At 46.0% G+C, this 57671-nt stretch carries 53 protein-coding genes and 3 pseudogenes; 50 read left to right on the forward strand and 6 right to left on the reverse strand.

Features of this window, described 5'->3' with window-relative positions; all coding sequences use genetic code 11:
* The 19 genes and pseudogenes from JCM14374_RS03840 to galE form a co-directional block, all read left to right on the forward strand.
* A partial coding sequence (locus JCM14374_RS03840; protein ID WP_242848812.1) for an SAF domain-containing protein occupies window positions 1-237 on the forward strand: 237 nt, incomplete at its 5' end.
* 19 nt (window positions 238-256) lie between these two features.
* Window positions 257-493 (forward strand): hypothetical protein, encoded by a 237-nt coding sequence (locus JCM14374_RS03845; RefSeq protein ID WP_054693709.1) that lies wholly within the window; start codon window positions 257-259, stop codon window positions 491-493.
* 24 nt (window positions 494-517) lie between these two features.
* Window positions 518-1933 (forward strand): AMP-binding protein, encoded by a 1416-nt coding sequence (locus JCM14374_RS03850; protein ID WP_054693712.1) that lies wholly within the window; start codon window positions 518-520, stop codon window positions 1931-1933.
* On the forward strand, window positions 1926-2972 hold the full coding sequence (locus tag JCM14374_RS03855) for a LuxE/PaaK family acyltransferase (RefSeq protein WP_369397289.1): 1047 nt from the start codon (window positions 1926-1928) through the stop codon (window positions 2970-2972). Before JCM14374_RS03850 ends, JCM14374_RS03855 begins: the two co-directional genes overlap by 8 nt.
* Window positions 2973-2981: 9 nt before the next feature.
* Window positions 2982-4190 (forward strand): acyl-CoA reductase, encoded by a 1209-nt coding sequence (locus tag JCM14374_RS03860; RefSeq protein WP_207641582.1) that lies wholly within the window; start codon window positions 2982-2984, stop codon window positions 4188-4190.
* A 41-nt stretch (window positions 4191-4231) separates the two neighbouring features.
* Window positions 4232-4897, forward strand: a complete 666-nt coding sequence (locus tag JCM14374_RS03865; RefSeq protein WP_054693718.1) for an MBL fold metallo-hydrolase — start codon at window positions 4232-4234, stop codon at window positions 4895-4897.
* 70 nt (window positions 4898-4967) lie between these two features.
* Window positions 4968-5321, forward strand: a complete 354-nt coding sequence (locus tag JCM14374_RS03870; RefSeq protein ID WP_054693721.1) for an EamA family transporter — start codon at window positions 4968-4970, stop codon at window positions 5319-5321.
* Between the two features lie 4 nt (window positions 5322-5325).
* A complete protein-coding gene (locus JCM14374_RS03875) occupies window positions 5326-5649 on the forward strand; it encodes an EamA family transporter (RefSeq protein WP_242848813.1) in 324 nt (107 codons plus the stop codon).
* A gap of 144 nt (window positions 5650-5793) precedes the next feature.
* On the forward strand, window positions 5794-6537 hold the full coding sequence (locus tag JCM14374_RS03880) for a class I SAM-dependent methyltransferase (protein WP_207641583.1): 744 nt from the start codon (window positions 5794-5796) through the stop codon (window positions 6535-6537).
* Window positions 6538-6546: 9 nt separating this feature from the next.
* Window positions 6547-7680 (forward strand): dTDP-4-amino-4,6-dideoxygalactose transaminase, encoded by a 1134-nt coding sequence (gene rffA, locus JCM14374_RS03885; protein WP_054693727.1) that lies wholly within the window; start codon window positions 6547-6549, stop codon window positions 7678-7680.
* Window positions 7681-7922: 242 nt separating this feature from the next.
* A pseudogene (locus JCM14374_RS03890) lies at window positions 7923-8905 on the forward strand (glycosyltransferase family 4 protein).
* Window positions 8881-9033 (forward strand): hypothetical protein, encoded by a 153-nt coding sequence (locus tag JCM14374_RS13375; protein ID WP_157048943.1) that lies wholly within the window; start codon window positions 8881-8883, stop codon window positions 9031-9033. The pseudogene JCM14374_RS03890 and the gene JCM14374_RS13375 overlap by 25 nt, the downstream one beginning before the upstream one ends.
* 16 nt (window positions 9034-9049) lie before the next feature.
* Window positions 9050-9454, forward strand: a complete 405-nt coding sequence (locus JCM14374_RS03895; RefSeq protein ID WP_054693733.1) for a hypothetical protein — start codon at window positions 9050-9052, stop codon at window positions 9452-9454.
* Between the two features lie 101 nt (window positions 9455-9555).
* Window positions 9556-9855: a glycosyltransferase family protein gene (locus JCM14374_RS14435; protein ID WP_242848814.1), complete on the forward strand. Its 300-nt coding sequence runs from the start codon at window positions 9556-9558 to the stop codon at window positions 9853-9855.
* A gap of 41 nt (window positions 9856-9896) precedes the next feature.
* The gene (locus tag JCM14374_RS03900) at window positions 9897-10673 is read left to right on the forward strand and encodes a glycosyltransferase (RefSeq protein WP_242848815.1); all 777 of its coding nucleotides are present in this window, start codon (window positions 9897-9899) and stop codon (window positions 10671-10673) included.
* Window positions 10674-10694: 21 nt separating this feature from the next.
* Window positions 10695-11966, forward strand: a complete 1272-nt coding sequence (locus JCM14374_RS03905) for a phosphomannomutase/phosphoglucomutase (RefSeq protein WP_369397290.1) — start codon at window positions 10695-10697, stop codon at window positions 11964-11966.
* Complete coding sequence (locus tag JCM14374_RS15610; protein WP_369397291.1) at window positions 11936-12064, forward strand: hypothetical protein; 129 nt, start codon at window positions 11936-11938, stop codon at window positions 12062-12064. The genes JCM14374_RS03905 and JCM14374_RS15610 overlap by 31 nt, the downstream gene beginning before the upstream one ends.
* A gap of 139 nt (window positions 12065-12203) precedes the next feature.
* Window positions 12204-13607, forward strand: a complete 1404-nt coding sequence (locus tag JCM14374_RS03910; RefSeq protein WP_054693736.1) for an undecaprenyl-phosphate glucose phosphotransferase — start codon at window positions 12204-12206, stop codon at window positions 13605-13607.
* A 15-nt stretch (window positions 13608-13622) separates the two neighbouring features.
* The gene (gene galE, locus JCM14374_RS03915; protein ID WP_157048944.1) at window positions 13623-14648 is read left to right on the forward strand and encodes a UDP-glucose 4-epimerase GalE; all 1026 of its coding nucleotides are present in this window, start codon (window positions 13623-13625) and stop codon (window positions 14646-14648) included.
* A 103-nt stretch (window positions 14649-14751) separates the two neighbouring features.
* Here galE and JCM14374_RS03920 read toward each other — a convergent pair whose 3' ends face one another.
* Complete coding sequence (locus JCM14374_RS03920; RefSeq protein ID WP_054693743.1) at window positions 14752-15336, reverse strand: Uma2 family endonuclease; 585 nt, start codon at window positions 15334-15336, stop codon at window positions 14752-14754.
* Between the two features lie 385 nt (window positions 15337-15721).
* Between JCM14374_RS03920 and JCM14374_RS03925 the strand changes: the two genes are divergently transcribed.
* Window positions 15722-17881: a hypothetical protein gene (locus JCM14374_RS03925; RefSeq protein WP_054693746.1), complete on the forward strand. Its 2160-nt coding sequence runs from the start codon at window positions 15722-15724 to the stop codon at window positions 17879-17881.
* 11 nt (window positions 17882-17892) lie between these two features.
* A complete protein-coding gene (locus tag JCM14374_RS03930; protein ID WP_054693749.1) occupies window positions 17893-18759 on the forward strand; it encodes a prolipoprotein diacylglyceryl transferase in 867 nt (288 codons plus the stop codon).
* A gap of 171 nt (window positions 18760-18930) precedes the next feature.
* Here JCM14374_RS03930 and JCM14374_RS03935 read toward each other — a convergent pair whose 3' ends face one another.
* The gene (locus JCM14374_RS03935; protein ID WP_369397292.1) at window positions 18931-19515 is read right to left on the reverse strand and encodes a Uma2 family endonuclease; all 585 of its coding nucleotides are present in this window, start codon (window positions 19513-19515) and stop codon (window positions 18931-18933) included.
* An 801-nt stretch (window positions 19516-20316) separates the two neighbouring features.
* Here JCM14374_RS03935 and JCM14374_RS03940 point away from each other — a divergent pair.
* The 3 genes from JCM14374_RS03940 to JCM14374_RS03950 all read left to right on the forward strand — a co-directional run bounded on the left by JCM14374_RS03940 (window position 20317) and on the right by JCM14374_RS03950 (window position 27083).
* Window positions 20317-21723, forward strand: coding sequence for an S-layer homology domain-containing protein (locus JCM14374_RS03940; RefSeq protein WP_054693752.1), 1407 nt, complete (start codon window positions 20317-20319; stop codon window positions 21721-21723).
* Window positions 21724-22140: 417 nt separating this feature from the next.
* Window positions 22141-24378, forward strand: coding sequence for a copper amine oxidase N-terminal domain-containing protein (locus JCM14374_RS03945; RefSeq protein ID WP_054693755.1), 2238 nt, complete (start codon window positions 22141-22143; stop codon window positions 24376-24378).
* A 467-nt stretch (window positions 24379-24845) separates the two neighbouring features.
* Window positions 24846-27083 carry a copper amine oxidase N-terminal domain-containing protein gene (locus JCM14374_RS03950; protein ID WP_054693758.1) on the forward strand — a complete coding sequence of 746 codons (2238 nt, stop codon included), beginning with the start codon at window positions 24846-24848 and terminating at the stop codon, window positions 27081-27083.
* Window positions 27084-27148: 65 nt separating this feature from the next.
* Here JCM14374_RS03950 and JCM14374_RS03955 read toward each other — a convergent pair whose 3' ends face one another.
* A complete protein-coding gene (locus JCM14374_RS03955) occupies window positions 27149-27727 on the reverse strand; it encodes a copper amine oxidase N-terminal domain-containing protein (RefSeq protein WP_054693761.1) in 579 nt (192 codons plus the stop codon).
* A 174-nt stretch (window positions 27728-27901) separates the two neighbouring features.
* On the opposite strand from JCM14374_RS03955, the gene JCM14374_RS03960 reads away from it, so the two are divergent.
* The 14 genes and pseudogenes from JCM14374_RS03960 to JCM14374_RS04020 all read left to right on the forward strand — a co-directional run bounded on the left by JCM14374_RS03960 (window position 27902) and on the right by JCM14374_RS04020 (window position 44255).
* Window positions 27902-29023 (forward strand): TolC family protein, encoded by a 1122-nt coding sequence (locus JCM14374_RS03960; protein ID WP_054693764.1) that lies wholly within the window; start codon window positions 27902-27904, stop codon window positions 29021-29023.
* A gap of 633 nt (window positions 29024-29656) precedes the next feature.
* A pseudogene (locus JCM14374_RS15615) lies at window positions 29657-30993 on the forward strand (S41 family peptidase).
* Window positions 30994-31159: 166 nt separating this feature from the next.
* Window positions 31160-32293 (forward strand): efflux RND transporter periplasmic adaptor subunit, encoded by a 1134-nt coding sequence (locus tag JCM14374_RS03975; protein ID WP_054693773.1) that lies wholly within the window; start codon window positions 31160-31162, stop codon window positions 32291-32293.
* Entirely contained in the window at window positions 32293-35433 is a 3141-nt protein-coding gene (locus tag JCM14374_RS03980) for an efflux RND transporter permease subunit (protein WP_054693776.1), read from the forward strand. Before JCM14374_RS03975 ends, JCM14374_RS03980 begins: the two co-directional genes overlap by 1 nt.
* A gap of 134 nt (window positions 35434-35567) precedes the next feature.
* Window positions 35568-36161: a TetR/AcrR family transcriptional regulator gene (locus JCM14374_RS03985; protein ID WP_054693779.1), complete on the forward strand. Its 594-nt coding sequence runs from the start codon at window positions 35568-35570 to the stop codon at window positions 36159-36161.
* A gap of 241 nt (window positions 36162-36402) precedes the next feature.
* Window positions 36403-36966, forward strand: coding sequence for an S-layer homology domain-containing protein (locus tag JCM14374_RS03990; protein ID WP_054693782.1), 564 nt, complete (start codon window positions 36403-36405; stop codon window positions 36964-36966).
* On the forward strand, window positions 36894-38519 hold the full coding sequence (locus tag JCM14374_RS03995; RefSeq protein WP_054693785.1) for a S8 family serine peptidase: 1626 nt from the start codon (window positions 36894-36896) through the stop codon (window positions 38517-38519). The genes JCM14374_RS03990 and JCM14374_RS03995 overlap by 73 nt, the downstream gene beginning before the upstream one ends.
* Window positions 38519-39592: a hypothetical protein gene (locus tag JCM14374_RS04000; RefSeq protein ID WP_054693788.1), complete on the forward strand. Its 1074-nt coding sequence runs from the start codon at window positions 38519-38521 to the stop codon at window positions 39590-39592. Before JCM14374_RS03995 ends, JCM14374_RS04000 begins: the two co-directional genes overlap by 1 nt.
* A 101-nt stretch (window positions 39593-39693) precedes the next feature.
* A pseudogene (gene wecB / locus JCM14374_RS04005) lies at window positions 39694-40856 on the forward strand (non-hydrolyzing UDP-N-acetylglucosamine 2-epimerase).
* Between the two features lie 177 nt (window positions 40857-41033).
* Window positions 41034-41741 carry a phosphohexomutase domain-containing protein gene (locus tag JCM14374_RS04010; protein ID WP_500797388.1) on the forward strand — a complete coding sequence of 236 codons (708 nt, stop codon included), beginning with the start codon at window positions 41034-41036 and terminating at the stop codon, window positions 41739-41741.
* Entirely contained in the window at window positions 41729-42457 is a 729-nt protein-coding gene (locus JCM14374_RS16040) for a phosphohexomutase domain-containing protein (protein WP_500797389.1), read from the forward strand. The genes JCM14374_RS04010 and JCM14374_RS16040 overlap by 13 nt, the downstream gene beginning before the upstream one ends.
* Window positions 42457-42594 (forward strand): hypothetical protein, encoded by a 138-nt coding sequence (locus JCM14374_RS13380; protein ID WP_157048945.1) that lies wholly within the window; start codon window positions 42457-42459, stop codon window positions 42592-42594. The genes JCM14374_RS16040 and JCM14374_RS13380 overlap by 1 nt, the downstream gene beginning before the upstream one ends.
* Window positions 42584-43642 carry a sensor histidine kinase gene (locus JCM14374_RS04015; protein ID WP_054693790.1) on the forward strand — a complete coding sequence of 353 codons (1059 nt, stop codon included), beginning with the start codon at window positions 42584-42586 and terminating at the stop codon, window positions 43640-43642. Before JCM14374_RS13380 ends, JCM14374_RS04015 begins: the two co-directional genes overlap by 11 nt.
* Entirely contained in the window at window positions 43614-44255 is a 642-nt protein-coding gene (locus JCM14374_RS04020; protein WP_054693793.1) for a response regulator, read from the forward strand. The genes JCM14374_RS04015 and JCM14374_RS04020 overlap by 29 nt, the downstream gene beginning before the upstream one ends.
* 171 nt (window positions 44256-44426) lie before the next feature.
* Here JCM14374_RS04020 and JCM14374_RS15625 read toward each other — a convergent pair whose 3' ends face one another.
* The 3 genes from JCM14374_RS15625 to lpdD are packed head-to-tail and all read right to left on the reverse strand — an operon-like array spanning window position 44427 to window position 46568.
* Window positions 44427-45110, reverse strand: coding sequence for a hypothetical protein (locus JCM14374_RS15625; protein ID WP_369397293.1), 684 nt, complete (start codon window positions 45108-45110; stop codon window positions 44427-44429).
* The gene (locus JCM14374_RS15630) at window positions 45098-46084 is read right to left on the reverse strand and encodes a UbiD family decarboxylase (protein ID WP_369397294.1); all 987 of its coding nucleotides are present in this window, start codon (window positions 46082-46084) and stop codon (window positions 45098-45100) included. Before JCM14374_RS15630 ends, JCM14374_RS15625 begins: the two co-directional genes overlap by 13 nt.
* 58 nt (window positions 46085-46142) lie before the next feature.
* Window positions 46143-46568 (reverse strand): prenylated flavin chaperone LpdD, encoded by a 426-nt coding sequence (gene lpdD / locus JCM14374_RS04030; RefSeq protein ID WP_157048946.1) that lies wholly within the window; start codon window positions 46566-46568, stop codon window positions 46143-46145.
* Between the two features lie 134 nt (window positions 46569-46702).
* On the opposite strand from lpdD, the gene JCM14374_RS04035 reads away from it, so the two are divergent.
* The 12 genes from JCM14374_RS04035 to fliD all read left to right on the forward strand — a co-directional run bounded on the left by JCM14374_RS04035 (window position 46703) and on the right by fliD (window position 57480).
* The gene (locus JCM14374_RS04035; RefSeq protein ID WP_054693799.1) at window positions 46703-47002 is read left to right on the forward strand and encodes a hypothetical protein; all 300 of its coding nucleotides are present in this window, start codon (window positions 46703-46705) and stop codon (window positions 47000-47002) included.
* 165 nt (window positions 47003-47167) lie between these two features.
* The gene (locus tag JCM14374_RS04040; protein WP_054693803.1) at window positions 47168-47887 is read left to right on the forward strand and encodes a ComFC family protein; all 720 of its coding nucleotides are present in this window, start codon (window positions 47168-47170) and stop codon (window positions 47885-47887) included.
* A gap of 136 nt (window positions 47888-48023) precedes the next feature.
* Window positions 48024-48323: a hypothetical protein gene (locus tag JCM14374_RS04045; protein WP_054693806.1), complete on the forward strand. Its 300-nt coding sequence runs from the start codon at window positions 48024-48026 to the stop codon at window positions 48321-48323.
* Between the two features lie 203 nt (window positions 48324-48526).
* A complete protein-coding gene (locus JCM14374_RS04050) occupies window positions 48527-48823 on the forward strand; it encodes a flagellar biosynthesis anti-sigma factor FlgM (protein WP_054693809.1) in 297 nt (98 codons plus the stop codon).
* Between the two features lie 30 nt (window positions 48824-48853).
* The gene (locus JCM14374_RS04055; RefSeq protein ID WP_157048947.1) at window positions 48854-49384 is read left to right on the forward strand and encodes a flagellar protein FlgN; all 531 of its coding nucleotides are present in this window, start codon (window positions 48854-48856) and stop codon (window positions 49382-49384) included.
* 138 nt (window positions 49385-49522) lie between these two features.
* The gene (flgK, locus tag JCM14374_RS04060) at window positions 49523-52063 is read left to right on the forward strand and encodes a flagellar hook-associated protein FlgK (RefSeq protein ID WP_054693815.1); all 2541 of its coding nucleotides are present in this window, start codon (window positions 49523-49525) and stop codon (window positions 52061-52063) included.
* A 36-nt stretch (window positions 52064-52099) separates the two neighbouring features.
* Window positions 52100-52681, forward strand: coding sequence for a flagellar hook-associated protein FlgL (gene flgL, locus JCM14374_RS04065; RefSeq protein WP_054693819.1), 582 nt, complete (start codon window positions 52100-52102; stop codon window positions 52679-52681).
* Between the two features lie 212 nt (window positions 52682-52893).
* Window positions 52894-54171 carry a flagellin gene (locus JCM14374_RS04070; protein WP_054693822.1) on the forward strand — a complete coding sequence of 426 codons (1278 nt, stop codon included), beginning with the start codon at window positions 52894-52896 and terminating at the stop codon, window positions 54169-54171.
* Between the two features lie 25 nt (window positions 54172-54196).
* Window positions 54197-54754, forward strand: coding sequence for a DUF6470 family protein (locus JCM14374_RS04075; RefSeq protein ID WP_054693825.1), 558 nt, complete (start codon window positions 54197-54199; stop codon window positions 54752-54754).
* Between the two features lie 23 nt (window positions 54755-54777).
* Window positions 54778-55245 carry a flagellar assembly protein FliW gene (fliW, locus tag JCM14374_RS04080; protein ID WP_054693828.1) on the forward strand — a complete coding sequence of 156 codons (468 nt, stop codon included), beginning with the start codon at window positions 54778-54780 and terminating at the stop codon, window positions 55243-55245.
* A 3-nt stretch (window positions 55246-55248) separates the two neighbouring features.
* Window positions 55249-55494, forward strand: coding sequence for a carbon storage regulator CsrA (gene csrA, locus JCM14374_RS04085; protein ID WP_054693832.1), 246 nt, complete (start codon window positions 55249-55251; stop codon window positions 55492-55494).
* A 33-nt stretch (window positions 55495-55527) separates the two neighbouring features.
* The gene (fliD, locus tag JCM14374_RS04090; protein WP_054693835.1) at window positions 55528-57480 is read left to right on the forward strand and encodes a flagellar filament capping protein FliD; all 1953 of its coding nucleotides are present in this window, start codon (window positions 55528-55530) and stop codon (window positions 57478-57480) included.
* Window positions 57481-57671: the final 191 nt, after the last annotated feature.

The following is a 57671-nucleotide window of genomic DNA, read 5'->3' on the forward strand; positions in this document are numbered from 1 at the left end:
CTTGGCGAAACTGAAAGAATTGTTCTTAGTGCTGAAAAAGAACAGATTTTAAAGATGCGCCGGAGTATTATAGCAATTAAAGATTTAAAAGCGGGAACAAGATTGAGCATTGATATGTTAGATGCAAAACGCCCAGGAACAGGATTACCGCCGGAAAAAATATACGATTTAGTTGGTAAAATTTTGATTCGTGATGTGGAAGCGGATACCCTTCTTACAGAAGAAGACTATAAATGATCAATTGGAGGTTAATATAGTGGACAACCTGGAAAAGTACAACAAAATATTTATCGAAACTTTTGGAATTTCCCGGGAACAATTAAACGGACTTAAGTATCAAGATATTAAAGAATGGGATAGTATAGGGCACATGAGTCTGGTTGCTGGACTCGAAGACGAGTTTGAAATTATGCTAGATGCAGATGATATAATAGAAATGAGTTCTTATGAGATAGGAAAAGAAATATTGGCAAAATATAATATTATATTTTAAATACATATTAGATGGTGAATATCAATGATATGGCAGTTTGGTAAGTTTAGAAGCAATATTGCCGTAATTACTGAAGATGGAAATAGTTATTCATATGCTTGCCTTGAAAATGATTGCGATAAGCTTATTAATAACATTACTTCAGGCAGATGCTTAATTTTTAATCTTTGCTCTAATGAGATAGGTTCTTTGATTGGATATGTGGCCTTTATTAACAATCATATCGTTCCCTTGCTTCTCGATGCGCACCTCGATAGCACACTACTGGATTCATTGATTGAGGCTTATAAGCCGGATTACTTATGGCTCCCCTCAACTAGAAAAAACGAATTTGAGTATTTTAACGAGGTTTATTCGCAGTACAATTATTCATTATTAAAGACCCCATATACCAATGAATATTTATTATATGATGAACTTGCTTTGCTTCTTACAACCTCAGGTTCAACTGGCAGTCCGAAATTTGTAAGGCAGAGTTATGCCAATATCAATGCCAACACCGAATCTATTGTGGAGTATCTTCGGCTTGACGAGACAGAGCGGCCGATTACTACACTCCCCATGAGCTATACTTATGGACTTTCCATAATCAATACTCATTTATATACAGGCGCATCAATAATACTTACTGAAAAATCAATTATGCAAAAAGAATTCTGGCAGCAGTTAAAAGAATATAAGGCCACATCTTTTGGGGGTGTTCCCTATACATATGAAATACTTGACAAATTACGGTTCTACCGTATGGACCTTCCTTATTTGCGAACCATGACCCAAGCGGGGGGGAAACTCTCGCCGGAGCTGCACAAAAGGTTTGCCGAGTACGCAAGGGAGAATGGCAAAAGATTTATTGTAATGTATGGCCAGACCGAAGCTACCGCGCGTATGTCCTATTTGCCTCATGAAAAATCAATTGAAAAGTCTGGCAGCATGGGGATAGCTATACCAGGAGGCAAATTCTCGCTTATAGATATAAATGGACAAGAGATAAGCGAACCTGAGGTAACTGGAGAACTCGTATATCAAGGAGCTAATGTTACCCTGGGATATGCGGAGTATGGAGAAGACTTGAAAAAGAGTGATGAACGTGGAGGAATTCTGGTCACCGGAGATATGGCAAAACGTGACGAGGAAGGATACTATTATATTGTTGGCCGCAAAAAACGGTTCCTGAAGATATTCGGTAACCGGATAAATCTTGATGAGACTGAGCGGATTATCAAAGATAACTTCAAAGATTGTGACTGTGCTTGTGGGGGAATAGACGATGCCATGCATATATTTGTTACAAATCCAGCATTACTTGAAAATATAAAACAGTTTATTACCAGTAAGACAGGATTGAATCATATAGCATTCAAAGTAAGATATATTGATGCGATTCCTAAAAATGAATCCGGGAAAACATTATATAGTGAACTGGAGAAGTATTATGATTGACTATGAGGAAATACTTGTAATACCTCCATACTCACTAGATAAAAATACCAAAGAACAACTACTATCAGAAACGCTTAGACAGTTAACAATCGCACATTATAACAAATGCGTAGAGTATAAACGAATGCTGGATGCGATTGGATTTAATCCTGAAAAAATAAAAGGCTATTATGACATCCCTTTTTTGCCGGTGAGTTTGTTCAAAGAATTAGAACTTTTAAGTGTAGACAAGTCCGCAGTATTCAAAATCATGACTTCTTCTGGAACGACGGGACAAGCAGTATCCAAAATATTTCTCGACAAGACAACCTCCAGCAATCAGCAAAAAACCCTGGTAAAGATTGTTTCTAATTTCACAAATTCAGCAAGATTGCCAATGTTAATAATTGACAGCCCTTCTGTAATTAAAAATCGTTCAATGTTCTCTGCTAGAGGAGCGGGTATCCTGGGTTTTTCCATTTTCGGGACTGATAAAACCTACGCGCTTGATGATGATATGACTATCGATTTTGCTGCCATTGAGTCTTTTTTAGATCGTCATCAAGGACAGAAAATTATGCTTTTCGGGTTTACCTATATGGTATGGCATCATTTTTATAAGGAACTATTGAAAGCTGAGCTAAGGATTGATTTATCTAAAGGCATTCTTATTCACGGTGGTGGCTGGAAGAAATTGATTGCCGAAGCTGTATCCCCTGATCAATTCAAACAATGCCTGGAGGATGTCTGCGGTCTTTCCGATATTCATGATTATTATGGAATGGTTGAACAGACGGGTTCCATTTATATGGAATGTGAGTATGGACATCTACATGCAAGTATATTCTCTGATATTATAACCAGGAGACATTTAGATTTTTCTCCTTGTGATATAAATGAAACTGGCATTATTCAAGTCGTTTCAATGCTCCCCGAATCATACCCGGGTCATTCTTTACTGACCGAGGATGAAGGCGTTATTTTGGGTGAAGATGATTGCCCATGCGGCAGGAAAGGTAAATACTTTATAGTGTTAGGCCGGCTTCAGAATGCGAGATGAGGGGATGCAGTGATACATACAATGTTACGTTCAGATAAGTATAAAGAATTACGCTTTGTTGTAGGTAATGAAGATACATTAAGCCAGATGCTTAAAATATCTCCGTTGCAGCCGTTCTCTGATGAGGTTCTATCTTTCCTTAATGACTTATCCAAGAAGGTAATGCGCTCCGGTACATACTATTCCGATGTTATGACTTTTGGCTTTTGGTGCCGGCGGGCAGCTCTTCAGCGGGAAAAAAATAATTATGATGATATAGCACATCGGTTAGGGAGAGGCATCGTATTTCATAGTACTCCTTCTAATGTGCCTGTGAATTTTGCTTTTAGTTTTGCTGCTGGTCTGCTGGCGGGCAATGCCAATATAGTACGTATTCCGGCCAAAGAATTTGAACAGGTGAAGATTATATGCCTAGCGGTAAATGAACTGCTGGAAGATAGTCATAAGAATTTAGCTTCATATATCTGTATGGTTAAATATCCGGCGATAACTGAAATAACTGATATTTTTTCATCAATCTGTGATAGCCGAGTTATTTGGGGTGGAGATCGTACGATTGAAGAAATTAGGGAGTCACCGCTTAAGCCGAGAGCAAATGAGATCACCTTCGCCGACCGTTATTCCATAGCGGTAATTAACGCGGACGAATATCTTAAGGCAGATAACAAAGACCGGATTGCACAGGATTTTTATAATGATACTTATTTTTCCGATCAGAATGCCTGCACTGCTCCGCGAATTATAATCTGGCTGGGTAATAAAAAAGACGAAGCTAAGAAAGAATTTTGGGGTTCTGTTTACTTACTGGTTAAGGAAAAATATACGCTTGCTCCGGTTCAATCGGTTGGAAAACTGCATGCATTGTATAAAATTGCATCTCAGCGAGAAGTTAAACTGGAAAAAGGCGAAGATCAGCTGATAAATCGAATAGCAGTTAGTTATCTTGATAATGACTTGATGAACTATAAATATAACAGCGGATTTTTCTTCGAATATGATGCAGTGTCATTACATGAAATCATTCCGGTATGCGACGAACGTTGTCAGACATTGACTTATTACGGATTAAGCAAAGACGAACTTGAACAGTTTTTAGTGGATCATAGACCTCATGGAGTGGATAGGGTTGTTCCTATGGGCAAATCCATGGACTTTAATCTGGTGTGGGATGGTTACGACTTGATCAGAAGTTTGTCAAGAAAGATATCCGTTATTTAAGCACTAAAAGCCCGACATTTTGAGTTTTAGGGAGTTATTTAATGCAAATAAGCTGTGTTGTCGAACGGTTAACTGATACTAATGGATATATTGTTTCAGATCCCTCTACACGCAGAATGATTATCATTGATCCCTGTAATTCAAGTTTAATAGAGCCATATATTTTTAGCGGTCATTTGCATAATGAATTTATTATTCTTACCCATGAACACTATGATCATATTGCCGGATTGAACGAACTTAGAGAATTATCTCACTGTCCTGTTATTGCACATAAAAAATGCAGTGAGTCTATACAAAGCCCAATACATAACATGGCGCGATACTATCATATATTATTGACACTCAGAAAACAGAAAACTGAATCAGAACAATTTGCAATACCAAACATAAACAGGAATTACCGGTGTCAAAAAGCTGATATTGAATTTATGGATTATTACAATTTTAGTTGGCATGGTCATAGTATTTTAATACAAAAGACGCCAGGTCATTCGGAGGGAAGTTGTTGTATTTTGATAGACAACAAATATCTATTTACAGGTGATACGTTATTGAACGACTATGAGGTTATTTTTCGTTTCCCTGGCGGAAGCGAAGAAGCATATTATAAACGTACTATACCCTTTTTTGAAACTCTAAGTGCAGACACAATTGTATTCCCTGGGCATGGAAGAACATTTCTTTTGAGAGATGCCTTGAGATAAGAACTTTACTGCAATGGGCATGCATTCATGCACTATTTTATGTTGATAATTAGTCGGGAGTGTATAATTGATGGCAGAGTCAAGTAAACGATGGTTAGGCATGTTTTTTTTGCAGCTTTCAATAATGATACTTAGCATCGCTGGTATATTTGCAAAGAAAGCTTCGACTGTAGATTTTCTATCAAATAAGTTTTTAATTTATTATAGCGTGGAATTATTTTTTATCGTTTTATACGCGATCCTGTGGCAGCAAGTTCTAAAAAAAAATGAGTTATCGGTAGCCTATGCAAACAAAGGTACCGTAATTATTTGGACCTTTATCTGGGCGGTCATATTCTTTAAGGAAACCATAACGGTTAATAACATTCTTGGTGCAGTATTGGTTATTGCCGGAATAGTATTGGTATTTAAAGATGCTAAATAAATACGTGGCAATTTTCCTATTATCGGTATTTATCGCCTCACTTGCCCAGATTATTCTTAAAAGAAGCGCTGATTCAAGACATAGGAACTTTATTAGTGAATACTTAAATACTAAAGTCATAATTGGTTATATGCTCATGGGTATATCAACATTGGGTGCAATATTCGCTTATCGTGGGATAGAATTAAAAAATGGCCCAATTCTTGAATCAATAGGTTATGTATTTGTTTTAATGTTAAGTTGGGTTTTCTTAAAAGAGCAACCTAGCCGATATAAGGTATTCGGAATTATTTTAATCATAACAGGTATTATTGTTTCAACTTATTAAGAGATTATCTTGGAGGATCTATGAAAATATGCCTGAGTTGTAATGCTAGATTTAATATATCAGAATGGAACTGTCCAGAATGTGGGTTTATTCCTATAAATAAAGAAGGCTATTTATGTTTTGCCCCAGACCTAACTAAAGAAAGTGAAGGCTTTAAGTACATATTTTAATGATTTATTTATATTGGAAGACCAAAACTTTTGGTTTAGATCACGTAATTGTTTGATAGCATGGACCGTACAGAAATATTTTCCTCAAATCAGAAACTTTTTGGAGATAGGCTGTGGAACAGGTTATGTGCTATCGGGAATACAAAAAAAATTTCCCCAAATAACATTAAATGGAACCGATATTTTTGTTAGCGGTCTTGATTTTGCATCTCAGCGATTAGATAATGTGCAATTTTTTCAGATGGATGCGAGAAAGATTCCTTTTGATAATGAGTTTGATGTAATAGGAATTTTCGATGTTTTAGAACATATTCCAGAAGATGAACTTGTTTTATCTGAGGTATTTAGATCAGTTATCAAAGGTGGGGGTATACTTATTACTGTTCCACAACATCCTTTTATGTGGAGTATTACTGATGAGTTTGCTTGTCACATTAGGCGATACACAGAAAAAGAACTAAAAGTAAAGGTGGAGAGAGCCGGGTTTAAGGTCGAGAGAATCACTTCCTTTGTTTCATTATTATTTCCTTTGATGCTTATGTCACGTCTGCGAAGTAAATCACAAAATGAACCGTTTAACCCTATTGGAGAGCTTAAGGTAACCCCGATATTAAATAAGAGTTTGGAATGTATTTTGAGTTTTGAAAGATTATTTATTAAAGCGGGAGTATCATTTCCTTTTGGAGGTTCGTTACTTTTGGTTGGACGAAAGGTTTGATTAATAAGAATGAATATTCCGTTTAATATGCCGCTTATTTTGGGAAAAGAAATTTATTATATTAAACAGGTACTGTCAAATCAAAAGCTATCTGGTGACGGCCCGTTTACAAAAAAATGTAACACCTGGCTGGAGGAAAATTTTGGATGCAAGAAAGCCTTATTGACAACCTCCTGCACCCATGCTTTAGAAATGGCAGCCATTTTAGCAAAGATTCAGCCCGGGGACGAAGTAATAATGCCCTCCTATACCTTCGTTTCTACCGCCAATGCCTTTGTATTACGCGGAGCGAAGATCGTATTTATTGATATTCGTCCCGACACTATGAACATGGACGAAAACCTTATTGAAGCAGCTATAACAGAAAAGACAAAAGCTATTGTCCCGGTACATTATGCTGGTGTGGCCTGTGAAATGGATACGATTATGGGGATTGCCAGGCGGAATAACCTGCTGGTTATTGAGGATGCTGCCCAGGGGGTCATGAGCAAGTATAAAGGTAAATATCTGGGGACGATCGGGCATATGGGTTGCTTCAGCTTTCATGAGACCAAAAACTACACCTGCGGCGAAGGGGGGGCTCTGATTATTAATGATGAGCGTTTCATTGAAAGGGCGGAGATAATTCGCGAGAAAGGAACTAACCGCTCAAAGTTTTATCGTGGTCAGGTGGACAAATATACATGGATAGATATGGGCTCTTCGTATTTGCCCAGTGAACTGAATGCTGCTTATCTATATGCGCAATTGGAGATGGCTGAAGACATAAATAACAACCGAATTAATAGCTGGAATTCTTATTATGAAGAACTCAGTCCTCTTGCTGATATGGGAAAAATTGAACTTCCTCATATACCTGAAAGTTGCCAACATAATGCTCATATGTTCTATATTAAAGTACGTGACTTGAAGGAAAGAACGGCTCTAATTGAGTATCTGACAGTAAATGAAGTAAATAGTGTGTTCCATTATATACCTTTACATAGTTCACCGGCAGGAATGAAATATGGCTATTTTCATGGTAATGATAATTTTACTACACGAGAAAGCGAGAGGTTATTGAGATTACCAATATATTATGGACTTGGCGAAAGTGAGATAAGTGATGTTATTTCGGTCATAGATAAGTTTTATAAGTCATAATAATATTATTTTATGGTTCCTACCAGACGGATGGTTTACAGGGTATATTGATGTTTGGATCAAGGACGATACCGGATAATTAGAACTTAAAGTTTAACACCAAAGTAATTGCATATAAATGGATTTTATGAACAAGGCGTTTCCTGGTTTAAAAACATTATGTAGAATAGAGGGGGGTTACCATATGGTAGTCCCTGATTTTGTATTATCAGATTAAATATACGGGGTTCGGATATAATTCTATGCGGGTTTTAATTGATGCCAACACTATTAATACCGGTAAGTCAGGTATTGGCTATTATACATATAACCTTATCAGAGAGTTGAGCCGCCTTACTGACAATAGCTTTGATCTGACCATGGCTATAAGGGGCAATGTCTGGCGGATGCTGGAGAAGAACGGCTTTGATAATGTTCATAATCTGGTCGTTGAAGAAAAACATTTTAGAAAATATTTGCCATTCCCTTCTCAAAGCCTGCAGGGTTATGATATATTTCATGAACCCAACTATGTTCCGCGAAAGTTTAATGGTGCTACAGTGGTGACGATAGCAGATTTATCATATCGTTTTTTCCCTCAATATCACCCATGGCGCAGAGTTAAGATGCTGCGGTTGTTTGAGGGCCGTATGAGAAATGCGTCAAGGATCATCACCATATCCGAAAACTCACGCCGCGAAATAGAAGAGGTTCTAAGAATACCGCCTGAAAGAATAAAGGTTACCTATCTGGGGGCTGATGAGAGTTTTAGACCGTTTAAAGTAGATAAAGATAAAAAAGATGAGATGATTGCAAAATACGGATTACCTGAGCATTTTGTACTATTTGTCGGTAATATAGAACCGCGGAAGAACCTGGAACGCCTGGTGCAAGCATATTACCTTTGCAGGCAGGAGGGGAATTTCCCGGATGAGATAAAACTCGTGCTGGCCGGTGGGAAGGGCTGGCTCAATGAGGGGGTTTTTTCTCTGGTGAGTTCGCTGGGACTGGACCTGGATGTAATTTTCACCGGTTATGTAAGGGACGAGGATCTGGCGGTATTATATAATATGGCGTTAGCATTTGTTTATCCCTCGCTTTATGAGGGCTTTGGCTTACCTCCCTGGAGGCGATGTCCTGTGGGATACCGGTAATCAGTTCAAATACTTCATCTATTCCCGAAGTGGTTGGCGATGCGGGTATCCTGGTGGACCCATACAGGTGGAGGATCTGGCGGCTGCTATGACCCGAGTGGCAGAATCCGGTTCTCTGCGGCAGGAGATGTCTCTGCAGGGATTGGAACGGGCCAGGCGGTTTTCCTGGAAGAGGTGCGCAGGGGAGACCCTTCAGGTTTACCGGGAGTGTATGGAGTAATGTGGGAGGATTTCTGATGAATCGCAAATGGGAGACCTTATTACTGGTTGTACTGGGGTTGCTGATTATTGGGGCGGTTGTATATAATGCCCGGGTCATGAGCCGGATTTATATGGTGGAAAACGGGCTGGATCAGGACAATAAAGTATGCAAGGCCAGGATATTACCGAACCAGTATGATATTAGTATTAAGCAGGGTGAAAAGGTTAAAATGAATCTGGTTGTGGCCAATGAAGGTAATTTTATCTGGATGAAGGGCGGCAGCAGCCGGTGCATTTGTCATATCATTTGCTGGATGAAAAAAAGAAGGTGTTGGTTTACGATAATCCTCGTTTTGAATTGCCGCATGATATCAGGCCGGATAGTGAAATTGATATGGATATTAAGCTGGGGTTTAAGCAAAAGCCTGGAACTTATATAATAGAGCTTGACCTGGTTCAGGAAGGCGTAACCTGGTTTGGGGAAAAGGGTTCGCCCACAACCCTGGTTAAGCTGCATATTGAAAAATAGGAGAAGTTCTAAATGCGAGTGGCCATTGTTCACGATTGGCTGACTTCTATGGATGGCTCGGAAAAGGTAGTGGAATTAATTCATCGTATTTTTCCCGAAGCGCCTATTTATACGCTGGTGTATAACCAGAAAGCTATGCCGGAGGCGTTTAAAAACATAGATATCCGTACATCGTACCTGCAGAGGTTTCCGCTGGTCCGGAAAAAACACCAATGGTTTCTCCAGTTTATGCCGGCGGCGGTAGAAGCTTTTGATCTGCGTGAATATGACCTGGTTATCAGTTCCTCGACTTGTTGTGCTAAAGGGTTATAACCCGCTCCGATACCTGCCATATATGTTACTGCAATACCCCTATGCGCTATGCGTGGGACTTTTACCAGGATTACCTGGAAGGCCGGAGTAACCTGGTTCGTTGTTACATAAACCGCCATATGCATCACATACGGTTATGGGACCGTGTTGCTGCGGACAGGGTAGATTATTTTATCGCAAATTCTATAAATGTAGCCGGGAGGATATATAAACATTATCGTAGAGAGTCTGAAGTTATATATCCCCCGGTTAATACAGATTTTTTTATCCCCGGCTCTAAAATGGAAGGGGATTACTTCTTGTCGGCAGGGCGGCTGGTAGGATATAAGAGGGTGGATCTGGTCGTTAAAGTCTGCAGCCGGAAGGGGTTAAAATTGATGGTTGCCGGTGACGGGGAGGAATACAAGCGGCTTAAATCTATAGCCGGACCGACCGTAGAGTTTCTGGGCAGGGTAAGTGATGATGAACTGCTAAAGTTATACCAGAATTGCCGGGCGTTCATATTTCCGGGCGAAGAGGATTTCGGGATTATGCCTCTGGAGGCCCAGGCATGCGGGAAACCGGTTATAGCCTATGGGCGCGGGGGAGCGTTAGAAACGGTTCTGCAAGGCCGCAGCGGACTGTTTTTTTACCGCCAGGATGAAGAGAGCCTGGCCCAGGCTATAGACTGTTTTATTAAAAATGAGAATGGTTTTGACAGCGGGATAATCCGCAAACATGCTGAGGGTTTCGGAGTAGATAGGTTCATAAATGAGTTTACGAATATGATTGATAAACTCTATGGGGATTTTACTCAACGTAAGAATCGAAATAAGTAATCGCAGTGGAGGGACGGACTATTGTTATCAGCATCAGTATTCAGGCAGTACGATATTAGGGGTAAAGTGGGAACGGATTTTGATGTTCAGGGAGCCGAACAGATTGCCCGGGCTTTTGGGGCTTACGCTCTGGAGCGGAGGCACGATCGTATACTGGTAGGGCGCGACAACCGGGCCAGCTCTTTGCAGCTTCGAGATGGTATGGTTGAATCTTTATTGGCCTGCGGTCTCGATGTCATCGATATCGGTGAGGTTATAACCCCGGTGTTTTATTTTGCCAGCCGTTATTTGGATATTGATGCGGGTATTATGATTACGGCCAGTCATAACCCGGGGCATGATAACGGCTGCAAACTGCTGCTGGGCAGTTCCACGATATACGGGGAAGAGATTCAGGAAATCGCCCGCCGGGCTATGAATGGCGAAGGGGTTGTGTCTGCAAAGCGGGGAAAATTCAGTTCCATAGATGTAAACGACGCATATGTTCAAGATATAAAGGGCCGGATACAAATGGGGCCTCGCCGTTTGCAAGTAGTGGTGGACTGCGGCAACGGTACGGCAGGATACATAGCTCCCCGCCTGCTTCGTGAACTGGGTTGCGAGGTAATAGAATTGTATTGTGATTCTGATCCCGCCTTTCCTAATCATCACCCGGACCCGGTGAAGGTCGAAAATTGCCGGGATTTGATTAATACAGTAAGGGCGGAGGGAGCTGACCTGGGGATTGGTTTCGATGGTGATGGAGACCGTTTGGGGGTAGTAAGCCCCAAAGGCAGCATTATCTGGGGCGATATGTTGATGATTCTATACTGGCGGGAGATTATTCTCCGCTATCCTGGTGCGGATTGTATAGTGGAAGTCAAGTGTTCGCAGGCCTTGGTTGATGAGATAGAGAGGCTGGGGGGCCGGCCTATGATATATAAAACCGGGCATTCTTTGATCAAAGCGAAGATGAAGGAAATAGGGGCGGTTTTTACCGGGGAGATGTCCGGGCATATGTTTTTTGCGGATGAGTATTACGGCTATGATGATGCCTTGTATGCTGCTGCGCGGCTGTTACGGATTTTATCGCGTTCAGATAAAAACCTGGATGACTTGCTGGTGGATGTGCCCAAATACTATGCTACTCCGGAAATAAGGGTTAAGAGCAGTGATCATGCGAAGTTTGCGATAGTTGACCAGGTATTGGAACATTACCGTTCTCTATATGAGGTTATTGATATTGATGGGGCCAGGATTCTTTTTCCCGGAGGCTGGGGCTGGTGCGGGCATCTAATACTGGACCTGAGTTGATTGTTCGCTGTGAAGGCCGTACGCCGGAAGTTTTAGAAAGTATTAAAAAAGAACTGTTTGGCTTCCTGAATACTGTAGGATTGGAAATAAGTTATTAGCCAATAAAAACCAGAGGCCTGTACATAAGGACTTCTTTATTTTTGGAGGCAATATCCGTGTTTTGCAGATAAGAAAACTGGTATATTAGGTATAAGGTATCGTCTGGAACTGTTCAAGCAACATAGGAAGTGAACTCTTTTGATCAAGGAAAACCAAAAACACCTGAACCGCCTGCTGGTGGGGATTGATGCTTTATCTCTAGTGGCAGCTTATTACTTAGCCTGGGTGATTCGTTTTCAGACAGGTTTGATAGCATTAGAATCAGTACATTTGACTTTGGACTATTATGTTAGACTGGCCATTTTAGTTATTCCCGGTTTTCTTCTCCTGTATAATTCCTTCGATCTCTATGCCCCCTATCGCTACAAAAGCCTTTTTGAAGAGACCCGTAATATTTTTACCGCTAATTTAATGGGGCTGCTCTTGTTAATAACCCTTCTGTACATATTAAAACAGGTTGATTATTCCCGCTACTTTCTTGCGATTTTTGTCCTGCTCTCCGTTGTCATTCTCACCTGCGAGCGGGCATTCATTCGTTATGTTCTTCGTTCCGCGCGCAGGAAAGGGCTGAATATTAAGCACATCTTGCTGGTGGGTTACAGCGACCTGGCGCAGGAGTTTATACAGCGGGTGGAAGAACACCGGCACTGGGGTTACGAGATAGCCTGTATTTTGGACGATGATTACGAAGCGGATTCTGTTGTTGAAGGGGTAAGGTTTGGGGGAGGCCTGGCCAATTTCGAAACGGTGGTTAACAGCCTGGGCATTGATGAGGTGTTTATTACCCTGGATTTAACCGATTATGATAAATTAGGGGACATTATTGCCGCTTGTGAAAAGAGCGGGGTCAGGACACAGATAGTGCCTGATTATTACAAGTATATCCCGGCTCGTCCCTATGTGGAGGAACTGGACGGTTTGCCGGTTATTAATATCCGCCACATTCCCCTTGATAATATTGTGAATAAGGTTATCAAAAGGGCTATCGATATTATTGGTTCGTTATTTGCACTAATACTTTTTTCGCCGGTGATGCTGGTTGTCGCTATACTGGTCAAGTGCACTTCCCCGGGACCGGTCATATACCGGCAGGAACGGGTAGGGATGAACCGCAGGCCTTTTAATATGTATAAGTTTCGCTCTATGTACATGCAGCCAGCAAAGCAGGATAAGACCCGCTGGACGGTCAAGGGTGACTCCAGGGTTACTCCGGTAGGGAGTTTTATCAGGCGTACCAGTATAGATGAACTGCCACAGTTGGTTAATGTATTACGCGGGGAGATGAGCCTGGTGGGGCCGAGGCCGGAGAGACCGTATTTTGTGGATATTTTTAAGGAGGAAATCCCGAAGTATATGGTAAAACACCAGGTCAGGCCGGGTATTACCGGCTGGGCGCAGGTGAATGGCTGGCGCGGGGATACTTCGATTAAAAAGCGTATTGAGCACGATATTTATTATATTGAAAACTGGAGCCTGTGGTTTGATTTTCGGATTTTAGTATTAACTATTATCAAGGGTTTCATAAATAAAAACGCTTATTAGCGGTTTGAGGAGTTTGTGATGTATCTTATTATTGGCGGGGCCGGATATATAGGTTCGCATATCGTCAAACGCATGTATGAAGAAGGACGGCAATTTATTGTTTTGGATGATCTCTCTACCGGTCATTTGGAGGCTCTTCAGGCGATAGAAAATAATGCTGACCATTTTGGAGGCAAAATTGTTTTTATAAAAGGAAATGCCGGAGATATGAGCTTGCTCAGGCAGCTATTTATGGACTACCCGATTAAAGCAGTAATTCATTTGGCGGCGTGCAGCCTGGTGGGCGAGTCCATGCAAAAGCCGGGAAAGTATTTCCTGAATAATGTGAGTAATACCGTCAGTCTCCTGGAATGCATGATGGAATATAACATTAAGCAGATAGTCTTTTCTTCGACTGCTGCTGTGTACGGTGAACCGGAGATAATCCCGATACTTGAGGACGTTGAGACGAGGCCCGCCAATGTTTACGGCGCTTCCAAGCTCATGGTGGAAAATATATTGGAGTGGTATGGCCGTATTTATGGATTAAGATACGTTGTTTTGCGTTATTTTAATGCTGCCGGGGCCGATCCGTCAGCCGTTATCGGCGAGGACCATAAGAATGAAACCCACTTGATCCCTATTTTAGCCCGGGCAGCCCTGGGGCTAATTCCCTGTTTTAGCCTCTTTGGTGACGATTATGCGACTGCGGACGGGACCTGTGTACGGGACTATATCCATGTAAACGACCTGGCCTCAGCGCATTTGCTGGCGGTGGACGCGCTGAATGACGGGAGGAGCAGCAGGATTTATAATCTGGGCAACAACCAGGGTTATTCGGTGCGGGAAGTGCTGAATGCGATGGAGCAGGTGAGCGGAGTGTCTATTCCTTGTGCGGTTTTGGAGCGGCGTGCTGGAGACCCGGCCATTCTTGTTGCCAGTTCTGAAAAGATTAAGCAAGAACTAGGATGGAGGCCTGTTCATACTGATATATATGATATCGTTGGTACCGCCTGGGAATGGCACAGGAAACATCCGCAAGGCTATGATGCCAGAGACTAGCCGGGTTTTGAAAGCTTGGGTTGAATCGTAGAATTGGCAAAAAACTGCGGAAGAGGAGGTCCCATAATCACCTGGCCTATCCTGGTGCTTGCGCGCTTAACCCTCATATGCCGGCAAACACATCTTCCAGCTTAATGGCAAGGCCCGGGAAGAGTTCGCACTCCATTATGTCACTGTCAAAATAGGTGCCGGTTTTATCATAGATGCCGTTGTCATTCAGGTGATACACATCCAGAACCTTTTCCTTCGGAAATACCACCCAGTATTCTCTAACCCCGCATTTTTCGTACAGATTATATTTTTCCGACAGGTCTTTCTTGGCCGTGGCATGTGAGAGTATTTCGATAACCAGATCAGGAGCGCCTTTGCAGCCTCTGGCATCGATTTTGGCCGGGTCACAGATTACGCATATGTCAGGCTGTACTACCGTGTCTATTTCTTCATCCTTTTCATTTCCCCAGGGCAGGCGCACGTCAAACGGGGCATGGAAAATGTTACAGGGCTTATTGGCCGCAAAGGGAATCAATTGTCCCAGCAGTTGAGTGGAAACGCGCTGGTGCTCGGTAGACGGGGCCGGAGACATCTCATAGGGCACTCCATCGATTATTTCCCACCTTTCCTCATCAGGCCATTTCAGGTAGTCGCCGTAGGTATATTTCCGGCCTGGTCTGGGGGCCGACATGGACATAATCATTCCCTCCTTTTGCGTGAACGGAATAATATAAATACCGGCTGATAGAAGCCCTGCGGACAATTCCAATCTTTGTAATTACTATTATAAATGAGCGGTTTATATGAAGGCAAGCCCGGGGTAATTGGTGATTTGATGCAGCGGTTGACTATAAGTTTTCTGCTGACCGGCAAGTGGTTTTACAAGCATTAAGGAAAGAAAACCAGAGGAATGTGAACAGATCCTGCAGTTTACGGTGTTTGCCGAAACAGCGGCGGGGATTATGGGAAAATATTTCATGTAATATCGTTTTTTCTGAGGTAATATCCTTTATGTGAAGGTTTTTACAAAGAAACGTCGAACCTTAAAAGGCAGTATTCTAATTATGGGAGGAGATTGTGCTTTGAGGAAAAAGCATCGTTTGCTGGCCTTGCTCTTACTGTTTGTGTTTACATTTTCTCTGGCTGGATGCGGAGGAGGAGGGGATACCGCCTGGGAATACCCGCAGGTAATTACGACCCCGCTTAAGGCCACCAGTGCAGGCGAAGCAGTCAGCCTGGGCAATCTGGATAGCAACCAGGTGAAGATCGATATTCCGGGCAGGACATTTGATAAGGCTACTGCGGTTACAGTCGCGACCCCTAAAAAAGTTCCCAAAGTAATGGGAAAGGAAATAACCCCTCTGGGATCCCCCATTGAAATCACATCCGGCAGCACCGAAGGGACGCGCCTTAACGAACCGGTAACCATTACCATGAAACTGGACAAAGAGGCTATAAAGGGCAAAACCGATCCCGGAAGTTTCTGGGTCACGTACTATAATGGTGAAAACTGGGACTATATCAAGCCCGATAAGGTTGATCTTAACGCCGGCACGCTGACTTTTACTACATATCATTTCAGTCTGTTCGGGTACGGCGAGATCAGCGTCGACGAGAGGCTGAAGAAATGGACCCAGAATGAAGCCCTGGTCACGTGGGCCCATGGCGCTGTGAATTCGAAGTTTGATGAAGCCGCGGGTAAGGTAATCGACCATATTTTAACCGATAAACTGGGTATAGAAGACGAAAGCATGAAGATGAAGGTGCTGGGAAGTCTGCTGAAAGACGGCGAATGGGGCGACATCAGGAAGAATATCCAGGAAGCCTACGCAAATGGGACCAGCGTTGATCAAGTCACGGATTTGAATGAAAAGATCAATCTCCTGGCCTGCAAAAAGATCGTGGATATTGTTCCTAAGAGCAAACTATCCAAGGCTCTGGAAGGAATTACAGATGATTTTGGCGCGGGGACGGTCAAGGCTGCCAGCCAGGCGGCGGGCGCTCTGGCCGCCGGCAACAAACTGGAAGCGGTTCGGATCATGGGAACGCACCTGTCTGACCAGTTCATTGCCACAACGGCCATTAAGATAGCGGCTTCCGCCGTACAGCTCCAGATCGACTGGTGGCGAAACTCTGAAGTCGAAGCGGCCTACAAGGTCTATAAGAACGGGGCTTCCAGCAAAATACCCTTCTGGGGCTATAACGTGGAAAAAGGCAATTTCGATGAATTATGGGAACAGATGAAGGGAGTATCCCGGCAGCTGTGTATCGAAGCCATCCAGGCCCAGGAGCAGGTGCGCCGCGAAGCCGGTTATCCTCCGTTGACCGATGCGGAAAAGGACCGGATCAGGGCTCTGGTCAAAAATGACCTGGAAAAGCAATTCAAACAAAGGATGAAGGATGATGAAGAGGTAGCCGCGGAACAGGAGAAGCTGAAAGAACTGGTAGACAAATATAAAGAAGCTAAACTCCTGGAAGTTGGCATGTTCGGTTATGATAAGCAGTATTCCATGGAACAGCGCCTCGATTTGCTGACACACCTGAAAGATAAGATATTGAAGGACACCGGGCGCAAAGGACTGACCAACGGAGCCTTCTCCAACAAAACCAATGTATCCTATGCTGACCTGGTTGCTCTCACCCAGGCCTGGTATACCAAGCCGGATGGCTGGCAGAAATATGCCCAGATGGTAAAAGAGAAATTCGGCATTGATCTTTTTCCCACCGCTGAGGAGATGAATGGCCTGTGGAACGGTACCTTTACCATAACATACTTGAATATGCCCCAAAGCAGCGGCAGCAGCCCTCAGAAGTCCAGCGGCGGCGGTCCGGGCGATCAAATTGTCGCTGGCTGCGAAGCATTAGGGCCAGAGATTATAAAGTCCCTGATAAATAATCCCCTGCCTGCCACCTACAACCTGCAGCTGGATAAAAACGGCAGCGGCACTCTGGGCTTGACCATTAATACCGGCCGCGATTCGGGAGCCCAAACGTATCCGGTGAGCTATAACAGCGGCTTGTTGACGGTTTCCGCATCTAAGGACGGCGGGGTTGTAAATATGAAGGGCATGGTTAATAAGGATAATGACAATAAAGTCTTGATCATCAACGGTACGGCTACCGGCAGCGGTCAGGGCGTTACTTTGAAGGCTGTCTGGAACTGCAGGAAGAGTATGCTGCCAACGCTGCAAGAAGCAAAACCAGACGCCGGCAACAAGAACAGTTCGCAAAATAAGAAATAAGTCAGGGCATAATGCACCCATATATTAATATTAATCTGGCGGGACATGAACTGGCCCTGAGAAGCTATACGGTTTTTATGCTGGCGGCCGCGGCGGCTGCTGTTTCCCTGGGCTGTTTGTTTGCGGCCCGGCGCGGTTTGCCCCGCGGCAAGACGCTGGTTTGGGCCGTGGTTACCGCTGCGGCTATGTTGCCCGGGGCCAGGATCATGTACGCCTTGACCCATATGAATATTATCCGCAGCCAGCCCGAACTATTATGGGCCGTGAGCCCGGCGGGTTTTTCCCTGTACGGCGGGCTAATACTGGCGGCAATAGTCGGATGGGCAGGCTGCTGTATTTTAAAGCTGCCGCTTTGGCGTATGGCTGATACTTTTGTTATCGGACTGGCTTTTGGGCTGGCCTTGTTGAGGGTGGGGTGTTACCTGAACGGGTGCTGTTTCGGGCAGGTAACCGAGCTGCCCTGGGGAGTGGTGTTTCCTCCCGGCAGTTTTGCCCATAATTACCAGCTGGCCGCAGGACAGAAGGGCGCTTTGTTGTTCGGGCTGCCGCTTGTGGGTCCGCTGCCTGTGCATCCCACCCAGTTGTATGAATTGGCGGCGGCGCTTTTCGGCGCCCTGCTGGCAGCATATATTCTGCGGCAGCGTAAAAAAGACGGGTGCGCCTTTCTCACGTTCGTTATCTGGTTTACCGGCTTCCGTTTTCTTAACCGCTTCCTGCGGGCAGCCCCGCTGCCTTCCCACAAAACTGGTCTGTTTGAACCGGTTTTATATTTGCTTATCATGGTGATGGGCGTATTCCTGCTTATCAGCATCCAATCAGGCAGAAGGGCTGACGAGTCTTCCTCTGTATGCGACAGACATATTACCCCCATTGATTGAGCAGGTGTAATCTGTGGGATAAGTCGATTATTTCCCGCCTTTTCTCATCAGGTCATTTCAGGCAGTCGCCGCAGCTATATTTCCGGCCTGGTTTGGGGGCCGACATGGACATAATTAATCCGTCCTTATTAAAAGCAGACATTATTATGTTTGTAATTCCTGTAGCAGTAATCAATTATCCCGAAACACCAGGCCCAGGTCTATTTCGAGGTCTTCAAAGATGCTGGGCTTAACACGGGCATCTTTTTCATAGGTACGATTCTTCTGGTATTTGCCTTCTTCGTCCAGCAGATAAACATCCAGGACCTGATCCAGGGGAAAGACTACCCAATATTCTTTTATTCCGGAACGCTCGTAGAGATCATATTTCTCCCGCAGGTCCTTTTTCGTGGTTTGGGGCGACAGGATTTCCACAACCATAGCTGGAGCTCCCCGGTAACCTCTCCGGTCAAGTTTAGAATTATCGCATATTACCACGATGTCAGGCTGCACTACGGTTTGTATGTCTTCATCCTTTTCGTCTCCCCGGGGCAGGCGCACATCAAAGGGGGCGGGGAAGACCATACAGCTTTTTCCGCGCAGGTAAAGGTGCAGTTGTGAAGCAATCTCGAGCAATATCCTCTGGTGTTCGCTGGATGGAGCAGGACTCATCATATAGGGTACGCCATCGATTATCTCCCATCTTTCCTCACCCGGCCATTTCAGGTAGTCGCCATAGGTGTATTTCCGGCCTGGTTTGGGGGCCGACATAGACATAATTCATTTCCTCCTTTGGCATGAACGGTTACAACTCATTTAAAATATAAACGCCAAAAAGATTTCTGCGAGCAATTCCAATCTTTGTAATTATTATTATACGTGAGCGGCTGGAATGAAGGCAAGCTGGTGTATCTCTGAAACCTATATGGTTATGAAATTATAACAGGGGCGTTCGGAAGCTTCAGCCTCATAAATATAGAAATAAATTACTGCCTGCATAAATATATTTCTATATCGCTATTTACGTAATAGTGCTATTATATAGCCTAGGAATTTTAGGACTGGAATATGCTAGCAGTAATAGAATTAAGGAACCAAGAGCGCCAAAAAAGCGTCTAATGGGCGAAAGAGCTGCCTGAATATGTAAACGACATTATTTAACACTAAAAAATTCGGGATTTAATGCAGGAATTAGCTGGTACGCATAGAATATATGAACTTACAGACCACAGTTCGACCTCTATTTACTTATTTTGAACTGTATAGGGATTTCGATAAATCCACCCCGCCCTATATTAGGGGGACGGCGGGTCAAGGGATTTTTAGCGTTTTTCGACGGTTGGGGTGAGTCTGATTCGTTTCCTGGTACCAAGAAACGAAAGACTATAGAATTTTAAGGAAAGGAGGGCAGTATACTTAAGTTTATTCATTTAGTTTTCTTTTTCTTTGCAAAGAAAAGGCCCCAATGTCGACCTGATTTGAAAAACAAATGTTTTTCAAATTGACTTTCCCTCTTACGTATATAGCATACGGAGAGAAACGGAAAATCTTAGCACAACAAAAGGAGGGAAATCATACGTGAAATTATCACGAAAACCCAGAAACCTAGTTATCGTGATGCTGATGGCCGTTATGCTGCTAACCTTCGCGGGAATAGCGGCGGCAGCGCCGGCAGTAAACTGGACTTTCAGTGCTAATCAATTAATAGCCTCCGTTGGAGGTTCTGTGTATGAAAATACTTATCAGCATGTATATGCTACCGTTTATGCTAATGTATATGGACAGTTGGTGCCGACAGGCATAGTAAACCAGGATATTTATAGTTCTAAGCCTTTCCAGGTATCACTGGCACAACGTGGTTTAATATCCGGGCAGCAGTATTGGGTGAGTTTAAAGGTTTATGATCTAACAAATGCTCAAGTCATTGACTTACCACAAATCAACTTCAGATACTATGCAGATGATAACAGTTACATTCCAAGCGGAGGCGGCGGCGGTGGAGCAGTAATACCCACAACACCTGCCACAACATTACCCGCTATTAACGCGATCATTGGAACTCCGGTTTCCATAACCGCTGCTAGCGGTGGAACCATCAGCGCAACTGGTGTAACCATCACTATTCCAGCCGGAGCTTTGGCTGCCGATGTTAAGGTAACTATTTCCAAGGTTGCCGATACCGCAGGCTTAAAAGTAGACGCCAACAGCAAAATCATAAGTGATGTTTTAGAAATCATCAAGGATAAGACTGGCGACTTCAGCAAACCGATTACTATCACCTTGAATTTTGATAAGAGCAAGGTTGATTTAGACAAGTTTGATGTTAAAGTATGCTTCTTTGATGAGAAGGCTGGAAAATGGGTAGCGCTGGATAATATCAGTGTTGGCGATGGCAAAGTAAGCGGGGATGTAACACACTTTACCAAATTTGCCGTACTGACCTTCCCGAAGGAAGCTGCCAAACCGGCGGCCGGAACCCTGAGCGATATCGTCGGCCACTGGGCAGAAGCCAACATTAAGAAGCTGGTTGATGCCAAGGCTATCGCCGGCTATCCGGATGGAACCTTCAAGCCGAACAACACCATTACCCGGGCTGAATTCGCTACGGTTCTGGTAAAGGCCCTGAATATTGCTCCTTCCAGTGACAAGGTATTTGCCGACACTGCCAGCCACTGGGCCAAAGACAGCATTTCCGCCGCAGCCGCTGCAGGAATAGTCAATGGCTATAGCGCAACCCAGTTTGGTCCGAATGACCCCATTACCCGCGAACAGATGGCGGTAATGATCGTGAAGGCGGCTAAACTCGCCAAAGCAGAAGGCAAGACCTTCAGTGATGGCGCGGCAATCGCAGCCTGGGCCAAAGATGCTGTAGCATCTGCTACCGCAGCCGGTGTAATGAGCGGTTATCCCGATAACAGCTTCAAGCCGCAGGGCAATGCCACCAGAGCTGAAGCCGTAACCGTAATAGTCAAGGCTATGAAATAGTATAAGTCTCAGTTAGTTTTTCATAACTCCCGGGTAAGATGTAAATCTTCCCGGGAGTTGTTTTTTTCCTGCCGATTACTTTCCAACCTGTTATACCTTAATATTCCCATCTCAAAAGACCACATTCGACAAAATAATTCATAAACCAAGCCATATACAACAATATGAGATAAACCCGAAAATAAAAAAAGTCACAATTCGACAAAAACAGGAACAAAATAGCATAAAATGTCGTCATAATACCTGATCATAATCTTTTGGTGGAGACAATATGATCGTGTTATTTTAGTCTGTCTCTACTTGAATACCTGACAATTATGATTAATGAGGAAGGAGGAAGAGCACTAAACCAAAGCTGATACTTAAAGATTGATCACCTGGATTTTGAAAAAACATAGTAATAAAGGAGGAAAAAGAATGCTTAGAACACATAAGGGCATGTCCATAATTATGGCTCTTTGCCTGTGCATCGCTCTGCTGGCCCCGGTGTTTGTAGTGACTCCGGCCGATGCGGCTACAGTAAGCGCATCTAACGTTCCTACAGTTGCTAAAGCAGCTGGACAGAACCTGGGTTCAGTAATTATTGATTTTGGTATATTAAATGCTGGATTACACTCTGGCGTAATAAAACTTCCCACTAGTTTTGTTATAGCTGATGATGGCGATGGAACTGCTGTAGAAAACCTGAGAGTCAGCAACCTGTGCGGTGGTTTAGCTCCTGCGTTTGTTGCGGCTGCTGGGGTTCCTGCAGCTGGACAGTATCGTTTGATTGCGTTAAGTGCTAACCAACTGCAATTTGATATTAATGTTGCTGCAGTTGCCAGAGACGTCAAATTTGGTATTGTTTTAACCAATGTAACTGTTCCTAGTAGTGCTGATGCTACAATAAACGCTTCTGTAATTAAGCTTGATGGTGACTTCACTGATGGACTGGTTGCAGTGGGTAAAACCAGCGTAGGTTCTGTCGATATTTTGCGTACCGATCCCCCTACAGTAAGTGCTGGTAACCCTTCTATCATGGTTGCTCCAGCTACAAGCATATTCCAGATTCATGTAAGAGAAGATGTTGCTGGTGCTGTTGCCCAAGGTACTGAAACCCTGAAATTTAAACTTCCCAAAGGCGTTACCTGGGCTGCTGGTCCAACTGTAATGCTTTTCCCTGGAAACGTTGCTTTGCCCGCTGGCGAAGTTTTTACCTGTGATGTTACTGACAGCTCAATTCTGAAGATTCAACGTACTACCGCTGGCGGTGTACCTGCTGCAAAATACACCTTTACAATCAATGCACAAGTAAATATTGATGCTGATAGCGCAGCTTTTGGTGATATCGAAGCTATTATTTCTGGTCGTACCACCAGTAATAATAGTTCCATTAAAATCGCTACTTATCAGGATTTTGGATATACTGTAAAAGCTGAAAAGCCTGAAACTGAAGTAGTTGCTGGTTTACAAGCACAAACCATTTCGAATGTAACCATAAAAGAAAATATTGCTAATAGTTTGATTGCTGGCCGCACTATTACTGCAAAATTAAATGATGGTGCTAAGTGGAATGCTAACTTTGCAGGTATTGCAAAAGCAGGCGGATTTGCTCTGAACTTCACTCGTTCCGCTACTGACTTCAGCAAAGCTACCGCTACCATACCGGCTTTAGCTGGCAAAGGCGAATGTGCACTTGAAAAAGTTGAGATTGATGTTGCTGCAGATTATGCTGGCCCCATCGAAATTCAGTTCAGCGGAAATGCTGGTATCAATGACAAAATCACCGTTGCTAAAGCCCTTGCCCCTATCAGTGCAACCGCTGATAGCAAAGATATCATAATTGGTGTTCAGAATCAGGCTGCTGGCAAAATAACCATTAGTGAATCTAAGGCTGAAACCGTAAAGTCCCGCACTTTAGTTGGTGCTGCAGCAGATCTCGTTCTGTCAGCTCCGTATGGTGTGACCTGGGCGAAAGCTCCGACCGTAAAAGTAGTAGAAGGTGACTTGAGCTTGAATGTACCTACTACTGGTTTCGCAGTTGTTGGTGGCAAACATCAGGTAACCATTCCTGTTAAGTCCGTAAGCAGCAAAGCTTCTAAGATTGAAATCTCCGACATCGTTTACAATGTTGACCGCACGGTTCCTGAAGGCGACTTGAAGGTTGAAATCGGCGGATCTGCTCTTGATCAGACTTCAGTTTTACTGAACCCCACCTGGGTAAATCGTGACGTTGTTGCAACCGTAGTTGCAGCTAAAGTTATTACCCCAGCTCCGACCGAGGGAACCGTTGGTGCAGTTGCCGGTCAGTTCAAACTCGGCTCCAACATATACCAGGTAAATGGCGTATCAAAGATCATGGATGCCGCTCCTTATGTCAAAGACAGCCGCACATATGTACCGATTCGTTACTTGGGATATGCGCTGGGCCTGACCGATGCTGACATTGTTTGGGACGCCGCTGCTCAGAAAGCAACTCTGACATTAGGCGACAAGAAAGTTGAACTCACCATCGGCAGCACCACCATCACTGTCAATGGCGAAGCCAAGACCATGGATGTTGCTCCCGAAATCACCAATGACCGTACCATGCTGCCTGCTCGCTTCGTAGCAGAAGGCCTGGGCTTCCAGGTTGGCTGGGATGCAGGAACCGGAACTGTATTGGTATCCAAATAGTTGTCTCAAGACAAACAACAAGTAAAAAACCGGGTTCCCGTAAGGGACCCGGTTTTTTATTTAAGCGCATAGTCCTCTCGAATCTAATTTTAATAAATTTCCTACACCATTCGACATACAAACCAATTAAACACAAACATTATATATCAAATCATATTGTTTTTAAAAACAGTACGCACCATATAAATAAGCTATTAATTGATATAGCAATATTACCAAATGAAAATACAAGACATGTTTGAGAGTCGAAACATAGAGCAATTTAACGATGAGTAATGACCTGTTAAACGGAACAATTTCCTGGTCAAGGCGTCTGAAAACCATAAAATGATCTGGATAAATAAGGCATCAGAACTCTAACGAAAGGGGGAATTTCTACAGCATTAGACTCGACCACCTGATCAGTTTATGCTGCTCAAGCAGCGTGATTACCTGCATTTAAACATAACAATAAAAGGAGGAAAAATATGCTTAGGACACATAAAGGTATATCCGTAATTATGACCCTTTGCCTTTGTATTGCTCTGTTGGCTCCAGTGTTCGTAGTGACTCCGGCCGATGCGGCTACAGTTAGCGCATCTAATGCTCCAGTAGTGGCAAAGGCTGCTGGACAGAATTTGGGTTCAGTAATCATTGACTTCGGCATTTTAAATGCCGGTACACATTCAGCAGTAATTAAACTTCCCGATAGTTTTGTTATAGCTGATGATGGTGATGGAACTGCTGTTGAAAATACCAGAGTAAGCAACCTGTGCGGTGGTCTAGCCCCTGCATTCGCTGCTTCGTTAGGTGCTCCCGCAGCAGGTCAGTACCGTTTAATAAGATTAGCTGACAATCAGCTGCAGTTTGATCTCGTTGCTGCAGCAGTTTCCAGAGACGTGAAATTCGGTATAGTTCTGACCAATGTAACCGTTCCCAGCAGTGCCGATGCTACTATCAACGCCACAGTCATTAAATTGGATGGAGATGTTACCGATGGTCTTGTAGCAGTGGGTAAAACCAGCGTAGGTGCAGTAGACATTCTGCGTACCGATCCCCCTACAGTAAGTGCTGGTAGCCCTTCTATCATGGTTGCTCCAGCTACAAGCGTATTCCAGATTCATGTGAGAGAAGATGTTGCCGGTGCTGTTGTGCAGGGTACTGACACTCTTAAGTTTAAGTTACCTAAGGGTGTAACCTGGAGAACTGCTGCAGTAGCACTTTTCCCTGGCAATGTTCCTCTGCCCGGTACCGAAACTATTACAACTGATATTACTGATACTTCAATATTAAAGATTAACCGTACAACCGCTGGCGGTGTACCTGCAACCAAGTATACGTTCACCATCAATGCACAAATCGATATTGATGCTGATAACGCAGCTTTTGGAGATATTGAAGCTGTTATTTCCGGACGTACCACCAGCAATGTTGGTTCTGTCAAGCTCGCTTCTTATCAGGATTTTGGTTACACAGTAAAAGCAGAAAAACCTGAAACTGAAGTAGTTGCTGGTTTACGGCAGCAGCTTATGTCTAATGTAACCATTAAAGAAAATATCAGAAACAGTCTGATTGCTGGCCGTACTATTACTGCCAAGCTGAATGATGGTGCTAAATGGACTGGTAATTTTAACGGCACTGCAAAAGCAGGCGGATTTGCTTTAGCCTTTACTCGTTCTGCTACCGATTTCACGAAAGCCACCGCCACAGTACCAGCTCTTGCTGGCAAGGGTGAATGCGCACTGGAAAAAATAGAAATTGATGTAGCCGCAGATTATACTGGTCCCATTGAAATTCAGTTCAGTGGCAACGCTGGTATTAATGACAAAATTACCGTTGCCAAAGCAATTGCTCCCATAAGCGGAACTGCTGAAAGCAAAGATGTTATCATCGGTGTTCAGAAGCAGGCTGGTGGCAAAATTACCATCACCGAACCCAAAGCAGAAACAATCAAGTCCCGCATCTTTGGCGGAGGTGCTGCTGCAGATTTAGTTCTGTCCGCTCCGTTTGGTGTAACCTGGGCTAAAGCTCCGACCGTTAAAGTAGTAGAAGGTGACCTGAGTCTGAACACTCCGACCATTGGTTTCCCTGCAGCTGGCCGCAAACACCAGGTAACCATTCCTGTTAAGAGTGTAAGCAGCAAGGCTTCCAAAATTGAAATTTCCGACATCATCTACGATATTGACCGCACCGTTCCCGAAGGAGACCTGAAGATCGAAATCGGCGGCAGTGCTCTTGACCAGACTTCAGTTTTACTGAACCCCAACTGGGTAAATCGCGATGTAGTAGCGACCGTAGTTGCAGCTAAAGTTGTCACCCCGGCTCCGAAAGAGGGAACTCAGGGTGCAGTAGCTGGACAGTTTAAGCTGGGCTCCAATATCTACCAGGTAAACGGTGTGTCCAAGATTATGGATGCTGCTCCTTATGTAAAGGACAGCCGCACCTATGTGCCGATTCGTTATCTGGGCTATGCTTTGGGCCTGACCGATGCTGACATCGTTTACGATCAGGCTGCTCAAAAAGCCACCCTTACTCTGGGTGACAAGAAAGTTGAACTGACTGTAGGCAGCACCACAATTACAGTTAATGGCGAAGCTAAGACTATGGATGTTGCCCCTGAAATCAGCAATGACCGTATTATGCTTCCGGCACGCTATGTAGCAGAAGGCCTGGGCTTCCAGGTTGGTTGGGATGCAGGAACCGGTACTGTACTGGTATCCAAATAGTCAGTCTTTATAACCAATAAAAAACCGGGTTCCCGCAAGGGACCCGGTTTTTTATTGTCAAGAAATTATTTTAATACTAAATTACTATTTGCAGCATCCCAGGTATAATCAATTAGTTGGTTGGCTTTAAGGTTGTTAAGTGAAAAGGCAGTAAAATCGCCAAACGTCTTAGTATTTATATCCACCACTTTGCTGTCAATAATTATAGTCTTATCTTTTGGGTTTGCGGTGACTGTATGCCAGGGTGCACGGTATTTATAAGTCAGCAACTGTATGCAGTCTTTATATTCTATGTAGATATCATCCTTTTCTGTCCAATAAGGCCAGGTGGTAGCTTCGCCATTGAACTTCAACAGTTTTTGTTGTGGTTGTGATTGAACCGGAGTTTGAACTGAGGTTTCAGCCTTCTTGGTAATTATGACCGTTTGAGATTGGCTGTCAAAATTCACTTGTGCCCCTAATGCTTCGGCTACTACCCGTATGGGTACCATTGTACGGTCATTGATAATCTGCGGGGGGGTGTCCGAACTGATAGTCCTGCCATTAACAACGATAGTAATCTGGTTCTGGGCTTGAACTATGCTAATACCGCACAGAATAAGGCCCATTGTTAAAACGAGGATGAGGATTTTTCTTTTTTTCATCTGCAACATCTCCTTATAAATTTTGATAACTACATTATTCTTCTTTGTGAGAGTATTTCCTGCAGTAAAAAAAAAATGAAGAAATCTTGTCACTTATTGGGATTGACTGACAGGTCGGTTATAAATTATGATAAATGTGACAAGAAAAGATAAACTTAAAAGAGGAGGATATATGTGCTTAGGAAAATGCGATTACTTGTAATATTAACGATTATCATGGGAATGCTGGCATTACCTGGCGTATGTATGGCAGAAGCTACAACCACAACGGCTAACACCCAATTATCTATGGCCCAGGCCTACGATATGGCACTGAAGAACAGTAACACTATTAAACAGGACGAATTAAGTGTACAGATAAGCGAAGAAATGAAAAAATTTAGAGATGAAAGGGTTCTTTTTACCCCATTTGCAGCTAGTTCTCCGGCGGCAGATGCAGCTTACACTGCTGCAGTATCCGCCAGCATCAGCCAACAGATGGCAGGGAAAACTAAAACTGCTGACGAGGATAAGCTGTTTGTTGATGTGGTAACGGAGTATACTGACCTGTTAGCAGCTCAAGAGGACTATGCCTATAACCAGAAGGCTATAAAATATGCCGAAAATAAATGGAAAGCGGATTCTCTGTCATATGCCCTGGGCCTGGCAAGTCTGGTGCAGCGCAATCAGGCTGAAGCTGCATATAAATCGGCCAAAGCCGCTTACGAACTTTCAAAACTAGGTTTGGAGAAGGCCTATCAGGATTTCAACTACCTGGTAGGTTTAAACCGTGATGCTCGTCCCATACTTACTGAAAAACCAAGTTACAGTAAGTATGAAGTTGCTAATCTGGACAATGCAATCAGCCGGGCTATGGATCAGCACCCCACTCTCTGGAACCTCGGACAGCAGGTTAATCTGGCCCGCATTAACACCAACCTGGTAGATGTAAACAGCGGTTCCTTAAAAGCATCTATGCTCGATTACGAAAAAACACAATTAACCGCCAGCAACGCAGTAAAACAAACCGAGAATGGTCTGAGGTCTCTTTATAATGGTTTGCAGCAGCTGGAAGAGACGTATGTGACCCTGGAGCAGCAGCTGAAGATATACCAGGAAACAGAAAAAAATAAAAAGGCCATGTACGAACTGGGGATGTTGACAAAGAATGATTATGATTATGCCCAGTTAGATACACTGAAAGCGCTTAAAGCTTTAAACTCAACCACTTATCGACATGAAATCATGAAAATAAACTTTGAAAAGCCGTGGACTTATTCTAGTGCCGGTTCGGCATCAGCATCATCGGCACAGTAATATATTTGCCATACTCAACCCGGTTCTATAAATATGAAGCCGGGTTTTTTTATGTATTAGGAAAAGGCTGTGGATGAGAGCCTCAAAAGCGTGGGCGGGGTCTTAGATATTACCGGCTAATAGTAATCATGCCGTTGTGTCATTGAAATCTATGTATTCATCGTTGCGAGGAGCGCAAGCGACGCGGCAATCTTTCCCGGTCATTGCCCCAAAACACGCTTTTCGTATAGGGTGGCGGGTATAACCCGTGAAAATTGCGGTCGAACGAAGCAATTTTGTGTTTGCGATTAATTAACACTCTGAAAGGGTTTATGGCCGGAAGCGTTGAATATATTTCCCCAAAGCTAAAACTGGAGGAGTATTATGCGGCAATCGAACAAAAAGTGGACAGCTCTCCTGGTTACGGTATTGTTTTTATGGAGCGGTCTGGCGGGGGCGGCCCTGGCGGCGGACGGCAAAGTATTGTCTGAAGTGGCCGGATTCTTAAAGGAAAATTATGTGGATCCTGTCCCTGCCCAGGTTTTGCAGGCTCCTACCGTGGATGAGATGCTGAAACGTTTAGGTGATCCTTACGCGCAGTATTATACCAAACAGGAATTTGAAAATGAGATGGACGTTTTAAACGGGGAGTTCATGGGTATAGGGGTATATTTCACCCCCGGCAAGGAAGGGGCGGAAATATTTCAGCTGATTAAAGGTTCGCCGGCTGAGCGGGCCGGTATTAAGAAAGGCGATATCATAACCATGGCCGCCGGCAGGTCCCTGGCCGGTATGGATAAAGACGCCATAGCCCAAATAATTAAGGGTCCGGCAGGCAGCGTGGTGCAGTTAAAAGTGAAACGCGGACCCAATTCCATAACTATGGCGGTAACCCGTGAAAAAGTAACCATTCCCAGTGTGGAAAGCGAAATCCTGGGAAATAACACCGGGTACATAATCCTGCGAGAATTTGGCAGTCATAGCGCTGACGATATAGATAAAGCCATTAAGAGCCTCGAAGCGAAAAAGGCTGAGAATTGGATTCTGGACCTGCGCGGCAACCCCGGGGGATTCCTGGAGGCGGCTATTGACATTGCCGGTGATTTTATGGGTACGGCTGATACGCTTATAGTAGAGGAAAGAAGCAAGAAAGAAATGTATCAGGGCAATCCCGGGGGCCATATCGTGGATGGACCATGGTAGTCTTGATCGATGAAAACAGCGCCAGCGCCTCGGAAATATTATCAGCGGCTCTGCAGGATAACCAGCGGGCGGTGATTATCGGCAAGAAATCATATGGAAAAGGCACGGTGCAGCAGATCTTTGACCTCTCCAATGAAGACAAGGTGAAATTCACCGTGGCGCGTTTTTATTCCCCCCTGGGCAATGTCATAAATAAACAGGGAGTGAAACCTGATATAGAAGTTGGTGACGATGAGGCCAGGCTTGCCGCAGAGCTGCTGCTCTATGATCCGCCTGCCGGTTACAAAGGGAAGCTGCTCAAGCTGGATACAGAAAATTTTCAGGCTACCATTGACCCGGTGCGGGCGCGTTCCGCCGGGTTCTGGAAGGCCTGGCGCAGCATAATCAAAGGCGCCGCTGGCAACAAGTTTTATGCGGGTACTGATAATACCGCCTGGACGGAAATCAGCCAGGAAGAACGCGAATCCTTATGGCCGCTGTTTTATCCGGATTATAAGACAAATGGCCCAATCGTTACTGTCAAACCTGACAGCGAACTGAAGATATCTTTGGCTGATGACGTTAATCCCCGTTATATTAACTTTTCTACCGTTGAACTGATAAAAGCCGACAGCGGCCAACGGGTAAAAGCCGGGTTTACAGTGGTTAATAAGAAGGATATTGCGGTGAAACCTGCGGCGAAACTTACCCCCGGCGAATACTGGCTGGTGCTGCATGACACCATTCGCTTCAGCAGCGGGCAGAATATAGGTCAGGGAATAGTAGCCAAATACGATGTCAGCAAATAATTACAGATCACAGTCTGACGGGGTTGGTGACAACCCCGTCCCCCTTCATCCAGGCCCCCGCTTTTATTTCTTGACCATCATATTCCAATCAGGATATAATGCAACTATCAAACCGACCAACCGGTCGGTCAATGCTGTAAACGGGAATACAAGCAGGAGGGGAATTATGGGCAGGAAAAGGTTGTTCGGACTAATGTTGTTGTTATTACTGGGGCTTTTGATTACAACCAGCGGCTGCAAGAAAGAGGAAAAGACAGCAGAACCAACATTCAGTGTTAATACAGCTATAGTCAAGAAAATGGATATAGCCCAGGCTATGAAGTACGGCGGGACCTTGCGGGGCAGCAATGAAGTGTACATATATCCTAAGATTCAAGCGCCTTTGAGAGTTACAGCTATTCTGGCCCAGCCTGGCGACCGCGTAAAGGCCGGCCAGACCTTAATTACCCTCGACAGCTCCGATTATGAAGCCAAACTCAAACAGGCTCAGGCGGGGCTGGCATCGGCACTGGCAGCCAAAAAGGCCAGTGACGCCAACCTCGAAGTCTTGAAATCCAAATATGACAGCACCAAGAAGCTTTATGAAGCGGGAGCAATTTCAAAGATAGAGATGGACAGCATACAGGCGCAGCTGGACGGGGCCATGGCCGGTTCGGCTCAGGCTCAGGTAGATCTGTACCAGGCCATGCTGGAGGATGCTGAAAATCAGATCGCCCACTGCGATATTACTTCGCCCATTAATGGGGTGGTTGGCAGCATCAATGTTTCCCTGGGCGATATGGTCAGCGCGCAGTCAGCCGCCGCCGCCGTAAGCGATACCAGCGTTTTGGAAACCGATGTTTTGGTGGGTGAAAATGAAGTCAGTTATATCAAACCTGGCAGCGAGGCAGCGGTGAACGTACGCGCGGCTTCGGCTAAATCGTTTAAAGGCAGGGTGGTTACAGTCGCTTCCATGCCCGATCCGGTTAAACGCAATTACCGGGTTAGAATCAGCCTGGACAACAAAGATAACATCATCAAATCAGGGATGTTTGCGGAACTGATAGTAGACGCCCAGACTAAAAAGGACGTCCTGGGGGTTCCGGTGGAAGCGGTTATCCCCCGCGATGCCCGTCATATAGTTTTTGTCGTGGATAAGAATAAACGCGCGCGGGAGCAGGAGGTTTTAACCGGGCTGAAGAATGACCGCTATGTGGAGATTGTCTCCGGATTGCAGGCAGGAGATGAGGTTATCACCAAAGGCAATACCCTGGTAAATGAAGGCACCCTTTTGCGGGTGATTCCCGGGGGGGTCAGATAATGGGTATTGTAAAATTCGCGGTTAAACGCCCGGTGACTATGACCATCCTGGTTTCAGTGGTTATCATCTTGGGCTTTTTTACCTTGAGCAAACTGCCCCTGGCTCTCTATCCCGACATGAAGCTGCCCTACGCAGCCGTTATGACTACCTATTCCGGCGCTGGTCCTGAAGAGGTGGAACAGGTTACCAAGATGCTGGAAGGACAGATCAACTCCCTCAGCAATGTTAAGAAAATAGAATCGTATTCCATGTCAGGCTCATCCATCATGCTAATCAGCTTTAACTGGGGCACGGATATGAGCAGCGCTATCAATGATATCCGCGAAAAGACCAGCATGATTGAAAAATACCTGCCCAGCGGGGTTGAAAAACCCATGGTGCTGAAGATGGACGTCAACATGATGCCGATAATCCAGACCGGGGTGGAGGCTAAAGGCGACATGTCCATGGCCGAGCTGCAGTCCATCGCCGAGGATGAGATAAAACCTCGCCTGGAACGTATTCCCGAAGTGGCTTCGGTTATCATAACCGGGGGACAGAAGCGGGAAGTGAAGGTGGAAGTGGACCCGGTCAAACTGGAAAGCTGCGGGTTGACTCTGGCCCAGATTAATCAGATTCTGCAAGCGGAAAACTTTAATATGTCCAGCGGCCAGATCAAAACCGGGGAACGCAAGTATTTTGTGCGTAATCTGCAGGAGTTCGAATCGATAGAGGATATTAAGGATGTACATATCCTTACCGCCGCAGGTAATGCCATTCGTCTGGCCGATATAGCCACTATTACCGACGGTTATAAGGATAATTCCCAGATCACCCGCTTAAACGGCGGGGCGGCGGTGGGTATTCACTGCCAGAAGCAGAGCGATGCCAATACCGTAACCGCCTGTGAACATATCAAGGCTGAACTGGCCAAAGTGCAGCAGGAAATGGGCCAAGACCTGGATATTAAGGTGGTAATGGACCAGTCTTATTATATCAACCAGTCTATAAACACCGTTAAAAGGATGCTCCTGGAAGGGGCTTTGCTGGCTGTTTTCGTCCTGTTTCTCTTCCTGCGCAATACCCGCAGTACCTTGATCATATTCATAGCCATTCCTTTGTCCATTGTCGCTACCTTCGTATTGATGTATTTCAATAACGACACCCTGAACATTATAACCCTGGGAGGTCTGGCTCTGGGCCTGGGGAGGATGGTGGACGATTCGATTGTGGTATTCGAAAATGTTTACCGCCACCGCAGTTTAGGGCTGCCGCCCATTGAGGCCGCTTTAACCGGGGCCTCGCAGGTCAGCAACGCGGTTATCGCCTCCACACTGACGATTCTGGCGGTTTTCCTGCCGGTAATGTTTGTTACGGAAGGAATTGCTTCGGTTATTTTCAAACCCCTGGCGGTAACGGTCAGTTTTGCGATATTGTGCTCCCTGCTGGTGGCTTTGACCGTAGTCCCGCTTATGTCCTCCCGTATGCTGACCAACTCTGCCATGCAAAAGCGGGAAACCGGCAATGGCTGGCTGTCATCCAAAATATCGCGCTTTGGCCATTGGATCGACAACCTGGGGGAACAATACCAGGAAATCGTGAGATGGTCCTTATCCCACCGGTCTGCGGTGGTTATTGTCGTGACCGTTTTAATGATAGGTTCTGTCGCTCTTATGCCCTTGATTGGGGCGGAATTCATGCCCAAGATGGATTCGGGCGAGATATCCATCAGCCTGGAGGCTGATAAGGGCAACCTCTTGTCTGACACCGACCAGATGATAAAAACCATAGAAAAGGAATTACATGATATAAGCGAAGTTGATACCGCCTTCACCAGCGTAGGGGCTTCCAGCAACATGTTTTTCGATAGTTCTACCCAGGAGGATAAGGCCAGCATCTACGTGAAGCTGGTTCCCCGCAGTCACCGCGAACGCGATGTGGATCAGGTGGCTGAAGACATACGCCAGCGGGTACAGAAGATCGCCGGCGCCAAAATTAAAGTCAATGTTATGGATATGTCTTCGGAGATGGGCAACAGCTCTGCGCCTATAATGGTGCAGATCCGGGGTGATGATCTGAAGGTATTGAAGCAGCTTTCCGAGCAGGTTAAAGAAATCGTCCGTCAGGTTCCCGGTACCCGTGAAGTCAGTTCCACCCTGACTGATGGCAATCCGGAGATTGAACTGCGGGTGGATCGTAAAAGAGCGGCGGCCTGCGGCTTGACCCCGATGCAGATTGCCAGTGAAGTTAAAACCGCCGTCAACGGGTCGGTGGCTACCCGTTACCGGGTAGGAGGCGACGAAGTCGATATTAACTTGCGGCTGGCTAAAGCCGGTCATGACGACCTTGGCTACCTGCAGAACTTAACCATAATGACCGCCCGGGGAAGCGTGGTCAAACTGGCTGATGTAGGCGATTTTGTGATTGCGCCCGGACCGGTGCAGATCAACCGTATTGACCGCCAACGGGTGGGCGAGGTTGACGCTTATTTGCTAAACCGGGATCTTAATTCGGTTATAAACGATATCAAGGCGCGGGTGGATAAGATTAACCTGCCCGCAGGCTACACCATTACCTTTGCCGGCCAGGATGAAGATATGATCGAAAGCTTCAAAAGCCTGGCCCAGGCCTTGTTAATGGCTATCATTCTGGTCTATGCGGTTATGGCTATCTTATACGAGTCGTTTTTCATACCCTTCATAATTATGTTTTCCGTACCCACCGCTATCATCGGCGTGGTGCTGAGTTTGCTGTTAACAGGAAAAACCTTCAGCGTCAATGTTTTTATCGGGGTGATAATGCTGGTAGGTATTGTTGTGGCTAATGCCATAGTCCTAGTGGACTACCTGCAGCACCTGCGGGAGGAGGGCATGGAAAGAGACGCCGCTATTGTGGAAGCGGGTCGCGTGCGCTTACGGCCCATATTAATGACGGCTTTTGCCACCATTCTGGCGATGCTGCCCCTGGCCCTGGGAGTGGGCGAAGGCGGCGAAGCGGAAGCGCCGCTGGGCATAGTTATCATTGGCGGTCTCCTGGCGTCAACCTTTGTTACTCTGGTACTGATTCCCGTGGTATACAGCATATTTGACGACTGGGGGCAGAAAATCCGCAGCCGCAGGCGAAAGACTGAGATTAATGAAGAGGCGGCTGCTGAAGGCTAGAAATACAACAACCACAGATGAACACAGATTTGAACCACAGATACCCACAGATTAAAATCTGTGTTCATCAGTGAATCATCTGTGTGAATCTGGGGCGATTTAATCTGTGGTTAATTAAACTCGGGGGGATGAGAATGAAGGAACTGAGCCCGCGCATGAAAAAAAAGCGCGAAGCGATATTGGACGCGGCGGCACGGGTTTTCAGCGGCAAAGGTTATCATAACGCGCGCATGGAGGAAATAGCTGTCGAGGCGGGTATCGGCAAAGGCACTATTTACGAATATTTTTCCAGCAAGCTGCAGCTGTTCCAGGCCATGATGGAGCGCAGTCTGCAGGTGTATTATGAAACAATGGAATCGGTAATATCTGACGCCATGCCATTTGCGGAACGTTTTCGTCACCTGTTGGAGGGGCACTTGAGTTTTTATCAGGATAACAAGGATTTGTCCCGCATGATCTTCTGGGATGCGGAAATATTCGACGAGGAACTGAAAGAATGGACTAATGCCCAGCGTAAAGAAAAAGAGAAGCGGCTTAGGTCAATAATTGAGGAGGCTATAAAGCGCGGCGAACTGCGGCCTCTGGACGCACAGCTGGTCAGCCTGGTTATTTCCGGGACTCTGGGGGTAATGTTTGGACCCGTTGTCCTGGACGGCTGGGATATAGACCCGCATATCCTGGCCGGTCAGTTTGCGGACATTATTATGAACGGCATCGGGATTAATTAGATGCGGATAACGCCATAGCCCTGTCATTGCGAGCGCAGCGAAGCAATCTAAAATGCGATGGCGAGTAAAAAAGATTGCCGCGTCGCTGAAGCTCTTCGCAATGATGTTCTCTCAGCAATGAATTATAGGTTAAGGCCTTCAGCTTAAATTCAGCATGCAGCTGTATAATAGTTGCGGTGCTTATACAGAAACTGTGAAATCTGTGTGTTAATCTGAGGCAATTTATTAAGGTGGACATTTAATGAAGCTTTTACGATACATAACGGGGCTTTTCTTAGCCCTGTTCCTGCTTGCTTATATGCCCGGCCTGGCTGAGGCTTTCACTGATACCAGGCAGCACTGGGCACGCCCTGAAATAGACCATCTGCAGAGCCGGGATATCATTACGGGCTATCCCGATGGAACCTACAGGCCCGAAGGTTATATAAGCCGGCAGGAGTTTATTACTCTGGTTATAAAAGCCCTGCATGGCGAGAAAGAAGCCGGGGTTCTGCAAAAGGGCAGTTCATTTTTCCAGGATGTTAATGGGAGCTGGGCTCAGGGTTACATCGAATTAGCTCAGGAAATGCGCATCGCTCACGGCGACGGGCATGGCAACTTTATGCCCCTGCGTCCCGTCAGCGTGAAGAGGCAGTCAGCATACTGGTTAATTGTCTGGGTGGGGCCACTGGTGACGGGGGCAGCCTGGACTTCAGGGATGATGGCAATATATCCGACTGGGCGCGGCCTGCTGTGGCCTACGCGGCAGAGTCAGGCCTGGTCAAAGGTTTTCCGGACGGTACTTTTCGTCCCCGTCAGAATTTAAGCCGCGCAGAGGTAGCGGTTATTATTGAAAAATATTTATCTCTCCAGGGTGAAAAATACAGTTTTTACGGCAATATCACCGCAATCAACCTGCCTTTGCGCCGGGCCTCCATCGTAATTGACGGACGCTCCCAGGAGTTTGAGCTGGCTGCCAACCTGGCTGTATATGATGAAGCCAGCCGCCAGCCGGTTACTGATCTTAAACTGCCTGCCTATGCCTTTTTCGATTTAAATACCGATGGAAAACTATCTTTTATAATGTTAGCTTCTGATTACGGCAGTTCCCCGGTAAAATTCGAGTTTGAACAACTGTCCGCGGTCTCGGGCGCTGCTGTCAGCCCCGAACAAGCCGTATCATTTGCCGCTGAAGGAATAAACCTTAAGACTGACTATTATGATGCCGCAAAGGCTCAGGCCAGCCTGGAAGCTGCCAAAGACGCAATGTTTGCCGATGCTTTCCGCTCCGACAGCGGCGCCAGCGGGAGAGGGCAGCTGGTGGCGGTGATTGACAGCGGCGTGGACGCCGGCCATCCTGACCTGCAGAAAACCGATCAGGATTATGCTAAAATAGTTGACTTTATTGATCTTAGCGCCGAAGGCAAGCTCAAATTGAACCTGGCCAGCGAAGAAAATGGCCGGCTGCAGATGGGTGACCGGCAGGCAGACATCCCCTCCGGGACGGCTGCAGGCATGAGATGGAAATATGCTTATCTCCCCTTGAATTTTCTTCCCGATGAATTTGGGCTGAAAACCAGCCGCCTGGTCGTGGCTCGGAGCAGCAAGGCCGGGGGAGCGCTGGACACCGTATATATTGACAGTGACGGCGATATGGAAATCAAGGATGAAACCGCTGTCAAGGTATTCAGTTCAGGCCACCAGGCCGTAAGTGTTAAAGGTGATGGAAACAGGCAGTTTAATGTAGTCGTATGTTCAATTTCCGATAAGGATAATTATATAATCCTGGGTTATGACGCCCTGGGACATGGCACCGAGATAGCAGGAATAGTGGCCGCAAACGGCCTGGTTGAAGGGGTTGCTCCCGATGCGCAGCTTCTGGTTATTAAGGTGATGAACCGTTTGGGTGTGGCGCCCCTGAAAAGGCTGGAAAGCGCGATCAGCCTGGCGGCGGAGCGCGGGGCGGCGGCAGCGGTAATGAGTCTGGGGCAGTACCAGATGAATGAGGCTGAACGGCAGTCGCTGGCACAAACCGCCGCCGCGGTAATGAAAACGCACGGCATGATAGTCTGTACGGCGGCGGGCAACAATGGCCCGGGTTTGGGAACCGCGGCCGACAGCGCGGGGATTCCCGGCATTATCAGTGTGGGTGCTTATGCTACTCCCCGTATGTGGAAAACAGATTACAATTATCAGGTGCCGGATTCCACACTCTGGTACTTCAGTTCCATCGGTCCATCGGCAGGGGGGGCGGCCGCTCCTATGCTGCTGGCGCCTGGCCATTGTGTTTCCACCTATCCCTTATGGTCGGGGAAGCAGTATAACCTGGACCAGGGGACCAGCATGGCAGCGCCTTATCTGGCGGGAGCCTGGCTCTGATGCTGGACGCCAACCAGCACCGTTTATTCAGCAACAACCACTATGCGGTTTTGCAGGCGCTCTTTAACGGCGCTATGACGCTCAGGAATTACCAGGCGGCGGAACAGGGTTTTGGGGCGGTAGACCTTTTGCGGGCATGGATGGAATTAAAACGCATGACGACCCAAAATCAGGACTGTGTGGTTAAACAGCTGAATCCTGACCAAAACCTGGGCGCGGGGTTTTATTCGCCTGCGCAGGCCGCGGCTTCAGTTTCTCTGAGGTTGGTCAATACCGGGGATGAGAACCGCAAGTTTTCGCTGGGGGGGCTGGCAGCCTGGCTGAAACCTGAACAGTATAGCATTCAGGTACCGGCGCACAGTGAAAGGAATGTGACTATTAAGTATGACAGCCAGAACGACCCCGGGTTATACAGCAGTTTTTTGCTGATTGATGATTACAGCACCGCCGGATGGGATCTGGCCGCACTGGAGACCCTGGTCGTTCCGGTTAAATTGTATGATATGCCGGGCAGGAAGTGGGAAAAGGAAGAAACTCTGAACCCCGGCGTCTATAAACGGTATTATTTTAATGTTCCTCAGGGTGTGGACAGCTTGAACTTCCGGTTAAGTGTTCCGGACAGCCAGGGCCGGGTGCGCATGTTTGTTATTTCGCCCGGCGGCATGCAGGAATCAGGGGTATTCACTGGGGCTGGCAATGAAAATGTGATTGTCAGTAACATAAATTGCTCCCATCCTCAGCCTGGTGTCTGGGAACTGGTGGTATACAGCTCGGTAAACCTGAGCGATTTTCAGCTCGAAAAATCCAAATATCAGATAACGGCAGGAATACAAGGGGAAAAAAGCAGTATAACCATGCCTCCCGACCCTAAATATCTGGTGAGCACCGTGGTTCCTCCTTTTAAAAAAGGGGACAAGGTTAATATCACCTTGCACTTCTGGAATCCGGGCAGCAAACTTCCCGCCTCCGGTTTGGTAAGCATAAACGAAAGATTGTATGAGATAAAAAATGGCCTGGTTAAGTTTACCCTGCAGGCCGAATCAGATACCATAAACTTGAAGATAGCCTGGTAAGTCGATTAACCGGAGTGTGTTGCGGGGACGGTCCCCGCGACACATTATATTTTTCTGGCAAAAGAGGAATACTGCGTGTACTGGCGAAATATAATGCTGAAATGTGTAATGTTTATGGAGGATTACAGGTGCGTTTAGGAAAAGTAATGGTAGTATTCGGCACCCGGCCCGAGGCCATAAAAATGGCCCCGGTGGTCAACGAATTATATAAAGTTAAAGATATAAACACTATACTGGCAGTCACTGCCCAGCACCGCGAAATGCTTGACCAGGTTCTGGAACTTTTCAACCTCAAACCGGATTATGATCTCGACCTTATGAAACATGAACAGGACCTTTTTTCCATTACTACCGGGGTCTTGCAAGGCTTAAAAGACATTATGGAACAGGAAGCGCCCGATCTGGTCCTGGTGCATGGAGATACTACCACCACTTTTGCCGCGGCCCTGGCAGCGTTTTACCTGCGGATTCCTGTGGGACATGTGGAGGCCGGTCTGCGCACCCGCAACAAGTTTTCGCCTTTTCCTGAGGAAATGAATCGCACCTTGACGGCCAAACTGGCGGAGATGCATTTCGCTCCTACGGATACGGCCCGTGAAAACCTGATCATGGAAGCTACCGCCATGTTTAAAATCTGGGTTACCGGCAACACCGTAATAGATGCCTTGCTGCAAACCATAAAACCGGATTATAAATTCGGTCCGGAGTTCAGCGCTATAGATTTTAACAAAAGGCTCCTGCTGGTTACCACCCACCGCCGGGAAAATTGGGGCAGTCCCATGCGCCAGATTTACCAGGCCTTGATTGACCTGACAGATGAGTTTCCTGATGTGGAAGTGGTCTTCCCGGTACACAGGAACCCGGTGGTCAGAGATGCGGCTCAGGAGATGCTGGGACAGCGTAAAGGTTTTCATCTTCTGGAACCGCTCGATTATGAACCCTTCGCGCATTTGATGAATGCTTGTTACCTGGTTCTGACTGATTCGGGCGGGATGCAGGAGGAGGCGCCTTCACTGGGCAAACCGGTTCTGGTCCTGCGGGATACTACCGAACGCCCGGAAGCGTTGCAGGCGGGAACGGTAAAATTGGTAGGGACCAACCGGGAACGGGTTTACCGGGAGGCCCGCTTATTATTGACCGATAAGGAAGAGTACGATAAAATGGCCCGGGCCATTAACTTACGGGGACGGCAAGGCGGGCCGTGCGCATAGTTAAGGAAATTACTAGTTTTTTGTATTCCCGCATCGGCGCCATGGGAAGGTAAAGAATTATTAATTATGAATTATAAATTTTAAATTTAGGTAAAGAAAACCAGTTTTCTTTTATTCATTAATAAATTGGTGGTAACGAATTATGACGTACTGAGATGAAAAACGATAGCTTTTCATGCTTAATTCAAAATTAATAATTACTAATTCATAATTAGCTTTGGAGGCTGTTTATGTTGCAGATTAAGTTTGGTACGGATGGCTGGAGGGCTGAGATAGCACGGGATTTTACCTTTGCCAACTGCCGTGTGGTGGCTCAGGCCATTGCCAGTTATATGAACAGTCAAAACTTAAATAAGCGCGGTTTGGTGATCGGGTACGATAACCGGTTTTTATCCGAGGATTTTGCGGCGGAATGCGCGCGGGTAGTGGCGGGAAACGGAATAAAGGTCTATCTTTTAAAGAAGGCCAGCCCTACTCCCCAGACCGCTTATGCGGTCCGCAATAAAGACGCGGGCGGAGCCGTTATGATTACCGCCAGCCACAATCCACCCCAATACCAGGGCATAAAATTTATTCCCCAATATGCCGGGCCGGCCTTGCCGGAGGTAACAGATCTCATAGAAGAAGAGCTGCAGCGCATAGCAGACGGGGGAAAAGTCTATGAGTTAGACCTTAATGAAGCTTCGCGTCTCGGACTTTTTGAGGTAATCGAGATGGAGAATGAATATTCCGCGCAGCTTATGCGGGTTATTATGCCTGATTTTTTCAAGGGGAAGAAGATTAAGGTTGTGGTGGATCCTATGTTCGGCGCCGGTATAGGGTTTCTGGACAGGATACTTAGCGGATTAGGCTGTGAAGTTCGTACAATTAACAACTACCGGGACTGTTTGTTTGGGGGCAGCTCCCCGAACCGGTGGATGCTGAATTGTCAGCGTTAAAGCGGGCGGTGGCTTCTTACCAGGCTGACCTGGGCCTGGCCCTGGATGGTGACGCTGATCGTTTCGGTATTATAGATAAAGACGGCGCTTTCATCAGCGCTAATTGTTTTATGCCGGTATTACTGGCGCATCTACTGAAAACCAGAACTTATCGCGGACCGGTATGCAGGAGCATCGCTACCACTCACCTGCTTGACCGTATAGCCTATAAAAATGGACTGGAATTAATAGAGACCCCGGTGGGATTTAAGTATATCGGGGCTGCTTTGCGGGAAAAGGGCTGTATCATGGGCGGAGAGGAAAGCGGGGGCTTGAGCGTAGCGGGCCATATTCCAGAGAAGGATGGCATCCTGGCGTGCCTGCTGGCAGCGGAAATTGCGGCTTTTTCCGGGTTGAGCCTGGGTCAGTTATATGAAGAACTGGCAAAGCAGTTTGGAACCGCGCAAAGCCAGAGACTGGATATCAGGGTGCGCCCGGAGGAGCAAACCATGGTCAGTGAAAGGCTGCGGGAATTTAATCCCATGGTCCTGGCCGGAGTGAGGGTTGAGGCCCTGGACCGCTTGGAAGGGCTGAGAATTTTGCTGGAAGATGGCAGCTGGGCACTGGTGCGTGCTTCAGGAACGGAGCCTCTTTTCCGTCTTTACGCGGAAGCCGGGGGTGAGAAGCAGCTGTCGCAAATACAACAAGAATTGATGGAGGCTATGGGGATTAGATAATGGCGAAGTTGGATGAGCAGCCTGAACAAATGGAACGGTTGGACCGCATTTTAGCTGAAGTCGTAGATACTGGAACAGGGGCGGGGCGATATTTTCGATATTGCGCAGGAATGCAGCCAGCAGATATTGAACCTTGATCTGGAGTTAAAGGAATTAAATAACAAGATATCTCAGGCTATCGCGGAAGTAGGCAAGTATGAGCAATTGGAACGTTTTGCCCGTATACGCTTAATGGATGTCAGCCGCAATTTCCGCTCCAACACGGAAATCACCATTAAGGAAGCCTATGACAAGGCGGCGGAGTTTCAGGTTTTACTGGTGGAATCCAGGCAGAACGAATTATATCTGCGCCGCCAGCGCGATCAGTTGTCAAAGCAGTATAAGAAGTTCAGAGACATACAGAAACGGGCGGATCACTTTCTGGATTCAACCGCTATGGCATTAAAGATATTGCGGGGAAATGTCGAAAAAATAAATGAAAGCCTTGAAGAATCAATGCGCCGTAAAAGAATGGAAATGTGGATAATTGAATCCCAGGAGGCGGAACGCAGGAGGATAGCCAGAGACCTGCATGACGGACCGGCGCAGAGTATGGCCAGTATGATAATACGCCTGGATTTGATTCAGCAGTTACGAGAAGAAGATACCAGGAATGTTTACGCGGAAATCGATAATGTAAAAAGCATGGGTAAGGAAACCCTGGCGGATATCCGCCGCATCATGTATGATCTTAAACCTTCGCTTTTTAACGAAGATGATTTCAGCGCTACCTTACGAGACTATTTAAATGATTACGAAGCCAAGTACAACTTTAATATAGATTTTATCGTGATGGGCAACCGCACCAGATACGACCGCGCTTTGGAAATTGCTCTGTTCCGGTTGGTTCAGGAAGCTGTCACCAATGTCAGGAAGCATTCCGGTCTGAACCGGGCCGTGGTAAAGATGGAGGATAATGGGTCTTATCTGACTCTGGTTATTAAGGATGAGGGCGAAGGGTTTGATTTGGAAAAGGTGCGCGGCAATAAGGATAGCTATGGGATTTTAGGAATGATGGAACGGGTCAAGCTTCTGGGAGGGGAATTAGAAATAATTTCATCTGCGGGGTCAGGAACCCAGGTTATTGTTAGAGTGCCGTTAGAAGGGGAGGCAGCAAATGGAAAAAATAAGGGTCTTAATAGCTGATGATCATGCCTTGGTTAGGGAAGGACTGCGCAAATTGCTGGAACTGGACGAAAACATCCAGATTATTACCGAGGTGGGAGATGGGCAGGGGGCTATCAATATCGCCCGCCGGGAAAAGCCCGATGTGGTCTTAATGGATGTTAATATGCCGGGGACAGACGGGATTGTTGCCACCCGGGTCATCAAAAAGGAATGTCCTCATACGCATGTCGTGGCTCTAACCATCTACGAGGACGAAGAGGTGGTGGAGATGGTCAGAGCCGGGGTCTCAGCATATGTTTTGAAAGATGTGGCCGGCAGCGATCTCATCGATACTATACATAGAGTTATGCAGGGAGAAGTGGTGATACACCCCCGCGTGGCCAATCGCTTGGTGAGGGAGCTGGCCAGGAATGACAAGAAAAAGGAAGACCTGCGCCTGACGCGCCGGGAAAAAGATGTCCTGCAGCTGCTGGTGAGAGGGAATACCAACAAAGAGATGGCAGATATTATGTTCATAAGTGAAAAAACGGTAAAAAACCATCTCACCAGTATTTTTAAGAAGTTATCAGTCAAGGACCGCACCCAGGCGGCGGTATATGCTCTGAAAAACCAAATAGTAAGCGATGACTAATAAGGTGTCAAAGGGGTGTCAAGGGGACTGGGTGTCAGGTGTCAAGGGGACGGTTCTCTTGACACCTTGACACCCCTTAGAATAATGTGCTCCAGCGTCTCGAAACCCGCTCTGCAATATCTTTGCGGGGTACCAGGTCGGCAGGATATTCCGGTTTCATACGGGCATCAATCAGAATCGGGCCTTCATATTCGATCTTATTGTGATGTACCGGTGGGCGGCATAGATGTCAAACGCTGGGTCAAAACGGGTGAAAACCGTCCACAGGAAACTGGTTTGGTCGATTATACTGTCAGCGTTATCAACGAGAATCACCAGGGGCCATTCCCGCAAGGAGGTCAGATTCTGCTGAATTATTTCGTTTCCTAATTCGGGCGCGCTTGTATAATCTGTTCCAGAAATCAGCAAACATCCCCCGCAGTATGGCTTCACCCGGGTAATGCCCGGCAATGATTCCCCTATATACCCTCGCGGCAAGTCACGGATAGGATTTCCCAGTCCCAGCATAACAGCTTTGCTTCCCTGGTTGAATTTGCGCCCGGTGTAATCCAGGGTATCCATTGCGGTATCGTTTATTATTATCAAATCCCGGGCGGGATTGAAGCGCTGCAAAATAGTTTCCAGCAGGCGCGGAAAATCCTTCAGGTCTAAATCTACGTCCGTCAGCAGCAGAACCTTAGTCAGGCTTAGCTGTCCTTCCCCCAGGATGCGGAAGGCGTGGGCCAGGGCTTCCCGGTGATAACTTTCCCTGACGATGGCACCGCTGAGACTGTGAAAACCTGTTTCCGCATAGCTCCACAGTGATTTCAGTCCCGGCATCAGCAGCGGGAATAACGGAGAAATTAGTTCCTGCATCCATTCTCCGATGTAATAGTCTTCCTGGCGCGGTTTGCGACGATAGTCGCGGGATAGATGGCATCACGGCGATGATAGACCTGTTTGATATTAAAAACCGGAAAGTCATGAACCAGGGAGTAGTAACCGTAATGATCGCCAAAAGGCCCTTCGGGTTTGCGCACGTGCGGGGGAACCTCACCGCATAATGCGAACTCAGCCTCGGCGATAAGCTTATGCGGGTGGTTTTCCACTTCCACCATATCAATCTTGTCTCCGCTGAGGAAAGAGGCATAAAGAAGTTCCGGCACAGGTTCGGGCAGGGCGGTAATAGCCGCTATGACCAGAGCGGGCGGACCTCCCAGAAAAACGGTAACCGGTAAAGATTGGCCCTGCTTTTCCGCCTCGTAATAATGGAAGCCGCCGCCTTTATGGATCTGCCAGTGCATGCCGGTCTGATTTTCGGAAAAGACCTGGAGGCGGTACATGCCCAGGTTATGTTCTTTTTTTAAGGGGTGTTCAGTATAAACCAGGGGCAGGGTGAAAAAAGGCCCGCCGTCTTCCTGCCAGCTTGTCAGGACCGGCAGTTCATGCAGGTTTACTTTAGGCATCCGCCTGGCCAGTACGGGGGCCTTGTTTTTAGCGATGTCACGCTGACCGACTTTGGCCAGGCTGAAAAGCCAGTCACGTTCCCCCCAAAGTGCTTTCAAGCTGGGGGGCATAAGCTTGTCCAGGGCTTTAACCGCGCGGTTTATGGTTTCCTCCGGTTTTGGACCTATGGCCATTTCAACCCGGCGCACAGTTCCAAACAGGTTGGTGGCGGCAGGAAAACGGCTGCCTTTGACCCGGGTAAACAGCAGAGCCGGTCCGCCTTCATCGACTATGCGGCGGTGTATTTCCGCCAGTTCCAGGTATGGGTCAACTTCCGCATTAACCTCAATAATTTCTTTCTCTTTTTTGAGCTGGTCTATAAAGCTTCGTAAATTCTTATGCATATAAATCTCCTTAAAGGGTGTCAAGGGGACGGTTCTCTTGACACCTCACGCAAAATTATCAAAGGGTGTCAAGAGAACCGTCCCCTTGACACTGTCCCCTTGACACTTTATGGCATAGCAGCTCCGCAGCCTTGTGGCAATTCTGTACGACCAGGGCTATTTCCTCCGGGCGGGCCTGGTCTATATGAATACCCGCCGTTACGGCGGCAGTCATTCCGGTTTGCAGGCAAATAAGCCTGGAAGCCTGAGACGCCACCTCATGATCCTTATGACCGGGGACAGGTATGATCCAGGTGTCGCAGGCGGTTTTCCCGCTTGTCCCGCCGGGACGGGGAATACTCATAGCCATACCCCCCACATGGGGTTTATCGCCGCCGGTAATGGTTGCCGATACCCCGTCAGCGGTGATAACCGCCGTAACAAAGATCTTATATCTTCCTTCTCCGTATGAAAAACTTAGTTCCTCACGCAAGATAACTGCCACCCGTCAGAATATGGTTTAATATTATTATACCTTTTCTGCCATTTAAACAGCCTTTTATAAATAGACTCCAAACAGGTACTCAACAGAACTCTTTCCGGCATATTATATATTAACATGCGGGAGGGGGTTGATTTATGTTGATTTTTCTCAAGGCAGTTTGCTGTATCATTTGGCTGATTATTATGAGGGCCTTAATAAAAGGCGGCAAAAAGGCCCGGTCAAAAAATTATGTGGAAGTGCCTTTATATATAAATGATGAAGATGAATTAGAAGCTGAGCTGCGGCGCAGCATGGCCCGCCTGGGGCCAAAGGACAGGTTGGTGATTTATGATTTAAGTCGTCCCCGTAATCGTTTTAATCATCTTTTGATCAGAAACCTGCTTCGGCAAAATCCTTCGGTTGGCTATTGCAGTCTTAACCCGCAAAATTTATAAATTTAGAGCGGCTTTTTGCAGTAATAATTGGTTTTATTTATAATGTGTTATAATATCTGAGATATTGAGTTTTACATTATATTTACAAATAGAAAATTATGCAGGTTCTCTGTCCGCGGTTACAGGATGGGGACAACCGTGTTTATATTTAAGGGGTCCGCAAAAATGTTAAATTTTTTAATGGATGTGTTATTTCCGCAGCAGGCCTGCTGCCTGTGCCGCAAGGAGGGAAGATATAATACCCGCCATCCCTGGTGCGAGGAATGCTACCAGAGTTTAATGTCAAGGCAGGGTTGTCTGCCCGTCTGCGATAAATGCGGCAAATACCTGGAAAAGGGAGAAGGCCTGTGCGTGGATTGTCAGCAGAACCCGCCCCTGTTTTTTATTGGCCGGGCGGTGGGGCCTTATGACGAACCATATCGGATTGCCGTAAAGGTTCTTAAGTTCCTGGGCCGCCGTCACCTGGCGGTCAAAATGGGTCATATGATGGCGGGAGTGGTTAAAAACGAACCGCGCTTCTGGCCGATTGATCTGGTGATTCCGGTGCCGGTTTCCTGGGCGCATTTGCAGCAGCGGGGATTTAACCAGACGGAAGAACTGGCCCGGCAGTTATGCAAGGAATTAAACCTGAAAATGGATGCGCGTATATTAAAAAGAATAAAAGAAACCCCGGCGCAGCGTGAATTAACCCGTGAAGAGCGAGAAAAAAATTTATTATTTGCCTTTTCTGTAAAGGACAAAAAGAAAATTTATCGAAAGAATATATTACTGGTGGACGATGTTTACACTACCGGATCAACCGTTCGGGAATGCACCCGGACGCTCCTGGAGGCGGGCGCCGCCAGGGTATCAGTAGTTACCTGGGCCACAGGCAAAGGTTTTTAGTGCAGGGGGGATGAAGGATGGGAGTTAATCTCAGAAATTGCCCGAAGTGTGGGAGGGTTTTTGCTTACCAGGGAAGAAACATTTGCCAGAAGTGTTTGGAGTCTGAGGATGACGATTATGCCTGGTACGCCGGTACGTGCGCGACCACCCGCGGGCCAGCGTAGTTGAAGTATCCGAAGAGACCGGAGTAGAAGAGGAAAAGATATTGCAATACCTGCGAGATGGCCGCTTGATTTCCAGCGGGTTCACGGAAGTTATTACCTGTGAACGCTGCGGAAAATCGATTAGGGCAGGCAGATATTGCGAAGCCTGTAAAGCCATTTTGGATATTCAGCTTAAATCAGCTATTCCACAGGCTCAGCGGCCTGAACCGCCGGAAAATAAACCGCCTCGCCTGGGGCGTAATAGTGACGGCATGCACATCAAAAAGGAATAATGCGTTATAAAGGGATTTGATATAGATTAATGAATCAAAAGCTCCCCCTAAAAGAAATCCTTAAGTCAAATATTAAGGATATGAAAGAAAAACAGAGCAAGAACAAGAAATAAACGAATAATCTCTAATTTGAGGCGTTAAGCCTCTTTCTGTTTTCTGCGAAAATATCAAAGAGAATATGTAAATTACGAGGTGGATATGTAATGTTTGTATCCAGGACACAACTCCAAAACATCCTGAAAATATATGGCAAATCATCAGCCAATACGTCCGGGGTGAAACCGGCAGCAAATAAAAGCATAAAAAATGATGAGCTGGCCTTGTCGCGGGAAAGCAAAATAACGCAGAAGGCGGTCTTAGCGGCAAAACAGGCAGAAGACCTGCGGCCTGAACTGGTTGCGCATCTCCAGGAAAAAATCTTTGCTGGAACCTACACCGTATCAGATGACGAGGTAGCAGAAAAAATTATAGACACAGCCATTCTCGACCGTCTTATTTAGCGGCAGGGATCTAAGAAAGCGGTGAACCGGGTGGAAAACAGGTTAAAAACCTTTATTGAGATGCTCAACCGGGAGAATGATTTACTTGACAGCCTGGTAGAAATTGGGGATAAAAAACGCCAGTTGATCATTCTGGGTGAAGTAAAAGAACTGGATAAATTAATACAGAAGGAGGGCATCGTTTTATCTAATCTGGATAAACAGGAAGGTGCCCGTTTTAAATTGCAGCAGGAATTATCTGTCGCCTGGGGGATGAAGCCTGAAGAGTTAGTGGCTACTGAATTGCTGAAACGCTTGTCAGGCAAGCACGAGGATCTTTACAAACCCATGCAGGAAGCCATAGAACGCCTTGATTACAATCTCACGCGGCTGAAGGCCATTAATTCTCATAACCATGATCTGCTGGAACATTCCCTGGACTTCATCGCCATGATGGAAAGCATGATAACCGGCGACTCAGCAGGGGTGTACTCAGATAATGGCAGCAAAATAGATGAAGCTGCTCCCGCAGTCCTCGCAATATGCTGGATAGAAAGGTGTAATCGACACGCATTAAAATGAATGCAAAGGACGCGGAATTCGATGATTATCACGGATAAGGAATTCTTATACAATCATTTAACAGAGAAGATAATAGGTTGCTAAAACTTTAATGATCCGCGTTTTCTGCGTTTATTACAAAGTTTGGAGTGATTTTGCATGTCGGGTTTTTTTGGAATTGAAATAGGAAAACGTTCAATAATAATGAGCCAGGCGGCGCTGAATATTACCGGGCACAACACCGCCAATGCCAGCACGCCGGGTTACTCGCTGCAGGTGCCGGACATTGTGACTACGAATCCCTATCATGCCCCGGTATTAATCAATGGCAATAGACTAGGTCAATTCGGCACCGGAGTCGATATCGCTAAAATACAAAGAATGAGGGATTCTTTCCTTGACAGTCAAATCAGAGATGAAAATAAGGTAGCAGGCTACTGGAAACAGATGGAAGATACCCTTGCCAAATTGGAAGTGGTGGTAAATGAACCTTCGGATAACGGCTTGAGGTCAGTGATGGATAAGTTTTGGCAGTCATGGCAGGATCTTTCCAAAAACGCCGAAAGCCAGTCGGATAGAGGCGTAGTAGCCCAAAGGGGTGCGGCGTTAGCTGAAACCTTCAGGCATACATATAAGCAACTGGTTGACCTGCGGGACGATGTTAATGCTTCAATAAAAATAAAAGTCAGCGAAGTCAACACCATAGCTTTGAACATAGCTGATCTTAATAAACAGATATTAGCTATCAGTATATCCGGAAAACAGCCCAATGACCTTTTAGATAAGCGTGATCTGCTGATAGACCAGTTGAGCCAGTTAGCAGATGTTAAAGTATATGACCAGGCAAATAACATGATAGAAGTGCAGCTGGGAAACCGCATGCTGGTGAGGGGGGTTGATACCAACTCCTTAGATACTGTCAGTGACGACAATGGTATGTATATGGTGGTTTGGAAGGATACTCAGGTTGCAGCTCAGTTTAAAAGCGGCGAATTAAGAGGACTTTTGGATGCCAGAGGCAAAACGGATTTAATCGATGAAAGCGAACCTTCTCCATATAAAGAAATTATCCCTAACATGATTCGAGATCTGAATACCCTGGCCAAAACCCTCATAGTAAAGATAAATGAAGTTCACCGGGGAGGCTACAGCCTTAATAATCGCGGGGCGAATCCTGACGGCACGGATTTTTTCGTAATGCCCGGCACTGATCCGGATGAATTCGAAAACTGGGCCGAAATAATGACTGTCAACCCCACAATATTAAACGATGTGAAAAATATTGCCGCAGCCCAGCACCGGACCTGGGAAAAGGACGCTAACGGAGAGGACAAACGGATTAATTTCGGTGATGGGAAAAATGCCCTGAGCATATCCGAGTTAAAACATGATCTGAATGTCCAGCAATATAAAGTTAAGACGGAAGGACTAAAGATAGTTTTCGATCCGGCAGACCCACTATCGCATGATCCGCTGGTTTTTAATATTGATGCCGGAAGCGGGGTACAGACTATCACCCTTGATCCCCCGGCGAATTTTAAAGACATGAGAGAAATAGTGGAAAAACTGCAAGCGGAACTTGACAAGAAGGAAATGCCGGTTAAGGTTAAGTGCGAAGGTACTGGCAGCGGCAACAGCACTGAGCTGGTATTCTATTCCACCAGCCGGACCTCATTGGAGGTTATTTTGAACAACACTGGCATAAATGATCTGGCGGCCACAAAATTGCAGAATGGTGAATATTGTATTACTGCCAATTCTGCAGCAGCAGCTAGCACCAGTGTTATAAGGCCCGTACAGCAATACCTGCGTTTGGGGGCCAGCGGCATATTCGACCGGGCGCAGTTTCAGGTTAACGGTACTACACCTGCTGATGTCAATGCTTCAATCCAGCTTGAAGTGGCTGCGGTGGATTATACCACCAACCTGGTAACATATAAATACACCTCGCATGAATACGCCAAAGACGGTACCTATAATTACCGCGAGGGCAGCTTTACCCTGGTTTTCGGGGGGCCATATAATACGACTGTAAATGACATCGGATCATTAGACCTGGATATTACCGGGCTTTCAACCAGCGATATCAGGAACCTCAGGGTGGGCGACAAGGCGGTTTTGAACCTGACTGCCGCCGCGGCTGTGGGCGACCAGCAGCTTGATATAGCCTATGATTACGACGATCATGCCGGCACCGCAGCTGATCCCGGAGCCTGCTGCCAGCGTTTTGTTTTTGATTCTTTAGCATTAAATGGGCAAACAGCCAAATCCATGCATTTCTATACTATCAACGCAAACGCATTAAGCGAATACTACGGCCAGTCATACAACGGTTATATTGATATTACTACCGGGGTTTTAACTAATACCGGCATTGCCGCTTATCTTTCCTATTATGATCCGGCCGCTATGGAAACGTTTATGGTTGAACAGGCCACTACCGATGATTTCTGGCGTACGGTTACCGCCGGAATTGGTGTCAACAGCCAGGAGGCCCAGCGCATGGTCAAGAACCAGGAAATGGTTTTAAATGAACTGGAAACCAAGCGTCAATCGATTTCGGGGGTTTCCATGGATGAGGAAATGACCAATATGATTAAATACCAGCATGTCTATTCGGCCGGAGCTCGTTTTATCACCACCATTGACGAACAGATAGATCTGGTAGTAAACCGCATGGGCCTGGTGGGCCGTGGCTAAAATATAACTTGATTATGGATTCTTTGGAGGGTTTTTATGCGCATTACCAATGGAATGATGGTTAACAACCTTAAACGAGACTTGAATTATAATATGATACGATTGGCCGAATACCAGAAATATTTGTCAACCGGCCGTATTCTTAACCGTCCTTCTGATAATCCCTCAGGTACGGTTACATCCTTGCGGCTGCGCACCACTTTAAAAGAAGGAGAGCAGTACCTGGCCAATATAAATGAAGCCACCAGTTTTATGCAAACCACCGATTCCGCTATGAACAACATCAATGAGATAATTCAAAAAATACGTGAACTTACCGTAAAAGCCGCTACCGGCACCAATGATCCCGATGCTCATAACGCTATTGCCAAGGAAATTAACGAGCTTAAAGACCAGCTTAAGATAATAGCCAACACTACTTATGGCAGCAAATATATTTTCGGAGGCACCAATGTTACGGAGATTCCATATGAAAACGGCATGTGGTACGGCAATGAAGATTCGCTTGAAGTAGAGATAGGGGTTGGAGTAAGAACTTCACTCAACGTAGCCGAGATGAAGGGCTTTTTTATGGGGAGATTGAATCATCAAAAAAGATTGAGGCCGCCTCAGGCATAAGCAATATCTCCGCCCAGAACCTAAAAGAAGGGGAATACACGCTGCGCACCGAACTGGGCAACTATGTTAATTCTACTATCAATGAAGCGCAGAGCTACCTCAGAGCCGTACCCAGAAACAAAAGTTTCTTTTATGAGAATGCCAGCACCCCGGCTACACTGAGGGTAGGTACGGCGGTTGGAACTACTGATTCTGCCTATAGCGGGTCGCTGGTGGTAGAAGTCACGAAAGTAGATCAGGCTCCTCATTTTATTCTGCAAGAGGGCAGTAATGCGGGGGGAGGTTTCTTCGCCATCGATAAACCCCTGTATTATAGATCCGCTGATGGTTCGCTGGTTCCGATAGGCGACAATGTAGATTTAACCGCAAATTTTACTTATACCAGTACCGGCGCCGGTCATTTAAACGGAGCGGTTTACAGCAATGATGGCAAGGGAAATATAAGGATTACCTTTAATACTGCTGACCCTGGCCCCCCGCCAACACCGACAGCGGTGACAGGAGATACTCTTACCTGGAATAACAGCGGGGCAATGGGCAAGCTGTATGATGAGGCCGGCAATGAATTTATTCCCGGCACCGCTACTTTTGACGGCACTAACTGGCAGTATTACGGGACGTCCTACGTTACAGCCAATATTAAGGGACATATATATACCCCTAACGGCAACCACCGGGAAATAAATTTAATGAATTATAAGATTAACGTAGAGGCGGGTATTAATGCGGGGCCGCCTGATGACCGGGAAATCTTTCACATAAATGGCGCCGACATTGATCCTGCTTTTACTGATAATTTAGTGGTTTGGAATGGCGGGACCAAAGCCCTGGGCGGAATTGATATGAGAACGCCTGCTTTACAAGCAGGAGACAAAACGGTCTTATCCTTTGGGGCTGCTGTGCCTGCAGTCGGAAACAATGCGCAGAGAATAGAAATTGATTATAATTTTAAAAATATCGATGGTAAACTGGTGGGCAACGGTTCTCATACCTTTACCTTTGCCCCGGGGACCATGGACAACAGAACCAGGGATATAAAGTTTTTTACCATGGATCAGGAAACCGGGGTTGTGCAGGACGGAACCATGACTTTTAAAACCAACACCCTGGGTACTGCCAATACACCTCCCAATGTAGCCGCCAAATTTGATTATGAGGAGGGGCTCTTCGGCTTTGTGGAAGAATTGGCCGGTACAATAGACACCGGGCGTCTGCCGCAGGTAGGCAACAAGCTGGTAGGCATAGACTCCAGGCTGAAGGAGTTATTATACTACCGTTCTACCGTAGGGGCTAGAATCAACCGTCTGGACCTGCAGGAAAACCGCCTTAAATACGCTGAAGAGTCGCTCACTGATCTCCTGTCTAAGACGGAAGATGCCGATCAGGCCAAGGTAATAATGGAATTAAAGATGCAGGAAAATGTTTTTAATTCGTCGCTGGCGGCGGGTGCCCGGATTATACAGCCAACCCTGATGGATTTTCTGCGTTGATCTGATAGTTAAGGGGTGAACAACTGTGCTGTTGGTGAAGATTCATCAGCAATTTGCCCAGATTGGGCTGAATATTAAAGAACCGCGGCTCAATCTGCGCAGCACACTGCCCAGGATTGAGATAGAATCAAAACCGGCTGAGCTGAGCCTGGTTTCACCGCGGCCTAAAATACACATAGACCAGCGCCAGTGTTTTGCCGATGCCGGGCTCAGGTCTCCGGAAACATTAACCGACTACCTGGTGGGGCAAGCCTGGTCAGATTTTTATTCGGCCTTAGCCCAAAGAAGCTCTGAAGGCGATGAGCTGGCAAGGATTAAAGGCTCGTCTTTAGGGGATCTGGCTGTCAGCCGCACAAGAAACTATAAGAACTTTGACGCCAAAGCCGTACCCCAGCAGCCGCCTAAAATTAGCTTTGAGACCTATCCCGTGCAGGGGGAATATCAGCCCGGAGAGATAAACCTGCGCCTGCTGTCCGGAAATGTCCAGAGTAATTTAGATTGGGGCAAAGTCGAAATTTATTTGCGGCAAAAGAATTTTATCAGATTTGAGTTTGCCGGTAATGTGGTTAACCTGGTCGCGTAATAATCCTCGAAGGGAGCAAACCTATGAAAATAGATACCGTTTTATTAGGGGAAATAGAGGTTGAAGAACAATTCATTATTGATTTTCCTGAAGGCATACCTGCATTCGAGGAGGAAAAGAGATTTATACTGCTGCCCATGGGAGAAGCTGGACCTTTTTATTACCTGCAGGCGGTCGACAATAAAGAATTATGCCTGCTTCTGGCCGATCCTTTCGCTTTCTTTACCGATTATGAAGTATCCATACCTGATGAGGAATTAGCAAAATTAAACCTGGAATCAGAAAACCGTTTGTTTGTTTACACCGTGGTAACATTACCCGATGATTTTAAACTGGCAACAACCAACCTTATGGCTCCCATAATAATTGACCCTGACAACAGAAAAGGCATGCAGTATGTTCCCGCTAAATCAAAGTATTCTACACGGCACATGTTATTCGCTAAAAGCCGGGAACAAAACCTGGCCGCCAGTGCCGGGGAAGGACGCTAGCCTATGCTGGTTTTAAGCCGCAAAAAAGGACAAAAAATTGTAGTCGGGGATAATATTGCAATCGATATTATAGACATACAGGGTGATGTAGTAAGAATAGGGATTACAGCGCCATCAGAGATCAAAATATTTCGCGGCGAAATTTACGAAGAAATTCAGGCAGAAAACCGCAAAGCCATGGAAAACCTGACACGATTAAAAGATAATCTGCCCGGTTTGCTGGACTACAACAAACCCGACAAACAATAAGGGTTTTACCGTAATGTCAAGGAGGGAAGCAAAATGGCAACGAGAATAAGCGGATTGGCCAGCGGTATGGACATAGACAGCATTGTAAAAAAGATGGTGTCCTCCCAACAAGCCAAGATCGACAAAGATAAACAGAAGATTCAGATATTGGAATGGCAGCAGGAGAGCTACCGGGAAACTAACCTGAAGCTGTTGGCTTTACGCAATACCATATCAGACCTGAAACTGCCTTCCACCTTTACAGGCAAGACAACCACCAGCAGTAATGAAAGTGTTTTAAAAGCCACCGCAACATCCGAAGCCAGCAACGGAACGTATATTGTCAAGGTAAATTCTCTTTATTCCGGAGTCAACCGCATTAGCACCACACAACTGCCTGAATATAAGACTACCCTGGCAGAGCAGTTCGGAATCACCGGTACAATTAGTTTTACCTTAAGAGGCAAAGATGGTGTCGACAAGGTTTACAGCTTTGACACTACCGCCAGGAACCTGAATGATGTGGTAAATGCTATAAATGCCAATGCCTCAACCAGCGGCATAACTGCCGGATATTCTTCCGATGGAAACCGTTTTGTGCTCGCTACGGCTGATAAGGGCGAAGAAGCTGTAATTAACCTGGTGGCTGATGGCGATTCATTTATTAAGACTACTTTGCAGCTGGGTATGGATGTGGGCTCATATACGGGAACCAATGCTTCGATAGATTTTGAAGGGGCTGCCGGTATAGAATTCGAGTCTAACCAGTTTACGCTTAACGGCATAAACTTTACCCTGCTTCAAGCCGGTCAAACCGCGGCGGTGACTGTAAGCAACGATATTGACACCGCCGTCCAAAAAATCACCAAGTTTGTTGAAGCCTACAATGCGGTGATGGAGAATATAAATACCAAATTGCATGAAAGCCGAGCCTATGATAAGACCAATCACACTTACAAGTATTTGCCGCTTACAGACGCCCAGAGAGAAGAAATGACTGAAACCCAGATAACCAAATGGGAAGCCCAGGCAAAAAAGGGATTAATGAAACAAGAATATATACTGCAATCACTGGCTAGCAATCTTAGAATGGTATTTAACGGCATAATGAAAAATAATGAGAATATCGTTATAAAGTCGGGAGTCACTCTCACCAGCAAATCGGCAATAAACTCATATGCCGCTACATTGGCTTCCCAGTTTGGCATTACCGGAACCAAAAGTTTTTCCCTCAAAGGGACCGATGGAGTGACACGTAATTACAGCTTTGATACCGCCGCTCAAAGTATGAATGACGTGGTTAATGCCATAAACGCCGATACATCTGCGAGCGGTATAACAGCAGTTTATTCCACCGCCAGCAATACATTCAGCCTGGCAACAGTCGATAATACGCAAAACGCCAGCCTCGAAATAGTCAGTGACGGCGATTTATTCTTAAAAGACACACTGAAATTGGGAGTGAATGCGGGGATAATTCGCCCGGCTACCAATATATTATCCGGTGATAACGTTAATTACTTGACTTACCGGAGCCTGAGTTCCATTGGTCTAGAAACCACCTCATACAGCAGTGCCAGCAATGACAACGGAAAAGTGACCATAACTGAATCTACCCTGCGAGCGGCCCTGCAAAACGATGCCAGCGGTGTTATGAAGTTATTTAACATGACCCAGACGTTGCTGGTTGAAAACGCAGATGGCACACAGAGTCAGAAGACGTATAATGTTGGCATCGGGTTATTAACCTATGATGCCCTGACCAAGGATATCAGTCTTATAAACAGCAAAGCCGGTTCCGGGGATGTGCTGTATGATAACAGTTATATAAGCCAGGCTATACTTCGTCTTGAGGAAAGCGTTTCGGAACAGCAAGAACGCCTGAAAAAACTTGAGGATCGTTACTATGCCCAGTTTACCGCTATGGAAAAAGCCATACAGAAGGCCAATGCACAGAGTGCCTGGTTGTCGCAGCAATTAGGGCAGAGCAGCAACAGTTCCAGTTAAACGGTTTGTAACAAAGCAACGTATAAATGAAATGAGACGGTAAAAGCCGTCTCTTATTTTTTTGCGAACTAGCCATAATCAATGAAATGAAAAGATTTAGTGAATATTCACGATAAAAAACAGCAATTATCAGCCTTTTCGGAGTTGAATTTATTTTTGCTCGATAACGATAAAAAACCTAGCTACCCTAA

It is taken from the genome of Syntrophomonas palmitatica JCM 14374 (assembly GCF_001311885.1).
Classification (GTDB): Bacteria; Bacillota; Syntrophomonadia; order Syntrophomonadales; family Syntrophomonadaceae; genus Syntrophomonas_A; species Syntrophomonas_A palmitatica.

What these genes read in the sequence shown, in the direction of transcription:
- JCM14374_RS03850 (WP_054693712.1), top strand. Translation starts at nt 518, where the DNA reads ATGATATGGCAGTTTGGTAAGTTTAGAAGCAATATTGCCGTAATTACT.
- JCM14374_RS03855 (WP_369397289.1), top strand. Translation starts at nt 1,926, where the DNA reads ATGATTGACTATGAGGAAATACTTGTAATACCTCCATACTCACTAGAT.
- JCM14374_RS03865 (WP_054693718.1), top strand. Translation starts at nt 4,232, where the DNA reads ATGCAAATAAGCTGTGTTGTCGAACGGTTAACTGATACTAATGGATAT.
- JCM14374_RS03870 (WP_054693721.1), top strand. Translation starts at nt 4,968, where the DNA reads ATGGCAGAGTCAAGTAAACGATGGTTAGGCATGTTTTTTTTGCAGCTT.
- rffA (WP_054693727.1), top strand. Translation starts at nt 6,547, where the DNA reads ATGAATATTCCGTTTAATATGCCGCTTATTTTGGGAAAAGAAATTTAT.
- JCM14374_RS03895 (WP_054693733.1), top strand. Translation starts at nt 9,050, where the DNA reads ATGAATCGCAAATGGGAGACCTTATTACTGGTTGTACTGGGGTTGCTG.
- JCM14374_RS14435 (WP_242848814.1), top strand. Translation starts at nt 9,556, where the DNA reads ATGCGAGTGGCCATTGTTCACGATTGGCTGACTTCTATGGATGGCTCG.
- JCM14374_RS03900 (WP_242848815.1), top strand. Translation starts at nt 9,897, where the DNA reads ATGCGCTATGCGTGGGACTTTTACCAGGATTACCTGGAAGGCCGGAGT.
- JCM14374_RS03920 (WP_054693743.1), bottom strand. Translation starts at nt 15,336, where the DNA reads ATGTCCATGTCGGCCCCCAGACCAGGCCGGAAATATACCTACGGCGAC.
- JCM14374_RS03930 (WP_054693749.1), top strand. Translation starts at nt 17,893, where the DNA reads ATGCACCCATATATTAATATTAATCTGGCGGGACATGAACTGGCCCTG.
- JCM14374_RS03935 (WP_369397292.1), bottom strand. Translation starts at nt 19,515, where the DNA reads ATGTCTATGTCGGCCCCCAAACCAGGCCGGAAATACACCTATGGCGAC.
- JCM14374_RS03945 (WP_054693755.1), top strand. Translation starts at nt 22,141, where the DNA reads ATGCTTAGAACACATAAGGGCATGTCCATAATTATGGCTCTTTGCCTG.
- JCM14374_RS03950 (WP_054693758.1), top strand. Translation starts at nt 24,846, where the DNA reads ATGCTTAGGACACATAAAGGTATATCCGTAATTATGACCCTTTGCCTT.
- JCM14374_RS03955 (WP_054693761.1), bottom strand. Translation starts at nt 27,727, where the DNA reads ATGAAAAAAAGAAAAATCCTCATCCTCGTTTTAACAATGGGCCTTATT.
- JCM14374_RS03975 (WP_054693773.1), top strand. Translation starts at nt 31,160, where the DNA reads ATGGGCAGGAAAAGGTTGTTCGGACTAATGTTGTTGTTATTACTGGGG.
- JCM14374_RS03980 (WP_054693776.1), top strand. Translation starts at nt 32,293, where the DNA reads ATGGGTATTGTAAAATTCGCGGTTAAACGCCCGGTGACTATGACCATC.
- JCM14374_RS03985 (WP_054693779.1), top strand. Translation starts at nt 35,568, where the DNA reads ATGAAGGAACTGAGCCCGCGCATGAAAAAAAAGCGCGAAGCGATATTG.
- JCM14374_RS03990 (WP_054693782.1), top strand. Translation starts at nt 36,403, where the DNA reads ATGAAGCTTTTACGATACATAACGGGGCTTTTCTTAGCCCTGTTCCTG.
- JCM14374_RS04000 (WP_054693788.1), top strand. Translation starts at nt 38,519, where the DNA reads ATGCTGGACGCCAACCAGCACCGTTTATTCAGCAACAACCACTATGCG.
- JCM14374_RS04010 (WP_500797388.1), top strand. Translation starts at nt 41,034, where the DNA reads ATGTTGCAGATTAAGTTTGGTACGGATGGCTGGAGGGCTGAGATAGCA.
- JCM14374_RS13380 (WP_157048945.1), top strand. Translation starts at nt 42,457, where the DNA reads ATGGCGAAGTTGGATGAGCAGCCTGAACAAATGGAACGGTTGGACCGC.
- JCM14374_RS04020 (WP_054693793.1), top strand. Translation starts at nt 43,614, where the DNA reads ATGGAAAAAATAAGGGTCTTAATAGCTGATGATCATGCCTTGGTTAGG.
- JCM14374_RS15625 (WP_369397293.1), bottom strand. Translation starts at nt 45,110, where the DNA reads ATGCAGGAACTAATTTCTCCGTTATTCCCGCTGCTGATGCCGGGACTG.
- JCM14374_RS15630 (WP_369397294.1), bottom strand. Translation starts at nt 46,084, where the DNA reads ATGCATAAGAATTTACGAAGCTTTATAGACCAGCTCAAAAAAGAGAAA.
- JCM14374_RS04035 (WP_054693799.1), top strand. Translation starts at nt 46,703, where the DNA reads ATGTTGATTTTTCTCAAGGCAGTTTGCTGTATCATTTGGCTGATTATT.
- JCM14374_RS04040 (WP_054693803.1), top strand. Translation starts at nt 47,168, where the DNA reads ATGTTAAATTTTTTAATGGATGTGTTATTTCCGCAGCAGGCCTGCTGC.
- JCM14374_RS04050 (WP_054693809.1), top strand. Translation starts at nt 48,527, where the DNA reads ATGTTTGTATCCAGGACACAACTCCAAAACATCCTGAAAATATATGGC.
- flgK (WP_054693815.1), top strand. Translation starts at nt 49,523, where the DNA reads ATGTCGGGTTTTTTTGGAATTGAAATAGGAAAACGTTCAATAATAATG.
- flgL (WP_054693819.1), top strand. Translation starts at nt 52,100, where the DNA reads ATGCGCATTACCAATGGAATGATGGTTAACAACCTTAAACGAGACTTG.
- fliW (WP_054693828.1), top strand. Translation starts at nt 54,778, where the DNA reads ATGAAAATAGATACCGTTTTATTAGGGGAAATAGAGGTTGAAGAACAA.
- csrA (WP_054693832.1), top strand. Translation starts at nt 55,249, where the DNA reads ATGCTGGTTTTAAGCCGCAAAAAAGGACAAAAAATTGTAGTCGGGGAT.
- fliD (WP_054693835.1), top strand. Translation starts at nt 55,528, where the DNA reads ATGGCAACGAGAATAAGCGGATTGGCCAGCGGTATGGACATAGACAGC.